Origin of the sequence: Streptomyces cinnamoneus (assembly GCF_014650495.1) — a bacterium.
In the GTDB taxonomy this organism is placed as follows: domain Bacteria; phylum Actinomycetota; class Actinomycetes; order Streptomycetales; family Streptomycetaceae; genus Streptomyces; species Streptomyces cinnamoneus.
The window spans coordinates 1-57,297 of record NZ_BMVB01000017.1; the positions used below are offsets into that span (position 1 = coordinate 1).

Sequence of the window (57,297 nt, forward strand, 5' to 3'; positions counted from 1 at the left end):
CAACTACCACCGACCCCACACCGGCATCCACGGCCAAACACCCGCCAGCCGCGTCACCAACCTCACCGAACAACACACCTAGGGCCGCACCCCCGCGCTCAGCAGGGCCGAGATGCGGTCCGCCGGGACCGGCCGGGAGTAGAACCACCCCTGGCCGGTGTCGCAGCCGATGCGACCGAGGCGCTCGGCCTGCTCCGCGCTCTCCACGCACTCCGCCGTGACGGTGAGGCCCAGCCGGTGCGCGAGCTGGACGAGCGCCTCGACGATCGTCTCGTCGGCCGGGTTGGGATGCTCCGCGGCGCGGAAGCCGTGCACGAAGGACCCGTCGAGCTTGAGCGTGGAGACGGGCAGCCGGCTGAGGTAGGCGAGGTTGGAATAGCCGGTGCCGAAGTCGTCGATGGCGATGGCGACGCCCATGTCGCTGAGCGCCTGCAGCTGCTGCAGGGGCCGGCCGGCGGAGCCCATCACCGCCGACTCGGTGAGCTCCAGCTGCAGCAGGCTCGGCGGCAGCCCGGTCTCGGTGAGGATCGCGGCGACGTCCGCGACGAGGTCGGAGTCCCACACCTGGCGCACCGCCACGTTCACGCTGACGACCAGCTGTTCGCCGGGGTGGTCCAGCTGCCAGCGGCGGGCCTGGCGGCAGGCGGTCGCCAGGATCCAGCGGCCGAGCGGCACGATGGCACCCGTCTCCTCCGCCAGTCCGATGAAACGATTGGGCGGGAGCGTGCCGAACTGCGGGTGGTGCCAGCGCACCAGCGCCTCCACCCCGCGCAGGACGCCGTCGCCGAGCCCCACCAACGGCTGGTACTGCAGCGAGAACTCCTCGCGGTCGACGGCCGGGCGCAGCGTGTTGGAGAGGGCCTGCCGGGTCATGCGGTGGGCGTTGCGCTCGGGGTCGAAGAGGGTCCAGCGGGCCTTGCCGTCCGCCTTCGCCCAGTACAGCGTGGTGTCCGCCGCCTGCATCAGCTCGGTGGCGTGGGTGCCGGCCGCCGGGCGCTCGACCACGCCGATGCTGGCCGACACCGCCAGCCGCTGCCCGGCCACCTCGAACGGCCGCGTGAGGTGGGCCTGGACGGACGCGGCGAGGTCGATCAGCTGTTCGGTGCCCGCCGATTCCTCGACCAGCAGCGCGAACTCGTCGCCGCCGAGCCGGGCGACCAGGTGGCCGCCGGGGGCCGCGCACTGCGTCAGCCGCTCGGCCACCGCGCACAGCAGCCGGTCGCCGGCCCGGTGCCCCAGGGTGTCGTTGACGGCCTTGAAGCCGTCCAGGTCGAGGTAGCACAGCCCGATGCGGCCGCTGCGCCCGTCGGCGTCGCGCCGGGCGGCGGCCGTGGCCAGGGCGCCGGCCAGGCGCTCGAAGAACAGGCTGCGGTTGGGCAGCCGGGTGACCGGGTCGTGCATCCGCAGGTGCCGCAGCCGGGCCCGCAGGTCGCGCCGGTCGCTGATGTCGGCCACCGACAGCAGGGCGTCGGGGGTCTCGGGCAGCGGGGTGACGGTCACCTCGGCCCATACGCCCTGGCCGCCGGGCTGCTTGAGCCGGCGGGTGCAGTGGAGCCGGTCGCGGCGGCCGAGCAGCACCTCCCGGTAGGCGCTCCAGGTGCGGGAGTCCTCGCGCAGACCGGTGAACTCGGCGGCGGGGGAGTCCTGGAGCCGCGCGGGGTCGGTGCCCAGCAGGGCGCCGAGGGCGTCGTTGGCGGTGCGTACGAGGCCGTCTCGGCCGACGACGGCCATACCGAGGCGCGCGGCACGGAAGGCGGCGCGGAATTCATTCGAAGTGACGTGACGCTGCGTGACGACTGGCGGCTTTGGACCGGGCTTGCCGCCCTGGCCGTCGAGTGTTCCGCTCAACGCTCGCTCCCGCGTGGCATTCGTCCCGCACGGACCCCGTGCGGGTGTCGTGTGTCTCGTACGCGTGGTGGAAAAGGCGGCAAATGGCCGCCTGTAGGGGGATTCTGTGCTCGAAGTGTGGCGAGCATAGAGCCCGCGCAGGGACCGTTCCAGCGGCCCGGCCGTGAGCGGGGGAGCCGTCGGCATGGGTCCGACCGTTTCTGACCGCCCATGCACGCCTGTGCGCACTCACGCCCGAGACTGCCGGGCGGTTCTTATCGACCATCTTTCGCGACTGACCATCCGTGACTGAGTGTGATGTACCCAGAAGTCGGCTTAGTCACTCGACTGGGGTAGTGAAACGGGGCATAACACCGCAAATAACAAGAGGGTGGGTGAGGTCTCCCAATTCCGTCCCCGGAGGTCGACGTGGTGCGTCCGCTGACACCCATGGGAGTGGACCGGCCGCGGCCGCGCCGCGCGGAACGGTCCCGGCTGCGCCGCCTGGGCGCCGTGCTCACCTGCCTGTGCGCGATCGCCACGACCATGGTCGCCGCCCCGGCGCACGCGGCGGGGCCCGGCGGTCCCTGCGCGCTGCCGCGCAGTCAGGCGCACCACTCCGAGGGGGTGGACACCTGGAACCCGGACTACCCGCGGCCCGTCGGCCGGCTCGACGCGGTCATGATCTTCCTGTCGTTCCCGGACGCCAGGCCCACCGTCTCCCCCGACCGGCTCGCCGCCGACCACTTCCCCGCCACGTCCCGCTTCTTCGAGCGGGCCTCCTACGGACGGTTCTCGCTCCGCGTCCATCCGGTGAAGCGCTGGTTCCAGATGCCCCACACCTCCGGCGAGTACCACATACAGCGCGACTGGGACGGCGACCGGCGCTCGGCCTACCTGCGGGACGCCATCGCCGCCGCCGACCGCTCCGTGGACTTCCGGCGCTACAGCCTCGTCTACCTCGTCGCCGACCCCGACGCCCCCGGGGTCGACTCCGACGCCACCAAGGTCGTCAACCTGGAGGAGCCCATCCGCGTCGACGGCAGCGACCTGCGGCGCGTCGTGACGGTCTTCGAGCACCACCCGCCGGACCGCAACGTCCTCGCCCACGAGACCGGGCACGTACTGGACCTGCCCGATCTCTACCACCGGCCCACCGACGGCAAGGGCGACTGGGACACCCACGTCGGCGACTGGGACCTCATGGGCAGCCAGTTCGGACTCGCCTCCGAACCCTTCGGCTGGCACAAGTGGAAGCTCGGCTGGCTGACCCCGCGCCAGGTCGACTGCGTCAACGCCCCGGGCTCCGCCCTGCACACCCTCCAGCCGCTGGAGAGCCCCATGCACCCCGGCACGGACGCCCGCACCCGCATGGTCGTGGTCCGTACGGGCGCGACCACCGCCGTCGTCGTCGAGGCGCGCGGCGCCTTCGGCAACGACGCGGCCACCTGTACCGAGGGAGTGCTGGTCTACCGGGTGCGCAGCGACACCGCCTCCGGCGGCGGGCCCATCCAGGTGCTCGACGGCCACCCGGGCGGCCACGCCTGCTGGGGCCAGTCCGTCTACCCGCCGCTGGCCGACGCCCCCCTGGGCCCGGGCGAGTCCCTGGGCTCCGTCGCGGACGGGGTCCGGGTGGAGGTGCGGGGGCACACGGCGACGGGGGCCTGGACGGTGAAGGTGAGCCGGGGGTGACGGTCGGCGCCGTCGGGGCCCGGCGGGTGTGCGGCGCCTCGCGGGCGTACGACGAAGGGCCTCATCTTTCGATGAGGCCCTTCGTCTGTCGGTGCGCCGCCAGGGACTCGAACCCCGGACCCGCTGATTAAGAGTCAGCTGCTCTAACCAACTGAGCTAGCGGCGCCTGCTGACGTGGAAAACTTTAGCACCCCGATCCGGTGGAAAGAAAATCCGTATGTTTCAGCCCCGCGCCGGCATGGGTACAGGGGCCGCCGAGCCCGCCCGGGCGGCCCGTACGCAGGCCCACAGCAGCGCGTCCGCGGCCGGCAGCCAGGGGTGGCGGGTCTCCGGGGCCACCAACCAGCGGGTCGTGGCGGGAGCGGGCTCGCTCTCCTCGGGCTGGGGAAGCAGCGGCGGGACGGTCACGGCGTCCCCCGGGCCGTAGGAGAGCAACTGGGGCATGGCCCCCTCGCTCCCCGCGCCCTGGACCCACTCCTCCCAGCCGAGCAGGGCGGGCAGCCGCTGGGCCGTTCCGGGGGCGGCGAACAGCAGCAGTATCCCGCGGTGCGCCGCCACCGGGCCGGAACCGGGCCCGGTGGGCGACCACAGCTGGTCGAGCATCCGGCGGCCGAACAGCGTCGGCGCGCCGATCACGTCGAACACCGTGCCGCAGGGCAGCACAGCCGTGGCCTGGGCGCTGCCGGCCCACAGGGCGTGCACGGAGGCGGGGAACCGGCTGGCGGAGGCGAGCCAGTCGGCACCGGCGGGGGTGACGCCGGCGGCGGGCCGGTGGCGGACGGGGCGCGGAGGGTGCGGCCAGGAGCTCATGGCCCTATCGTCGGCGGCGCAGTGGGGTCGGTCCGGGGTAGTTGCCGGAAATCGGGACAGGGCCGTGGGCCGTGCGCTACCTTGTGCGCCGCATATGCCAACGGCCCATGGTCGGGACCATGGGCCGTACGGGTCAGTCGACCGCGGTGTTGCTGCCGCGCTGCAGCTCGCGGCCGAACTCGACCATCTTCTTCGCGTAGTCCTCGCTCCATTCGGCGCGCTCGGCGATCACCGCCGTCGGCAGTCTGTCGAAGCGCCGGGGATCGGCGAGCTGAGCCGCTGCCACCGCCTGGTACTCCGTCGCCCGGTCCGCTGCCGCGCGGAAGGCCAGCGCCAGCTCCGTGGAGCGGGTCAGCAGCTCACGCGGGTCCTCGATCGATTCGAGGTCGAAGAAGTGCTCGGGATCGGCGACGGCCTCGGGTGGTTCGAAGAGCAGCTGCGCGGGCTTCAGGCGGCGCTGGGCACTGTCCTGCGCGCCGGGAGCCTGCTTCGGCTCGCACATGTACATACCTCCAGAATCGTCTGCACCGTCATCCATTGTCCTGCCGCGCGCAAGTGCGCCCCCGCTCCCTCCCCGGGATCCAGCCGCCCCCCAGCCCGCCGCGCGTCACGGCCGCCAGGCCACCCGGTGCTCCGCCAGATGGGCCAGCACCGCGTGGTTCGCCTCCCATCCGTCCGGGAACTTCACCGTCACTCCCAGCTGCACCGGGTCCGTCGAGGGGTGCTCGTCCAGCAGCCGGTCGACGCCCGCCCGGCACACCACGATGCACGCGTGCCGGTGCCGCGACGCCAGCACGCACAGGCGGCCCGTCTCCAGGTGGAAGGCCGTGGCGTCCGGGCGCCCCGACAGCGGGTGCAGCACGACCGTCACGTCGAACTCCCGGCCCTGGAGCCGGTTGGCCGTGTCCACCGTGACCCCGCCCGGCCCCGGGTCCACGCCCAGGCCCGCGAGCGCCGCGCGCACCGCCGCGGCCTGGTCGCGGTGGGCCGTGCCGACCGCGACGCGGTCCGCCGTGAGCGGCACCGGGTCGGGGGATCGCTCGCTGGTCACGGCGCCGCCGCGGTCCAACAGGCGGCGCACGACCAGCGCCACCGCGCCGACCGCCTCCGGGTCCGTGCGCGGGGTGTGGCGGGCGGGCAGCTCCAGCAGGCCCCAGCCCGTCCCGGCCGCTTCGTCCAGCACCCGGTCCGGCCCGGAGCCGTCGGAGGCCACGGCGAACGCCATCCGGCGCTCGCCGTGGCCCGTGCCGCTGCGGAAGGGCGTGTACGGATAGAACGCGTCCGAGACCAGCGGCGCGGCGGAGGCGGGCAGCCGCCACGACACCGGCAGCCGGTGCTGCGGCAGGTCCGGATTGTGCGCGAGGAGCGTGGAGACCGCGCTCGCCGACGGGTCGTACGACAGCCCCGCCCACTGCTCGGCCCCCACCACGCTGAACGGGTCCAGCTGGCCGGGATCGCCCACGAACAGGGCCCGCTCGAACAGGCCCGCCACCGCGAGCAGCGCGTCCGAGCGCATTTGGTACGCCTCGTCGACGATCGCGTGCCCCCACGGCTCGGCGACCTTGGTGTGGGCCCACTTCGCGGCCGTGGAGACGACGACGTCCAGCCCGGCGAGCTCCGCCACCCGCGCGGACGGCACGACGTGGTCGAACGCGTCGAGCGCCGGGTCGTAGGGGTGCCGGTCACTGCTGTGCAGACGGCCGACGGGCAGCCCGGGATCCTGCTCGGCCAGGCGCAGCACGAGGTCGTCGACCTGGGCGTTGGTCTGCGCGACGATCATCAGGGGCCGGCCCGCGGCGGCCAGCTCGCGCGCCGCACGCACCACCAGCGTCGACTTGCCGGCGCCCGGCGGGGAGTCCACGACGACGCCGCGGTGCGGGCTGTGCAGCGTGTCGCGCAGGATGGCGTCCGTGGCCGCTGCCGCCGCCCCGGCGGGGTCGAAGGCGCGCCCGGGCGCCATGCGTACGGTCACAGACGGTCCTCCGCGGTCACGGGGTCGGGGGCCTCGGCGACGGCGGCCGGCGGGCCGCCGTGGGTCCAGGGGGTCTGCTCGGGGTCGGGCAGGTCGGGGCCGCCCCTGGGCGCATGGTCGAAGAGTGTCCAGCACACGTGGTGGCCCGGCTCGGGCACCGAACCCGTGTCGGGCACTTTTCCGCGCCCCATTCCGCCGGTCAGTCGTACGGTCAGCGTGCCGCCGGGCCCGTACGCGACGAACTCCGCGGACTGCGTCCTGCCGTCCGGCAGCGCGCGGTGCAGCGTCGCGCCGTCGGCGACGTGCGGGCCGTCCGCCGTGCGGAGCGTCACCAGCGGGCGGGGACGGGCCACCTTGGCCTGCGTGTACTCCATCACCACCTCGGTGACCTCGCCGGCGAAGGCTTCGCCCGCCAGCCGCCGCGCCGCCATCACCAGCGGGTCGTCCAGTGCCTCCTGGGCGTCCAGCCGCGCCTGCGCGGTCTCCCGGGCGGCGAGCTTGCGGGCCGCGGTGACGGCGTCGTCCCGCCGGGGCTGCGGGGGCTCGCCGGCGCGGACGCGGTCGCGGTGCCCGGTGTACGACCAGCGGTCGCGCTTCCAGCGCTCGGCGACGTGCGCGCCCTCGGGCAGCGCGCGCAGCAGGTCGACACCGTGCCACACGGCGTCCCAGGTGGGGCGCAGCTGGGACGCCAGGAGCTCGCGGAGCGCACGGTCGGCGTCGGCCAGCGCCTCCTGGGCGGCCGCGAAGCGGTGCGGGGCCGCTTCGAGCGCCTCGGTGCGGGCCCGGTCGTAACGGGTGACGGCCGGGGCCAGCCGCTTGTTGTCGAAGACCGGGTCCGTCGCCGGGCCGGCGGGCGGGTGGATGAGCAGGCCGTCCGCGTCGCGCTCCAGCTCCGCCCGCAGGGCCGCCTGCCCGCCGGGCATCCCGTCCGGCGGATCGATCCAGGCGAGCAGCGCTCCCAGGTGCTGGTCCTCCAGCGCGCTCTGGCCCGTCGCCCAATGGCGGCCCAGCAGCTGCGTCATGGCCAGCAGCAGCGACGAGCCCGGCACGTGGGCCCGCTCCCCGAAGTGCGTCAGCCAGCGGCCCAGCAGCGGCACGCGCGGGGGCGCGGGGTGGGGGGCGTCGGGGTCCTGCTCGGCGGTGCGCCGGAAGCGCATGGAGCGGCCGAGCAGTCGTACGTACTCCACGCCCGCGGCGCTCGGCACCAGCAGCTGCGGGGCGTCGGCGCACAGCTCGACCTCGACCGGCACCTTCCGGCCGGTCTCCGGGTCGGTCTCCTTGCGCTCCTCGTGCTCCACGGCGTCGCCGTACGCCTCGACGTACGGCAGCATCGCGTCGGCCAGCTCCGCGAGGAACGCGAACCGCATGTCCCGGTCGCGCGGCTGCGCCACCACCAGCAGCCGGGGCGCGTCCCGCTCGGTGCCGACGAGCGCGCCCAGCGGCGCCCCCGCCTCGCCGGCCGTGGTGAGCGGCACGAACACCAGCGGCCGCGCGGCGAGGTGGCGGTGCCGCACGGTGGCCAGCGGCCGGGCCCGCCCCTCGCGCACGGCCTCCATGCGGGCGAGCGTGCCGATCAGTGACACGGGAGCTCCTTCCGGGCGGCCGGCACCGGTTCGGCGCCGCACGGCGCGAGCGCCTCGGCCCGCAGTGCCGCCGCGCGGCGCAGGGCGGCCACGGCGGGGTCGTCGGGGTCGCCGGCCTCTCCGGCCGCGGCCGCCAGGACGGACTCGATCGTGGTCAGGCCGCCCAGCTCGGCGCGGGCCCCGCGGCCCAGCGTCTGCACCGAGCCCTCCGCCCGGGCCCGGGCGCGGCAGTGGAAGGCCAGCTCGCAGGCGGCCAGGCACTCCGGCGCGTAGGCCGGTGCCACCGCGTCGAGCGCCTCGGCCAGCTCGCCGGACGGGCGCCGCGGCGTGCGGCCGTCGTCGGCCAGGCACAGATCGAAGCTGGTGCCCTCCGGCAGGGCGGCGGCGATGTCGGCCACGCCGGTGAGCCGGCCGAGCTGGCGGCGCGTCGTGGCGAGCTGCTTGCGGATGTCGACGAGGGCGGCGTCGGGGACGTTGGAGAAGTCCTTGGGACAGACCAGCAGGACCTCATGGCGCACCGTGGCGCCGGAGGCCACGCGCCCGGCCAGGGGCTCCAGGGCGAGCGCGTACACCGCCGCCTGCCGGGCGGCCGCGCCCACCTTCGCGGCGTCGGCCGAGCCGTCGACCATGGCGAAGGACTTGATCTCGACGACCGTCCAGCTGCCGTCGGGGTGGACGACCACCGCGTCCGGCTCCAGGTAGGCGGGCGTCCCGGCGACGTCCATGGCCAGCAGGGGGTGGTCCAGCAGCGTCCACCGGCCGGCGGCCGTGGCCTCGCGCAGGGCCAGGGCCGTCCGGGCCGTGCGGCCCTCGGGCCCGGCGGCGGTGAGGTCGGGGATGCGGACGTCGTCCGGCCCGGGCGGCGGGGCCGCCGCGGCGGCCCCGGCCAGACGCGCGTGGAGCAGCCGGACGAGCTCCGTGCCACCGTCCGCCTTGACGCGCGCCTCGAAGGCGTGGCCGCGGACGAACGCGAACTGGGACTGCCCGAACGTCGCCGGTGAGCCGAGGGCCCGCGCGAGGGCGGCCTTGTCCACACCGGCGCCGTCGAGGAGGGCGCGGCGGTGGCAGCCGGGGTTGGCGGCCAGCGCGGCGAGCGCGCGGGCGTCCAGCGGGAGGGGCGCGACCGAGGGGCCGCGCAGCTCAGCGAGCCGCTGCCGCAGCGTCGTCGGCGCGGTCGTCCCCGGCCTCGCCCCGGGCCTGCTGTCGAGGGATCTGGTCACTGGCGTCCGCCTCGCGAAGTCTCTCCGGCGCCCCCGGCCGGCCCGCTCCGGCGGGGGAGCCGGCGGCGGTCGTCCGGGGAAGCGCTGTACCCGCGGAAGTCTCGCACCCGGCACTGACAATCGCGGGCGTCCCGGTGATTTCGCCGTCCGTCGCGCCGGTGAAGCGGTCGCGGATGCGGGCGGTGAGCCGCAGCGCGGGGCGGGCCAGCAGGTAGCCGATGCCCATGACGCCGGCTCCGGCGGCGGCGTCGAGGAAGTAGTGGTTGGCGGTGCCCATCACGATGAGGGTGATCAGGAGCGGGTAGGCGACGCCGGCGATCCGCGCCCAGGCGGCGCGGCTGTGGCGCCAGAGCACGGCACCGCACCACAGGGCCCAGCCGACGTGCAGGCTCGGCATGGCCGCGTACTGGTTGGTGAGCCCGCCGAGGCCGCGCGGGGCGCTGGCGTCGCCGCCCCACCAGCCGTACTCCGAGTACTGGTGCATGGTGTCGACGAAGCCGTAGGAGCCGTCGAGGAGCCGGGGCGGGCAGGTGGGCAGGAGCGTGAATCCGATGAGGCCGATGAGGGTGGAGATCATCAGCCAGGTCCGCATCCGCCGGTAGTGGTCGGGGCGGCGCCGGAAGAGCCAGACCAGGAGGGCCGGGGTGAGGAGGTAGTGCAGGGCGGCGTAGGCGAAGTCGGCGGGTATGCCGATCGAGGCATGATCGGTGAACAGCCGGTTGAGCGGGTGCTCGAAGTTTATTCGGAACGTTTTTTCAAGATCGAGGATTGCCAGGCCGTGATCCACGGCCGACTGGACATCGCCTCGGACCAGCAGCCGTCCCGCCGAGTACAGCCCGTACACCACGGCTATCAGAGGCAGTTCGGTCCACCAGCGCGGCCGCTTGCCTCGTGGTGCGGTGCGGTACATGCGGACGGCTCTCCATTTGTTCAGGCGACCAAAAAGCGCGCTTGCAACCGTACGGTGTACGCCACATTGCTCGCACACCGCCCCGGCATTCACTCGAACACCGAGGTGCTCGGGGGGAGACGCCCCGATCGCCCCGAGGGTTGCCTGGGTGTGACGTGAGTGATGATGGACGCGGAACGTCATCGAAATGTTGGAGGGGCCCGCCATGGCACCGCGCATCCTGCTGGCCCGGCACGGACAGACGGAGTGGTCGCTGTCCGGGAAGCACACCGGCCGCACGGACATCCCGCTGCTGGACGAGGGCCGGCGCGGCGCCAAGCTGCTGGGCGAGCGGCTGCACCGGGCGCCCTGGGACGCCCTGCCGGGCACGGAGGTCCGCACCAGCCCGCTGGTGCGCGCCAAGGAGACCTGCGAGCTGGCCGGCTTCGGTGACCGGGCCGCCGAGTGGGACGCGCTCATGGAGTGGGACTACGGCGCCTACGAGGGCATGACCCCGGCCGAGATCAAGGCGGGCCGCCCCGACTGGCTCATCTGGCGCGACGGCGTCCCCGAGGGCGAGACCCGGGCGGAGATCTCCGCGCGGGCCGACGAGGTCGTGGCCTGGGCCCGCGAGGCCGACCGCGACGTGCTGATCTTCGCCCACGGCCACATCCTGCGCACCATCGCGGCACGCTGGCTGGGCGAGGACGTCTTCTTCGGCTCCCGCATCCGCCTCGACCCCACGTCGCTGTCCGTCCTCGGCTGGGCCTACGGCGCCCCTGCGCTGGAGCGCTGGAACGACACGGGCCACCTCGCCTGACGACACGGGCCACCCCGCCCGACGGCGCGGGCCCCGGGGGCTCACGCCGACCGTGCGGCCATCCGGTGGCGGGCCAGGAACGACGCCACCGCAGGGTTGGCCGCGTGCCGCCCGAGCAGCTGTGTCGTGGCCGAGAGCATGCCGCGGATGCGGGCCGACCGGACCTGGCCCAGCAGGCTCAGCGCCCGCCCGCCCGCGGCGGCGGCCTCGTCCGGGGCGCCGCCCCGGGCCAGGTCGCCCGCCAGCTGCGCCGTGTAGAGGGCGGTGTTCCGGGCGAAGTGCGGGTCCTGCAGACCGACCGCCCGCTCCGCGTGCTCCGCCGCGCGCCGCCAGTCGCCCAGCGCCGACCAGCACTGCGACTCCAGCCCCTCCAGCTCCGCCTCGCCGAAGAAGCTCATCCACTCCGGGTCCGCCTCGCAGGTGCCCCGGTCGAACAGCGCCCGCGCCCGCAGCAGCGCCTCCTCCGTCGCCGCCCGGTCCTCCAGCAGGGCCCAGCCGCCCGCCTCGCGCAGGGCCAGCAGGGACAGCAGCCGCGCCGACCCCAGCCGCTGCCCCGCCCGCTGCGCCGCCTGCGCGGCGCGCACGGCCTCGCGCGGACGCCCCGCGTCCCGCGCCAGGAAGGCGGTGTTGCAGAAGGCGTGCGCCTCCAGCGCCGGATCCCCCGCGACCCGCGCGGTGGCCAGGGCCTCCGCGTAGTGCGAACGGGCGTCGGAGAACCGGCCCGAGTCATGGGCCAGCCAGCCGACGGAGATCGCCAGCTCACCCGCCCCCGCGTGCAGCCGGTCCGCCACCGACCGCCGCCGCGTCTGGGCGTCGAGCAGCTCGTACGCCGCCTTCAGCGGGCGGGTGGCGCGCCGGTACAGCCCGTCGGCACCGTGCCGGTCGTCGAGCAGCCGGATGCGCCGCACGGCCTGCTCCACGGCGGCGGCCTCGGCCGCGCCCGCGTGGCGCGGCGGGGATGCCAGGGCGGCCGGGGCGGGGCCCAGGGAGGCTACGGCCACGGCGGCCGTACCAGTGGTCATGAACGCGCGACGCAACACGTCGCTCTCCTCGGTGCTGTCGAAGGTGTCGTCCACCGCACCGGAGGTACGGCTTTCGGCCGGGCTCTCGGATGGCCCGGGGGGCGCGGAGCCCTGCTTGCGCGCCCCCCGTCCGCGCACCGCCTCGCGCGGCGCGAAGCCCATGTCCGCCGGTTCGAGGCCGGGGAACATATGCCTGAACACCCGTTCGTAGGCGTAGTTGGGGCAGCGGATCTCGCCCGACTCGACGCGCCCGACGTAGCGCGCGTCACAGGAGACGTGTTCACCGATCTCCCGGGCCGCCCGGCGCACCGCCGCCGCGAACTCGCCTGGTGAGCGCTGCCCGCGCAGCTCCCGGAAGGCGGTGTTCGGGCGCGGTGACGAGGACGCGCTGTGCGACGCCATGGCGGACCCTCTCCCTGGCGAGCCGCCCCTCGGGCAACCCGCGGGGCGGGCGGCTGTGCTGCCGTGTGGCGTGATGACCGTACCGGCTGCGCCGGGGCGCCAAGGTCCGGTTTGGCTACAAAACGGATATCCCACCTGTCATCCGCCATGAACTGCCATCCTTTGCAGCGGCATGGCGCCGTAGCCGTTGACGCCCTGGGCCGTTGAACCCCGTGAAGCATGAGCGCGGGCTCGATGTGGACCCGACGCGGACGGCGCGGCGTGAGGAGGGGTTTCCCGTGGCGGAGGCCGGACTGGACATCGGCGGCGGTTCGCGGACGACGGCTCTGCACCAGCCGCGTCAGGACCGCAGCCCCTCCCCGTACCCGCCCCCGCCCGCCGGTGAGGACGGCCGCCCGTGCGACCTCGTCACCGTCCCCGCCCGCCAGGGGCTGGAGGCGGTGGACATCCTGCGGCTGCGCGACGGCGTCGGTCCCGTCCTGCACGACGGCGACTGCGACACCCTCGGCTTCCTCGTGCCGGCCGGCACGGCGGACGGCTGGGACGTGCCGGGCAGCGCCTGCACCCAGACCTACGGGCGCGGGCTGCGCACCGGCGCCTTCGCCGAGCCGCCCGTCACCGGCACCGGCTGGCTCGTCGCGCCGGATGCCGCCTACGGTGCCGCCACCGACCCCGTGGTGCTGCGCGCCGCACTCGGCGAGGCCGCCCGCACCATCGAGGCCGTCGACCGCTGCCGTTAAGCCGGCCCGTCGGCACCGGCGATACTGGACGGGTGGCGAAGGGCAAGCAGAAACAGACGCGCGGGCGCACCGCGGAAGCGATATCCGCGCAGGTGGCGGGCGGTCTCGCGGAGCTGGTGCCCGACCGCGACCGGCCGCGCGCCCGCACCCTCCTGATCGACGGGGCCCCGCAGTCCCACGTGGACCTCGACGACCCCGCGCACCTGGACTTCTCCTACCAGCGCCGGCTCGGCCACATCGCCGACCTCGTCGCGCCGCCCGGCAAGCCCGTCCAGGCGCTGCACCTGGGCGGCGGCGCGTTCACCCTCGCCCGCTACATCGCCGCCACCCGGCCCCGCTCCACCCAGCAGATCGTCGAGATCGACGCCCCGCTCGTGCAGTTCGTCCGCGCCGAGCTGCCGCTGGAGAGCGGCTGGCGCATCCGGGTGCGCGGCGGCGACGCCCGCGAGGGGCTCGCCAAGGTGCCGGACGGCTGGGCGGATCTGATCATCGCGGACGTCTTCAGTGGCGCCCGCACCCCCGCCCACCTGACCAGCACCGAGTTCACGGCCGAGGTGCGGCGCGCACTGCGCCCGGGCGGCTTCTACGCCGCGAACCTCGCCGACGGCCCGCCGCTCGCCCACCTCAAGGCGCAGATCGCGACCGTACGGACCGTCTTCCCGGAGCTGTGCCTGACTGCCGACCCGGCGGTGCTGCGCGGCCGCCGCTTCGGCAACGCCGTCCTGCTCGCCGCCGACCGCGAGCTGCCCGTCGCCGAGCTCACCCGCCGGGCCGCCACCGACCCGCACCAGGGGCGGGTCGAACACGGCCGCGCCCTCGACGACTTCACCGGTGGCGCCGCGCCCGTCACCGATGCCGACGCCAGGCCCTCGCCCGCGCCGCCGCCCTCGGTCTTCGAGTAGCCGCGGCCTCAGCAGGGCGGCAGCTGACCGGTGCGGATCAGGCGGGCGTACCAGTCGGCGCTGGACTTGGGGATACGGGCCTGGGTGGCGTAGTCGACGTAGACCGCGCCGAAGCGCTTGCTGTAGCCGTACGCCCATTCGAAGTTGTCCAGGAGGGACCACAGGAAGTAGCCGCGCACGTCCGCGCCGTCGTCCAGGGCGCGCAGCACGGCCTCCAGGTGGGCGTGCAGGTAGGCGATGCGTTCGGGGTCGTGCACCGTGCCGTCCGCGCCCGGCTTGTCGTCGTAGGCGGCACCGTTCTCGGTGATGATCAGCGGCAGGTCCGGGGCCTCGCGGGCGAAGCGCATCAGCAGGTCGTAGAGGCCGGTGGGGTCGACGGACCAGCCCATCGCGGTCCGCTTGCCCGGCGGCTGGTGGAAGGCCACGCCGTCCGCGCCCGGCCAGGGGGAGCGCTCGCCGCCGTGGCCGTCGGCGCGGGCGGGGCGGCTGTCAGTGGCGGCTGATACCACTGACGGTGCGTAGTAGTTGATGCCCAACGCGTCGAGGGGGTGCTTGATGACGTCCGGATCGCCGTCGCGCACGAACGCCCAGTCGGTGATCGCCGCCGTGTCGGCCAGCAGGTCGGCGGGGTACGCGCCGCGCAGCATGGGCTCGGTGAAGATACGCGTGGAGAGGGCGTCGATGCGGCGCCGGGCGTCCGCGTCCGCGGGGGAGGGCGTACGGGCGCGTACGGCGCCGGTGTTGAGGGCGACGGTCAGCAGCGCCCGGGCGGGAAGGACGGCCCGCAGCGCCTGGGCACCCAGCCCGTGGGCGAGGTTGAGGTGGTGGGCGGCGCGCAGGGCGGCCTCGTCGTCGGTGCGGCCGGGGGCGTGCACCCCGGAGGCGTAGCCGAGGAAGGCGCTGCACCAGGGCTCGTTGAGGGTGGCCCACAGATCGACGCGGTCGCCCAGTGCCTCGCCGACCAGGTGCGCGTAGTCGGCGAAGCGGTGCGCCGTCTCGCGCTCGGGCCAGCCGCCGGCGTCCTCCAGCTCCTGCGGCAGGTCCCAGTGATAGAGGGTCAGCACCGGCCTGATGTCGTGGGAGAGGAGGTCGTCGACGAGCGCCCGGTAGAAGTCGAGCCCGCGCCGGGAGGCGGGCCCGCGGCCGGTGGGCTGGACGCGCGGCCAGGAGACGGAGAAGCGGTAGGCCCCCAGCCCCAGCCCGGCCATCAGGCGCACGTCCTCCTGGCGGCGGTGGTAGTGGTCGGTGGCGACGTCCCCGGTGTCGCCGCCCTGCACCCGGCCGGGGGTGCGGGCGAAGGTGTCCCAGATGGACGGGGTGCGCCCGTCCTCCCGGGCGGCGCCTTCGACCTGGTAGGCGGCGGTCGCGGCACCCCAGAGGAAGCCGGACGGAAAGTTCACGGTCACGAGAGCGCTCCGGGAGGTGGGAGAGGACGAGGACGTGGAGGAGGGGACGGGATCAGCCCTTGACCGCACCCCGCATGATGCCGCCCACGATCTGTCTGCCGAAGAGCGTGAAGGCGAGCAGCAGCGGCAGGGTGCCCAGCAGTGCACCGGCCATGACGACGGCCTGGTCGGGGACGTAGCCGCGGCCGAGTCCGGTGAGGGCCACCTGCACGGTCGGGTTCTCCTGGGTCAGCGCGATCACGGGCCAGAAGAAGTCGTTCCACGCCTGGACGAACGAGAGCATGCCCAGCACGGCCATGGCCGGCCGGGCGACGGGGAGGACCACGTGCCACACCACGCGCCAGCTGCTCGCGCCGTCGACGCGGGCCGCCTCGACCAGCTCGGTGGGCAGCGCCTCGACGAGGTACTGACGCATGAAGAAGACGCCGAAGGCGCTGACCAGGGTGGGGAGGACGACGGACTGCAGCTGGTCGGTCCAGCCGAGCCGGGCGACGACGAGGAACAACGGCACCACGCTCAGCTGCGGCGGGACCATCATCGTGCCGACGGTCAGCAGGAGCAGGGCCCTGCGGAAGCGGAAGCGCAGCTTGGCGAGGGCGAAGCCGGCGACGGTGGAGAAGAGCACGGTGCCCAGCGCGACCATCCCGGCGACCAGGGTCGTGTTGAACAGCGCGAGGCCCATGTTGGCGTCGGTCCACGCCGAGCCGAGGTTCTCCAGGAGGTTGCCGCCGAACCACAGGGGCGGTGGGGTGCGGGCCAGGCGGGCGTTGTCGCGGGAGGCCGCGACCGCCGTCCACACCAGGGGGAGGAGCGAGCCGGCGGTGAAGAGCGTCAGCACGGCGTAGACGAGGGGCCCGCCGTGCAGCTGCCGCCCCGCACGGGGTGCCGGGACGACGCGCCGCGCCGCGGTCGTGGGCCTCGGGCCGGCGGGGTTCACGGCCTTGACTCACCCTTCCTTCCGCAGGCGTCGCGCGATCAGCCCGCCGGCGGCGGCGATCAGCAGCAGGATCAGGAACATCGTCCACGCGACGGCACAGGCCCGCCCCAGGTGGAAGTTGAACCAGCCCTGCTCGTAGAGATAGAGACCGAGCGTCTGGAACTGGTGCGCGGCGCCGCCCTTCTGCCCTCCGGCCCCGCCGAACAGCAGCGGTTCGCCGAAGAGCTGGGTCGCCCCGATCGTCGAGACGACGATCGTGAAGAGGATGGTCGGCCGCAGCGCCGGCACGGTGATGTGCCGGAACTGCGCGAGGCGCGAGGCGCCGTCCAGCGCCGCCGATTCGTACAGCTCGTCAGGCACCGCCTGCATGGCGGCCAGGTAGATCAGTGCGTTGTAGCCCGTCCACCGCCAGACGACGATCGAGGACACCGCGCACCGGGAGGACCACGTGCCGTTCTGCCAGTCGACCGGGCCGATCCCCGCCGCGTCCAGCGCCCAGTTCACCATGCCGTAGTCCCGCCCGTAGAGCAGGACGAAGACGAGCGTGGCCGCGGCGACGGAGGTGGCGTAGGGGGTCAGCAGCGCGACCCGCCAGAACGTGGCGGCCCGCAGCCGGTAGTGGAGCAGATGGGCCAGGCCCAGCGCCATCAGCAGCTGGGGAACGGTGGAGAGGACACCGATGGTGAAGGTGTTGCGCAGGGCGTTCCAGAAGAAGTCGTTGCCCAGCAGACGGGCGTAGTTGTGCAGCCCCGCCCACTCCATGCGGCCGGGGGAGGTCAGCTCCACCCGGTGCAGTGAGGCCCAGCCCGTGTAGAGGAGGGGGAAGAGCCCGAATGCGGCGAAGAAGAGGAAGAACGGCGCGACGAACGCGTAGGGGCTGCAGCGCACGTCCCAGCGGTACAGACGGCTGCGCCAGGGGCCGGGCCCGGCCCGGCCCTGCCGGCGGCCCGCCGCCTGGCCGGCCGGGGCGCCCTCCACCACCGTGGTGGTGGCGGTCATCCGTCCACCGCGTTCTCGATCTCCTTCTGCGCCGCCCGCCAGCCCGCCCGGGCCGGCCGGCCCTGCTGCTCGACCTGCGGGATGCCGACGTCGGTGAAGGCCGTCCCCATCTGCGCCTCCATCGGGCCGTGGACGAGCAGGGGGATGGAGCGGGCCGCCGTCGTGAAGATCGCCCCGATGGGCGCATTGCCGAAGTAGGCGTTCCGGGCGTCCCTGACCTGCGGCATCGCATACGAGGCCGGGGTGGAGGGGACACCGGCCTGGCGCTCGAAGAGCCGGGCCTGCTGGGCGGGCGCCGTCAGCCAGACCGCGAGCTCGATCGCCGCCGCCCTGTGCCGGGCCGCCTTCGGGACGCCGATGAAGGAGCCGCCCCAGTTGGCGGGCCGGGGCGCGGTGGCCACGTCCCACTTGTCCCGGCCCGCGGCACCCGACTTCTCCTTGATGTAGCCGAGCATCCACGGCGGGCAGGCGACGGTGGCGAAGCGGCCGTTGGCGTACGCCTGGTCCCAGGGCTTCTCGAACTGCTTCAGCCGCGCGGTCAGCCCCGCCCGGACGGCCTGCACGGCCAGGTCCCAGGAGGTCCTGACCGCCGGGCTGTTCGCGTAGACGGGCCTGCCGCGGCGGTCGTAGTAGCGCTCCGCGTAGCCGTGGACGGAGGCGTTGTAGAGGCCGGCCGCCGAGTCCGTGAAGACGGTGCCCGCCGGGGCCCGCCGGGTGTACGCCCGGCCGGTGTCGATGTACCTCTGCCAGTCGCCGGCCCACAGCCGGCCGACCGCCTCCCGGTCCGTCGGGAGCCCGGCCCTGCGGAAGAGGTCCTTGCGGTAGCAGACGGCGATCGGGCCGATGTCCGTACCGAGACCGATGGTGCGGCCGTCCCGGGTGGTGGCCTGCGCCCATTTCCACGGCAGCCAGTCGCGCCTGCGCACCCCCTTCGCCCGGCCCAGGTCGACGAAGAGGTCGCCCTGCGCGGCCGCCACCTGGTGGATGTTGCCGACCTCCATGGCCTGGATGTCGGCCAGGCCACTGCCCGCCGCGAGGTGGGTGAGGAGCTGGGGGTAGTAGGCGTCATTGCGCTCGATCACGCTTTCCCTGATGGTGACGCCCGGGTGCAGCCGCTCGTACTCCTCGTAGAGACCCGCCTGCTTGCAGCCGAAGACACCGAAGGTGCCGATGGTGACCGTGGTCCGCCCACTGCCGCCGGGACGGTCGGCGTCGCCGCCGTCCCTGGCGCAGCCGTCGAGGAGACTGACGACGAGGACGAGCGCGGCGGCCGCGAGGAGCAACAGTGCCCGGCGGCGGAAGGGACCGCTCGACCAGGCCGGGGTCACGTCTCGACGACGACGTTCTCAGCCTGCGGTCCCTTCGGTCCCTGGGTGACGTCGTAGGAGACCTTGTCGTTCTCGCGCAGCTCCTTGTATCCGGTGCTCTGAATCGCGGAGAAGTGGACGAACACGTCCGGGCCGCCGTCGTCCTGCGCGATGAAGCCGAAGCCCTTGTCGGCGTTGAACCACTTCACTGTGCCTGTTGCCATCGGTCATGACCCTTCGTCCGGTGTCGGCACCTCAGCATTCCCCGGACCCGGCCCGAACTTCCCCCGTACGCGCCCTGCGTCACTCCTGGGGACTACAAAACGACAAGGGCCCGGTCCGCTTGCGCGAACCGGGCCCTTGCTCGGTGAGGGTGAGTAACGGGACTCGAACCCGCGACATCCTGGACCACAACCAGGTGCTCTACCAGCTGAGCTATACCCACCGTGTCCGGTGCGTTTCCCACCGGCCGAGAAAAAGTGTACAGGGTCCGGAGGGGTGCTCGCTCCCAGCTTTCGTCGTGCCGGGAGCGAGCTACGTCACTATGCCTGAACAGGCAGGACGTGCTTGGCCGCGATGGCCTTCGCCGTGTCGGAGTCCGGGCCGGGCTGCGGCACGAAGATCGCCTCGCGGTAATAGCGGAGCTCGGCGATCGATTCGCGGATGTCGGACAGTGCCCGGTGGTTGCCGTTCTTCTTCGGGCTGGCGAAGTAGGCACGCGGGAACCAGCGGCGCGCCAGCTCCTTCACCGAGGACACGTCCACGATCCGGTAGTGCAGGTGACTCTCCAGTCCGGGCATGTCGCGCAGCAGGAAGCCGCGGTCGGTGCCGACCGAGTTTCCGCACAGCGGGGCCTTGCCCGGTTCCGGGACGTGCTCGCGGACGTACGCCAGGACCTGCCGCTCGGCTTCTTCGAGCGTGGTCCCGCCGTCCAGCTCCGCCAGCAGCCCGGAGGCCGTGTGCATCTGGCGCACCACCTCGGGCATGGTGGCGAGCGCCTCGGCGGGCGGGCGGATGACGATGTCCACGCCGTCCCCGAGGATGTTCAGCTCAGAGTCGGTGACCAGTGCGGCCACCTCGATGAGCGCGTCGGTCGACAGCGAGAGCCCGGTCATCTCGCAGTCGATCCACACCATGCGATCGTTCATACGTCTCACCCTACGGGGCGCTCCCGCTGACCGGGCAGGCGTGGGGCGTACAGGTCCGACTCCGGTTTGCCCGGATCCGGGATGTTCGTCCCGGGTCCACCGGTGTGGCCGGGCATATGGCCGAGATGCCCGCTGTGCCCTCCATGGGGTGGGGGAGCGCCCAGGGGCGCGCCCGTCACCGCATGGGCGGGGGCCATGGCCGTGCGCCGCATCGCCATGAGCGCCTCGCCCGAGCGGGGCTCCACCGGCTCCGGCCGGTCGAAGCGGTCGCCGCGCTCCGGGCGCTCCGCACGCTCCGCCCGCTCGCCCCGCTCCGGCCGGTCCACCACGCCGCTCTGCGGCCGGCGTGCCCGGTAGGCGGCCCGGTAGGCGGCGGGGGAGGACCCCAGCTGCCGCCGGAAGTGGCCCCGCAGGGCCACCGGCGAACGGAAGCCGCAGCGCCCGGCGACCTCGTCCACGGAGTAGTCCGAGGTCTCCAGGAGCCGCTGCGCCTGGAGCACCCGCTGGGTGATCAGCCACTGCAGCGGGGCGCTCCCGGTGAGCGAACGGAACCGCCGGTCGAACGTGCGACGGCTCATGTACGCGCGGGCGGCCAGGGTCTCCACGTCGAACTGCTCGTGGAGGTGCTCCAGCGCCCAGGCGACGACCTCGGCCAGCGGGTCGGCGCCGATCTCCTCCGGTAAAGACCTGTCGAGGTAGCGCTCCTGTCCTCCGCTGCGGCGCGGCGGGACGACGAGGCGGCGGGCCAGGGCCCCCGCGGCGTCGGCCCCGTGGTCGGTGCGGACGATGTGCAGGCACAGGTCGATGCCTGCCGCGGTGCCCGCGGACGTCAGTACGTCGCCGTCGTCGACGAAGAGCTCCCGCGGGTCCACGTGGACCGAGGGGTAGCGCTTGGCGAGCGTGGGCGCGTACATCCAGTGGGTGGTGGCGGGCCTGCCGTCGAGCAGGCCCGCGGCGGCCAGTACGAAGGCCCCGGTGCACAGCCCGACGATGCGGGCGCCCTCCTCGTGGGCCCGGCGCAGTGCGTCGAGCGCGGCGGCCGGTGGCGGCTGCGTGATCGACCGCCAGGCCGGTACGACGACGGTGCCGGCCCTGGAGAGTGCCTCCAGGCCGTACGGTGCGGTCAATTCCAGGCCGCCGGTTGTTCGCAATGGCACATCTTCGCCCGCGCACACCAGCAATCGGTAGCGGGGAACTCCGGCGTCCTGTCGGTCGATCCCGAACACGGAGAGCGGGATGGAGCTTTCGAAGATGGGGCCGCCGCTGAAAAGAAGTACGGCGACGATCTCCCGGCGGCGGCGTCCGGAGAGCTTGCGCGCGGTCTCCGGTACGGTCGTGGAGTCCTGGCTCATGGCGCTAAGCCCCCCTCGGCGGTCGAGTCCTCTCGGTCCTGCACGTTTCCCCTCGGTCCTGAACGGTTCCCCCGCCGGTCATGGCCAAGATCGAATCTACTGCGTCACTTGGAGACGCGGTGACCAGTTCACCACCCGCCTCTAAGTCGACATGACAACTTGGCGCGAAGCGTTCGATCACGAAGCGTTGCACCTGCAGGCTCCGGTGAAAAGTACGCCTCTCGCCCATGCCCACTGTCCGTAGGCGGCAACCGCCCTCCGCGGCGCTTTCCTTGCTGGTCGACCGGCTGTTGGAGGGCCCTCCGGCCAAGGTATGAAGTTCGGCCTGAACTTGGCTGAAAACCTACGGGTCCAGGCGTGCGACGGGGTCAGTCCACGGGGCTACCGGGCCCCGGGTGACGGGCTCCGCGATGGCTGCCGCCGCCCGTCCGGCCGCGCCGCCCGCGGTGCGGAACCGACTGCTCCGCCAAGGCCCTGGCGGCGGTGCGCGCGGACTGCCGCAGCAGGGCGTGGCAGACGCAGGTGAGGGCCACCAGACCGGCCGCGGTGCCGGCCGCGCCGCCGAAGGACTGACCGCACATCAGCAGCACGACGGGGACCAGGGCGCAGCTGAACGCCGCCCACCGCACCACGTCGCTCACCGGATCGGGGGACTCCCCTTCGGTGGCGTCCTCGCGGGCGTAATCACGGGTTCCGGGCACGGAGCGGCTCCCTGCTGGCGGCTGCTGGCGGTATTACAACGGCGGCCCGGGGGCAGGGGTCACTGGGGAGCGGCCGCCGGGGAGCGGAGCCGGGGCCATTGCGCTACGCGCCGCGCTCGTGCATGCTCCGGGGAACGCCCACGGGGTCCAGGCCCCGGCGGGCAGCCTCTGGGCAGGCAGCGAGTGTCGCCGTACCCTGGGGGGTAAGCCCTTGAAAAGATGAATCCCGGACGGATTTCGCCGTCCATGATCCATCGCCGGGCGCACCCCTCGACAACTCCAACCAGTCCACCGCCGTTCCCCTCGACAAGAGGCTTCCTTCGCCGAGACACCGATGGCCGGTCACGAATTCTCCGAACCCGCGGACCGCAAGCGGATCGCCGATCAGACGGCGCATCCCGAAGCGGCGGAAGAAACACGTCGTTCCTGCGATCCGGCGTTCCAGCACGGCGTCGTGGTGGGCTTCGACGGTTCCACGTCGAGCGAGCGAGCGCTTGCGTATGCAATCGGCATGGCCCGGCGCTCGGGCTCTGGGCTGATCATCGTCCATGTGGCCAACCGGCTGCCGACGACCGTGTGGGCGGGCTGTGAACCGCCGGTCTTCGTGGACGTACCCGATCACCGCACCGAGGTGCTGGGCCTGGAGCTGGCCTGTGCGGACTATTTGTCCGAAGTGCCGTGGATCCTGGTGGAGCGTGGCGGGGACATCTGCCACGAGCTCGAAGAGGTCGGGCGGGAGTACGCCGCCGACGCGATCGTGGTCGGCTCCACGCACGGTCTGGTCGGCCGGATCTTCGGCTCGGTGGCGGGCCGGCTGGCGCGGCGGGCGCAGCGGCCCGTGGTCGTCATCCCGTAGCTCCCGCGGGACGCCCGTAGGGGTGCGGAAGATCGTTCACGCTCTGCGGGGAGGCGCCAACTGGCGTGCGCCCGGCGGGCGATGACGTCCGAACGCCTCGGCCACCTGCGGAAATCTACTCACGCGTAGAGGTGGATGGCGCGCGCGGTGCGGGTACAACCCCGGCACACGGCGCCGCCGTGCTGCCGGACGGGAGGTGACGGTTCCCGGGACCGGTGGCTCGCCGCCGGCGTGAGGGCGACGCCGGCGCAGGGGAGGCGGTCCCCCGCGCGCGTGGTGGCACGCGCGGGGGACCGTTCTCTCGTACCTGTCGCGGACAGGTGCGGACAGGTCCGAGAGGTCCGAGGGGGCCCGCCGGGGCGGGCCCGGGCGGGACTACTCGACGGTGACGGACTTCGCCAGGTTGCGCGGCTTGTCGATGTCACGGCCCATGGCCTTCGCCGTGTAGTACGCGAAGAGCTGCAGCGGGATGCCCATGAGGATGGCGTCCAGCTCGTCCTCGTTCTTCGGCACGACGATCGTGTGGTCGGCCTTCTCCTGCTCCTGGTGCGCGACGGCGAGGATGCGGCCGCTGCGGGCCTTGATCTCCTCCAGCGCGGCGCGGTTCTTCTCCAGCAGCTCGTCGTTCGGAACGATCGCGACGGTCGGCATCGCGGGCTCGATCAGGGCCAGCGGGCCGTGCTTGAGCTCGGAGGCGGGGTAGGCCTCGGCGTGGATGTACGAGACCTCCTTGAGCTTCAGGGACGCCTCGCGGGCCACCGGGTAGCCCCGGACGCGGCCGATGAACATCATCGACTTGGCCTCGGCGTACTCCTTGGCCAGCTCCTCGATCTGCGCCTCGTTCGCCAGGATCTCCTCGATCTGGCCGGGGAGCTTGCGCAGACCCTCGATGATCCGCTTGCCGTCGGCGACGGACAGGTCGCGGGTGCGGCCCAGGTGCAGGGCGAGCAGGCCGAAGGAGACCACCATGTTGGTGAAGCACTTGGTGGAGACGACGCAGACCTCGGGGCCGGCGTGCACGTAGATGCCGCCGTCGGTCTCGCGGGCGATCGCCGAGCCGACGACGTTGACCAGGCCCAGGACGCGGGCGCCCTTGCGCTTGAGCTCCTGGACGGCGGCGAGCACGTCGTAGGTCTCACCGGACTGGGAGACGGCGATGTAGAGGGTGTCGGGGTCCACGACCGGGTTGCGGTAGCGGAACTCGGAGGCCGGCTCGGCGTCCGCGGGGATGCGGGCCAGCTCCTCGATCATCTGGGCGCCGATCTGACCGGCGTGGTACGAGGTGCCGCAGCCGAGGATCTTGACGCGGCGCACGGCGCGCGCGTCGCGGGCGTCGAGATTCAGGCCGCCCAGGTGCACGGTGGAGAAGCGGTCGTCGATGCGGCCGCGCAGGGCGCGGTCCACGGCGTCGGCCTGCTCGTGGATCTCCTTGTGCATGTACGTGTCGTGGCCGCCCATGTCGTACGACTCGGCCTCCCACTCGACGGTGGTCGGCTGGGCCGAGGTGGAGGAGCCCTCGGTGGTGTACGTGCGGTAGTCGTCGGCGCGCAGGGTGGCCATCTCGCCGTCGTCGAGGGTGACGACCTGGCGGGTGTGGGAGACCAGGGCGGCGACGTCGGAGGAGACGAACATCTCCTTCTCGCCTATGCCCAGCACCACGGGGGAGCCGTTGCGGGCGACGACGATGCGGTCCGGGAAGTCGGCGTGCAGGACGGCGATGCCGTACGTGCCCTCGATGTGCTTGACGGCCTCGCGGACCTTCTCCTCCAGCGTGCCGGCCTCGGAGCGGGCGATGAGGTGGGCGAGGACCTCGGTGTCGGTGTCGGAGACGAAGACGAAGCCCTCGGCCGTCAGCTTGGCGCGCAGGTCGGAGGCGTTGTCGATGATGCCGTTGTGGACGACGGCGACCTTCTCGTCGGCGTCCAGGTGCGGGTGGGCGTTGACGTCGTTCGGCGCGCCGTGGGTGGCCCAGCGGGTGTGGGCGATGCCGGTGGTGCCCGCGAAGCGCTTGGGCAGGCGGGACTCCAGCTCGCGGACGCGGCCCTTGGCCTTCGCGGACTTCAGGCCGCCGGTCTTGCCGTGCAGGGCGATGCCGGCGGAGTCGTAGCCGCGGTACTCCAGACGCTGCAGCCCCTCCAGCAGCAGCGGCGCGACGTCACGCTTGCCGATGTATCCGACGATTCCACACATAGGTGAGACCCTCCCAGGTAGACGTTCAGTGGTGCCGATGGCGGCGAGGGCAGCGGGGGCGGTGTGCGGACCGCCTCACCCGTGCCGGTCGTCCCGGCCGGTCAGCCGTAGACGATGCGGCGCAGCTGCCGCAGTGAGAGTTCCGGGGGTGCCACCGCGCGGTGCGGCAGCTCGGCCGCGATCCGCTCGAAGATCTCCGCGTTGTTCAGTCCGCCGGACTGGAGCTCGCGGTGGCGGCGACGGACGAACTCCTCGGCCGTCTCGTCGAAGTACGCGAGCACGTCCAGCACCACCCGGGCAGCCTCGCCGCGCTGAAGCGGCGTGCTGCGCACCAGGTGGTCGACCAGGTCGTCGTGGGACATGCGGCGTTCGAGCACCCGTCGATACTGAGGGGAACCCCGGCCCTACGCAAGAATCCTGCCCGATTTCGGGCAGGAATGCCAGCGGATGTGATGTGAAACAGGGGGAAACGCCTAGAAACGACGCAGGATGGCCTGTTTCGCGGCGGAGAACTCCTCGTCGGTCAGAATGCCCGACCGGTGCAGCTCACCCAGCTCGCGCAGCCGGCGCAGCAGCGCGTCGTGATCGTCGGTGGCCGCGGAGGGCGGCCGGTGGTCCGCGGGGGCGGCCCCGGCCGCGCCCGGTCCGGGCTTGGTGAGCGCGGGCCGGCCGGCGTGCTGCTCGTCCCCGGTGCCCGGGGCGGGCGCCGAGGGGTGCGGCAGGCGGGCGGTGACGGCGGCGGCCACCAGCGCCATCAGCGGGTCCTTCTTGAAGCCGTACAGCTCGACCGCGTGCGGGTCGTGCTTGGGAGGGATGCCGGACGGCGCCGGCGGCACGGTGAAGCGGAGGTGGCCGTTCTCCAGGCCGGCGGAGGGCTGCCACTCGACCGCGGAGATGTCGGCGAGCGTCAGGACGCGCGTGCCGGCGGACTTCTTGCCCTCCTCGGTCTTCCAGTTCCATTCGAGCCGGACGCGCTCGCCGTCGAACGTGGCCGTACCGTCCCCCGCTCCCACCGAGATCGGCAGGGAGGGGCCCGGCAGCAGGTAGCGGTCGGTGGGGCCGGCCGGGACCTGCTCCAGCACCAGGGCGGTGCGCACCTCTTCGGCGAAGTACTCCGCGACGCCCGTGCGGTCGGGCTCCACGGTCAGCTGATACGGATCGGCGGAGTCCGGAAGCCGGCCGCGGGTCGCCTGGGCGAGCGGGTCGGCGCCGTCCCGCAGCCGCAGCCGGAGCCGGCCGCCCTTGCGGCCGGGCTCGAAGGCGATCCCCGCCACGGCCGCCAGGGGCACGCTCAGCTCGCCTAGGGTCTGCCGCAGCAGGTGCACCCCGCGTTCCCGGCCGGGCACGATGCGTATCGCGACGCCGTCGAAGGACCACGTGCCGTCCGTCTGCAAGATCTCAGCCATGGACGGGATTCTCGCAGGTGGATCTTGTTCGGCGGAGGGCCGGCGGGCGGAAGCCGGCCCTCCGGCAGCTCACTCCGTGAAGCCCAGCTCGCGGGCGATCAGCATGCGCTGGACCTCGCTGGTGCCCTCGCCGATCTCCAGGATCTTGGAGTCGCGCCACATGCGGGCCACGGGGTACTCGTTCATGAAGCCGTAGCCGCCGTGGATCTGGGTGGCCTCGCGGGCGTTGGTGACCGCGATCTCGGAGGAGTAGAGCTTGGCCAGCGCCGCCTGCTTCTTGAACGGCTCGCCGTGCACCAGCCGGGAGGCCGCGTCGCGCCAGGCGACGCGGGCCGTGTGCGCCCGCATCTCCATGTCGGCGATCTTGAACTGGATGGCCTGGTTGGCGCCGATCGGCCGGCCGAACGCCTGCCGCGTCCGCGCGTACGCCACCGACTCGTCCACACAGCCCTGGGCCAGGCCCGTGGCCAGCGCCGAGATCGCGACACGGCCCTCGTCGAGTATCCGCAGGAACTGCGCGTAGCCCCGGCCCTGCTCGCCCAGCAGGTTGGCCGCCGGCACCCGGACGTCGGAGAAGGACAGCTCGCGGGTGTCCGAGGCGTTCCAGCCGACCTTGGAGTAGGGGGCCGCGACCGTGAAGCCGGGCGTGCCGGACGGCACGATGATCGAGGAGATCAGCGGCTTGCCCCCGTCCGTGCGGCCGGTGACCGCGGTGACGGTGACCAGGCCCGTGATGTCCGTGCCGGAGTTGGTGATGAAGCACTTGGTGCCGTTGATCACCCACTCGTTCGTGGCCTCGTCCAGACGGGCCGTGGTGCGGGTGGCGCCGGCGTCCGAGCCGCCGTCGGGCTCGGTCAGGCCGAACGCGCCGAGCATCTCGCCGGAGCAGAGCTTCGGCAGCCACGTGCGCTTCTGCTCCTCGGTGCCGAAGCGGTGGATGGGCATCGCGCCCAGCGACACCCCGGCCTCCAGGGTGATCGCCACGGAGGAGTCCACCCGGGCGAGCTCTTCGAGGACGAGGCCGAGGGCGAGGTAGTCCCCGCCCATGCCGCCGTACTCCTCGGGGAACGGCAGCCCGAACAGGCCCATGCGGCCCATCTCCCGCACGATCTCGTACGGGAACTCGTGCCGCTCGTAGAAGTCGCCGATCTTCGGGGCGACCACGTCGTGTGCGAACTCCTCCACGGTGCGGCGGAGTTCCTCGTGCTCGGGGGAGAGGCGGTGGTCCAGCGACATGGTTCAGGACTCCTGGTGGGAGAGGGCACGCACGGTGCGGGACGGGCTGGGTCGGCCCAACTGGCCGGCCATCCACACGCTGGTGGCGGTGAGACGGCCGAGATCGACCCCGGTGGCGATGCCGAGGCCGTCGAGCATCCACACGAGGTCCTCGGTGGCGAGGTTGCCGGTGGCGCTCCTGGCGTAGGGGCAGCCGCCGAGGCCGCCCGCGGAGGCGTCGACGGTGCTCACGCCGTGCCGGAGTGCGGCGAGGGTGTTGGCGAGGGCCTGCCCGTAGGTGTCGTGGAAGTGCACCGCGAGCCGGTCGGCGGGCACGCCCGCCTCGCCGAGCGCGGTCAGCAGCGCCGCGACGTGGCCGGGCGTGGCGACGCCGATGGTGTCGCCGAGGCTGAGCTCGTCGCAGCCCAGGGCGAGGAGGCGGCGGCTGACGCGGACGGTGCTCTCGATGGGGACGGGGCCCTCCCAGGGGTCCCCGAAGCACATGGAGAGGTAGCCGCGCACCCGGACGCCGGCCTCGCGGGCCATCGCCACGACGGGGGCGAACATCTCCAGGGACTCGTCGACGGTGCGGTTGAGGTTGGCCTTGGCGAACGACTCCGTGACGCTGCCGAAGACGGCGATCTCGCGGGCGCCGAGGGCGAGGGCGCGCTCCAGGCCGCGCCGGTTGGGCACCAGCACGGGCAGCCGTGCCGCGACCCCGTCTAGCATCGGCATCAGCTGCTCGGCGTCGGCCAGCTGCGGCACCCATCGCGGGTGCACGAAGCTCGTCGCCTCGACGGTGCTCAGGCCGGCGTCGGCGAGGCGGCGGACGAACTCCGCCTTGACCTCCGTCGGGACGATCGCCTTCTCGTTCTGCAGGCCGTCGCGGGGGCCCACCTCGTGGATGCGGACGCGGGCGGGCAGGGCCGGGTCGGGCACGGTCATGGGCAGGCCGTTCATCACGCCTCCTCCCTCGGGGCCACCACCGCGAGGACCTGGTCCATGGCGACCGTGCTGCCGGCGGTCACGTCGAGCTCGGTGACGGTGCCGGCGTGCGGGGCGGCTATGACGTGCTCCATCTTCATCGCCTCCACGACGAGGAGGCTCTGCCCGGCCTCGACCTCGTCACCGACGGCCGCCTTGACGACGGTGACGGTGCCGGGCATGGGGGCGGTGAGGGTGCCGGCGTGGGCGCCGGCGCCGCTGCCGCCCAGGGCGGCCTCCACGGGGTCGTGGGGCACGAGGTGCCAGGCGTCGCCGCCGTGGGTCAGCCAGACGCCCCCACCGGGGGCGTGGGCGACGGTGAGGGTGCGGGTCGTGCCGTCGAGCTGGAACGTGAGCTGTTCCCCGGCCCCTCCCCCAGCTACCGCTGGGAGGTGCCCCCACCCACCCGGCTGCACCGATGTGCGGCTCCGCTGCGTGGGGGGCAGGCCCCCGGACCCCTGGGAGGGCAGCAGCTTCGCACTGCCGGGCGTGGCGGGTGCGGCCCCGTCCGCGGGCGTCAGCAGGAACTGCGCCTCGGAGACGTCACCGCGCACGCGGACCGTCACCGGGGCGTGGCCCGGGACGCGGAAGTGGTGGGATGTCCAGGCGGGCTCGCCGCCGAGCCGCCAGCCGCTCGGGACGGAGAACGGGTCCACCCACGCGGCGGGCCGCGGCTCTTCCCCGCCGGGGGCGGGGGCGAGCCCCTGCTGGCGCAGCAACCCACCCGCCACGTACACCTCCTCCGGCACCTCCGCCGGAACGAGCGTCGCCGCGTCCCGGTCGACCAGGCCCGTGTCGAGCTCCCCGGCCGCCACCGCCGGATGGCCCAGCAGCCGCCGCAGGAAGCCCACGTTCGTGTCCACGCCCAGTACGGCCGTCCCGGCCAGGGCCGCCCGCAGCCGGCGCAGGGCCGTGGCGCGGTCCGGGCCGTGGGCGATCACCTTGGCGAGCATCGGGTCGTAGGCCGTGCCGACCTCGGCGCCCTCCGTGAGGCCGGAGTCCACCCGGACCCCCTCGCCGGCCGGCTCGCGGAGGGCCAGGACCGTGCCCGCCGACGGCAGGAAGTCGACCCGGTCGCCGGAGACCCGGGCGGTCTCGGCACAGATGCGGGCCTCCACGGCGTGGCCGGTCAGGGTGACGTCCTCCTGGGCGAGGCCCAGCCGCTCCCCGGCCGCGACGCGCACCTGCCACTCCACCAGGTCCAGCCCGGTGATCAGCTCCGTCACCGGGTGCTCGACCTGGAGGCGGGTGTTCATCTCCATGAAGTAGTACGACGCGGGGTCGTTGCCCGGCACGATGAACTCCACCGTGCCCGCCCCGGTGTAGCCGCAGGAGCGGGCCGCCTGGACCGCCGCCGCGCCCATCGCCGCGCGGGTGGCCTCGTCGAGCAGGACGCTGGGCGCCTCCTCGATGATCTTCTGGTGGCGGCGCTGCAGGGAGCACTCGCGCTCGCCCAGGTGGATCACGTTGCCGTGGCCGTCCGCCAGCACCTGGATCTCGATGTGGCGGGGGCGGTCGACCCACCGCTCGACCAGCAGGGTGTCGTCGCCGAAGGAACCGCGCGCCTCGCGCCGCGCGGCGGCGATCTCCTCGCCGAGCAGCGAGGCGTCCCGGACCAGCCGCATGCCCTTGCCGCCGCCGCCCGCCGAGGGCTTGAGCAGCACCGGCATCCCGATCTCGCGGGCGGCCGCGGCGAGCTCGTCGTCGCTCAGGCCGCTCCCGGACGAGCCGGGCACGACCGGCACGCCGGCCGCGCGGACCGTCTCCTTGGCGCGGATCTTGTCGCCCATCAGCTCGATCGCCCCGGCCGGCGGGCCGATGAAGACGAGCCCGGCGTCGGCGCAGGCGCGGGCGAAGGCGGCGTTCTCGGCGAGGAAGCCGTAGCCGGGGTGGACGGCCTGGGCGCCGGTGCGGGCGGCGGCCGCCAGCAGGCGCTCGACGGACAGGTAGCTCTCGGCGGCGGCCGCGGGGCCGATGCGGACGGCGGTGTCCGCCTCGCGGACGTGCAGGGCATTCGCGTCGGCGTCGCTGAAGACGGCGACCGAACGGATCCCGAGGGCGCGCAGCGTACGGATGACGCGTACGGCGATCTCGCCCCGGTTGGCGACAAGGACAGTGTCGAACATGCTCCGCCTCACATCCGGAAGACGCCGTAGCCGGGCGCCGCGCTGTCCTTCTGGGGCAGCGGGGCGTTGGCACAGGCGGTCAGGGCCAGACCCAGCACCTGCCGGGTCTCCAGCGGGTCGATGACGCCGTCGTCCCACAGCCGGGCGGTCGCGTAATAAGCGTTGCCCTGGGTCTCGTACTGCTCGCGGATCGGGGCGCGGAAGGCGTCCTCGTCCTCCTGGCTCCACTGCTCGCCGTGGGCTTCGAGCTGGTCGCGCTTGACGGTCGCGAGGACGGAGGCGGCCTGCTCGCCGCCCATCACCGAGATCTTCGCGTTGGGCCACATCCACAGGAAGCGCGGCGAATACGCGCGGCCGCACATGGAGTAGTTGCCCGCGCCGTAGGAGCCGCCGATGACGACCGTGAGCTTGGGGACCCTGGTGCAGGCCACGGCCGTGACCATCTTCGCGCCGTGCTTGGCGATGCCGCCGGCCTCGTACTGCCGGCCGACCATGAAGCCGGAGATGTTCTGCAGGAAGAGCAGGGGTATGCCGCGCTGGTCGCACAGCTCGATGAAGTGGGCGCCCTTCTGGGCGGATTCGGAGAAGAGGATGCCGTTGTTGGCGACGATGCCCACGGGGTGGCCGTGGATGCGGGCGAAGCCCGTCACCAGCGTCTGCCCGAACTCGGCCTTGAACTCGGCGAAGCGGGAGCCGTCGACGATCCGGGCGATGACCTCGCGCACGTCGTAGGGGGTCCGGGAGTCCACCGGCACTGCGCCGTAGAGCCCCGAGGGATCGGCCTTCGGCTCCTCCACCGGCTCCACGGACCACGGCAGCGGGCCGCGCTGCGGCAGCGTGGAGACGATGGTCCGCACGATCCGCAGGGCGTGGGCGTCGTCCTCGGCGAGGTGGTCGGTGACGCCCGACACCTTCGAGTGAACCTCGCCGCCGCCCAGCTCCTCGGCCGTGACGACCTCGCCCGTCGCGGCCTTCACCAGCGGCGGCCCGCCCAGGAAGATCGTGCCCTGCCCGCGCACGATCACGGCCTCGTCGCTCATCGCGGGGACGTAGGCGCCGCCCGCCGTGCACGACCCGAGGACGGCGGCGATCTGCGGGATGCCGGCGCCGGACATGCGGGCCTGGTTGTAGAAGATCCGGCCGAAGTGCTCCCGGTCGGGGAAGACCTCGTCCTGCAGGGGCAGGAACGCGCCCCCGGAGTCGACGAGGTACAGGCACGGGAGCCGGTTCTCCAGGGCGATCTCCTGGGCGCGCAGGTGCTTCTTGACGGTCATCGGGTAGTACGTGCCGCCCTTGACCGTGGCGTCGTTGGCGACGATCACCGTCTCGCGGCCGGAGACCCGGCCGATGCCGGCGATCACTCCCGCGGCCGGGGCCGCCCCGCCGTACATCCCGTCGGCGGCCAGCGGCGCGATCTCCAGGAACGGCGAGCCGGGGTCCAGCAGGGCGTCCACCCGGTCCCTGGGCAGCAGCTTCCCGCGTGCGGTGTGCCGCGCCCGGGCCTTCTCGCCCCCGCCCATGCGTGCCGCGGCGAGCTTCCCGCGCAGCTGCGCGGTGAGCTCCTCGTGTGCCGCCTCGTTGGCCCGCCAGGCGTCGGAGGCCGGATCCGCGGCGCTCCCCAGCACCGGTGCCTGCTGCATGTCCACGAGCTCCCTTGCTCGGTTAATGAGCGTTAACACTCTTCCTTCAGGTTAACGACCACTAACGCCGCTGTCTAGAATTGTTTTCGTGAAAGAAGCAGTGACCCGGACCGAGGCGGCTCCCCCCGCCCCCACCCGACGCGAGCAGATCCTGCGGGAGGCCGCCCGGCTCTTCGCCGAGCGCGGTTTCCACGGTGTCGGCGTGGACGAGATAGGGGCCGCGGTGGGCATCAGCGGGCCCGGGCTCTACCGCCACTTCGCGGGCAAGGACGCGATGCTCGCCGAGCTCCTGGTGGGCATCAGCGGCCGGCTGTTCGCCGGCGGCCGCAAGCGGGTCGCCGAGGCGTCCGGGGCGGGCGCCGGCCCGGCCGAGGTCCTCGACTCGCTCATCGGCGGGCACATCGACTTCGCCCTCGACGACCGCGCGCTCATCACCCTCCACGACCGCGAGCTCGACCAGCTCCGCGACAGCGACCGCAAGCTCGTGCGCTCCCTGCAGCGCCAGTACGTGGAGCTGTGGGTCGAGGTCGTCCGCGCCCTGCACCCGGGCGCCACCGAGGCCGAGGTGCGCACCGCCGTCCACGCCGTCTTCGGGCTGCTCAACTCCACCCCCCACCTCGGCCGGGCCGGCGTCGTCTCCGGGCGGGCCGCCACCGCCGCGCTGCTGCACCGTCTCGCCCTGGGGGCGCTCGGCGCGCTGTCCGGCTGACGGCGGCCCGGCCGGCGTCAGCGGTTTCGCGCCAACGGGATCTGGACAGCCTCGGTGACCGGCCGGTAGCTTCGCTGAGCAAGCGCTTACACAGTCGGAGGGAGCGTCATGCGCCGTACCGTCTTCACCGAGGACCACGAGGCGTTCCGCGAGACCGTCCGCGACTTCATCGCCGCCGAGGTGGTGCCCTTCCACGAGGAGTGGCGCGAGGCGGGCGCGGTCCCGCGCGAGTTCTACAAGAAGCTCGGCGCACTCGGCGTCTTCGGCATCGAGGTCCCCGAGGAGTACGGCGGCGCCGGCCGGCGCACGTTCAAGTACCAGGCCGTCCTGACCGAGGAGTGCGCCCGCGCCGGCGTCAGCTTCGGCAGCGCCGGCGTCCACACCGCACTGTGCCTGCCCTACCTCCTCGCCTACGCGACCGAGGAGCAGAAGCGGCGCTGGCTGCCGCCGTTCGTCTCCGGCGACATGATGACCGCCATCGCCATGACCGAGCCCGGCACCGGCTCCGACCTGGCCGGCATGAGGACCACCGCCAGGCTCTCCGGGGACGGCACGCACTACGTCCTCAACGGCGCCAAGACCTTCATCACCGGCGGCGTCCAGGCGGACCGCGTGCTCGTCTGCGCCCGCACGGCCCCCGCCACCCCCGAGGACCGGCGCGGCGGCCTGTCGATCCTCGTCGTCGACGCCGCCTCCGAGGGCTACGCGGTCGGCCGCAAGCTGGAGAAGCTCGGCCTGAAGACCTCCGACACCGCCGAGCTCTCCTTCACCGACGTCAAGGTCCCCGTCGGGGACCTCCTGGGCGAGGAGGGCAAGGCGTTCGGCTACCTCACGCACAACCTCCCGCAGGAGCGCCTGGGCATCGCCGTCAGCGCGTACGCCCAGTCGGCCGCCGCCGTGCGGTTCGCCACGCAGTACGTGCAGGACCGCACGGTCTTCGGCCAGAGCGTGGCCTCGTTCCAGAACACCAAGTTCGTCCTGGCCGACTGCCGGGCGGACGTCGACGCCATGGAAGCCGTCGTGGACCGCGCCCTGGAGGCGCACGACGCGGGCGAGCTGTCCGCGGCCGACGCCGCCTCCGCGAAGCTGTTCACCACCGAGCGCGCGGCCGTCGTCATCGACAAGTGCCTGCAACTGCACGGCGGCTACGGCTACATGATGGAGTACCCCATCGCCCGCCTGTACGCGGACACCCGCGTCACCCGCATCTACGGCGGTACGAGCGAGGTCATGCGCTCGATCATCGCCAAGTCCATGGGCCTGTAGGGCGCCCCGCCGCATCAGGACCCCCCCACCACCGAACCCCCGCCTGTCAAAGGACCACCGGCCGATGAGCGAGCCCCTCACCCCCCTGGACGACCTGCTGGGCCTGCTCGACCTGGAGCAGATCGAGCAGGACATCTTCCGCGGCACCACCGCCGGCCAGGTCCTCGTACCGCGCGTCTTCGGCGGGCAGGTCGCCGCCCAGGCGCTGGTCGCCGCGGGCCGCACCGTCCCCGCCGACCGCCCCGCCCACTCCCTGCACTCCTACTTCCTGCGCCCCGGCGACCCCGACGTGCCGATCGTGTACACCGTCGACCGCATCCGCGACGGCCGCTCGTTCACCACCCGGCGCGTGGTCGCCGTCCAGCACGGCCAGCCGATCTTCCACCTCTCCGCGTCCTTCCAGACGCAGGAGGAGGGACTGGAGCACCAGGAGCCGATGCCGCCCGCGCCGGACCCGCTCACCCTGCCCACCCCCGCCGAACTGCTCTCCCGCCACGCCGGCCGGCTGGGCGGGCAGGAGGTCGTGGACCGCATCCTGGAGGCCCGCGGGGCCGTCGACCTGCGCTACGCCGACGCACCGCCGTTCGCCAGCGTGGGCGAGCCGCGCGAGCCCACGTCGCAGGTGTGGTTCCGGACGAACGGCAAGCTGGCGGACGACCCGCTGCTGCACATCTGCCTGGCCACCTACGTCTCCGACATGACGCTCCTGGACTCCGTCCTGCTGGCCCACGGGCGCGGCGGCTGGGCCGTCGGCGACGTCGTCGGCGCGAGCCTGGACCACGCCATGTGGTTCCACCGGCCCTTCCGCGCCGACGAATGGCTGCTGTACGACCAGGAGAGCCCCACCGCGCAGGGCGGCCGGGGGCTCGCCAGGGGACGGATCTTCACCGCGGACGGACGGCTGGCGGTCTCGGTGATCCAGGAAGGCGTCGTCCGCGTTCCCCGCGGCTGAGGCGCCGTCTTGGTCGGGTGACGCGACCGAGCCGCCGCCTTACCCTGGTGACCGGCCGTCAGGGGGACGGCCCTCAGGGAGGGGACGACGATGACGCGCGCCGCAGCCACGATGCCGATGGTGATGAGGGTCCTGCTGATCACCGCAGGGGTGGCCGTGCTGGCCCTGGGCATCGTGCTGTTCTTCTTCTGGCACGCCGACGTCGTCGAACTCACCGGCTCCGCCAGGGTCGTGTCGGGCCTCGGCCTGCGGGCGGCCGAAGCCGCCGTGCTCTACGGCGGCTCCTGGCTGGTCGTCCGGGGATGGAACGGCGGCCCCCGGAGCACGGCCCAGTCCGTGTCCTAGCCCGCCAGCCCTGCCGCACCCAGCAGGTACGCCGTCATCGGCTCGTAGAAGCGCGGGTCGAGGACGTGGTCGTCCAGCGGCACCGCCACCTGCAGGGTGCCCTCCGCCTCGGCGAGGAAGAGCGCCGGGTCGTTGCAGTCCGCGTAGCCCACCGTGTCGATGCCGCGCTGGGCCGCGCATCCCGCCCAGCCGTGGTCGGCCACCACCAGGTCCGGCAGCAGCCGGCCCTCGCGCAGCAGACCGTCGAGGATCGCGGCCATCGGGGCCGGGGAGTGCGTGTGCCACAGCGTCGCCCCGCGCTCGTACACCGCCACGTCCGCCACCTGGTACACCGAGCCGTCGTCCGCCCGCAGCCCGCTGGGGATCGAGACGACCTCGCACCCCGCCGCCCGCAGCGCGGCCGCCGTCGTGCGGTGGACGTCCAGCAGCCCGCCCGGGTGCCCGGTCGCGAACAGCACCCGCTGCCGGCCCTCCGCCGCCTTGCGCAGGAACGCCGCCATCCGCTCCAGCGCGGCCACGGTCAGCTCCGGGTCGATCGAGTCCTGGCCCATCCGGTGGTCCAGGTCGTCGCTCACGCCACAGCGCTCCGCCATCACGGCGAGCACGTCCTGCTCGTCCCGCCAGCGGTCACCGAGCTCCAGGCCGAACCAGTAGTGCCGGTCGCCCTGCGCGAGCCTGCGGTAGTGGTCGAGGTTGTTCTCGCGGGGCGTGGCGACGAGGCCCGCGATGCGCGTACGGACGAGGTGATCGATCAGTTCGGTACGGCTGGGTGGTATCGGCATGGGCTCATTCTCCCCCGGAGTGCGCGATGGACGCCGTGTCCATATGGCGAAGCCGGACCCTTCAGTTCCGTACATGTGCGGAATCCGCCTCCCTGCCTACCCTCGGGTACGTCCATCGCCGCTGCTCCGACGTTGACGCGACCGTGACCCGTCGGCGCCCCGTCCGTGATCCGAGAGGCCCCCAGCATGAGCACCCCCGCCCCCCGTGAACCGCGTGGCCCCGTCGACTCCTCCCGCATTCCGCGCTACGCGGGCCCGGCGACCTTCGCCCGCCTGCCGCGCCTCGACGAGGTCGGCACCGCCGACGTCGCCGTCGTGGGCGTGCCCTTCGACACCGGCGTCTCCTACCGCCCCGGCGCCCGCTTCGGCGGCAACGCCATCCGCGAGGCGTCGCGCCTGCTGCGCCCCTACAACCCGGCCCAGGACGCCTCGCCCTTCGCCCTCGCGCAGGTCGCGGACGCCGGTGACATCGCCGCGAACCCGTTCAACATCGACGAGGCCGTCGAGACCATCGAGGGTGCGGCCGACGACCTGCTGGGCACCGGCGCCCGCATGATGACCCTGGGCGGCGACCACACCATCGCGCTGCCGCTGCTGCGCTCGGTGGCCAAGAAGCACGGCCCCGTCGCCCTGCTGCACTTCGACGCGCACCTGGACACCTGGGACACCTACTTCGGCGCCGAGTACACCCACGGCACGCCGTTCCGCCGCGCCGTGGAGGAGGGCATCCTCGACACCGAGGCGCTGTCCCACGTCGGCACCCGCGGCCCGCTGTACGGCAAGAAGGACCTCACGGACGACGAGAAGATGGGCTTCGGCATCGTCACCTCCGCGGACGTGATGCGCCGCGGCGTCGACGAGATCGCCGACCAGCTGCGCCAGCGCGTGGGCGACCGCCCGCTGTACATCTCCATCGACATCGACGTCCTGGACCCGGCCCACGCGCCCGGCACCGGCACCCCCGAGGCCGGCGGCCTGACCTCCCGCGAGCTGCTGGAGATCATCCGCGGCCTGTCCTCCTGCAACCTGGTCTCCGCGGACCTGGTGGAGGTCGCGCCGGCCTACGACCACGCCGAGATCACCTCGGTGGCGGCGTCGCACGCGGCGTACGAGCTGACGACGATCATGTCCCGGCAGATCGCCGCCGCCCGCGGCTGAGCCCTCCCGGGGCCCGTGGCCCCGGACCTCCGCTCCGCACACGCCGGAGGGGCCGGAACCCCGGCCCCTCCGGCGTTCGCGCACCCCGGGCGGCCACGCCGCGGCGTAAAGGCCACGTAAGGTGCGGCCCCGCCCGCGACAAGGGGGCGTCAGGACGCGACCACGCCGCGTGTCCGGACGGTTTGCTGAGGCGGTCGTTGCGACCGCCGCACCGAGACCGTCGAAGGCCACTTCCGCTGATGCTGCCCCTGGCGCCCGAAGCACCCGAACAGCACCCCGCACCGCAGGCCCCGGCACCGCGCCGGGCCGCCGGACGCCGCCGCCACCGCCGCGTCGGCGGCGGGCTCGTCGAGCCACGACAGCTGATCACCTCGCTCCCGGAGGCGGTCCGCAAGCTGCACCCGCGGGTGATGGTCCGGCACCCCGTGCTGTTCGTCGTCGAGGCCGGCTCCGTGCTCACCACGGTCTCCGCCGTCCTCGCCCCCTCCGTCTTCACCTGGCTCATCAGCGTCTGGCTCTGGCTCACCGTCGTCTTCGCCAACCTCGCCGAGGCCGTTGCCGAGGGGCGCGGCAAGGCCCAGGCCGAGACGCTGCGCCGCACCCGCAGCACCACCGTGGCACGCCGGCTGCGCACCTGGCGGGTGAGCATGGACCGCCGGGACTGGGCCGAGGAACGCGTCCCGGCGGGCGACCTGCGGCCGTACGACTTCGTCGTCGTCGAGGCGGGCGACACCGTGCCCGGCGACGGGGAGGTCGTCGACGGCGTCGCGGCGATCGACGAGTCCGCGATCACCGGGGAGTCCGCGCCCGTCGTGCGGGAGCCGGGCGGCGACCGCTCGGGCGTCACCGGCGGCACGACCGTGCTCTCCGACCGCATCGTCGTCCGCATCACCTCGCGCCCCGGCCACACCTTCCTCGACCGCATGATCAGCCTGGTCGAGGGCACCGACCGGCAGAAGACCCCCAACGAGCTGGCCCTGCACATCCTGCTGGCCTCGCTCACCGTGATCTTCATCCTGGCCGTGGTCTCGCTGCAGCCCATGGCCGGCTGGGCGGGTGCCCCGCAGACCATCACCGTGCTGGTCGCCCTGCTGGTCACGCTCATCCCGACCACCATCGGCGCCCTGCTGTCCGCCATCGGCATCGCCGGCATGGACCGGCTCGTGCAGCGCAACGTCCTCGCCCTGTCCGGCCGGGCCGTGGAGGCCGCCGGCGACGTCAACACGCTCCTGCTGGACAAGACCGGCACCATCACCCTCGGCAACCGGCAGGCCGCCGCCTTCCTGCCCGTCCTGGGCATCCCCGCCGAGCTCCTGGCCGACGCCGCCCAGCTCTCCTCGCTCGCCGACGGGACGCCCGAGGGCCGCTCCATCGTGGAGCTCGCCCGGCAGGAGTTCGGCATCGAACGCTCGGAGGGCGAGCTCGTGCACGGCCGCTTCGTGCCGTTCAGCGCCGGGACGCGCATGAGCGGCGTCGACTTCTCCTTCGAGGGCGAGTTCTGCCGCATCCGCAAGGGCGCGGCGAGCGCGGTGGGCACCTGGGTCACCCGGCGCGGCGGCACCGTCCCCGCCGAGGCCGAGTGGATCGCCGACTCCGTCGCGGCCGGCGGCGGCACCCCCCTGCTCGTCGCCGTCGAGGACGCCGACGGGCCCCGGGTGCTGGGCGCCGTCCACCTCAAGGACGTCGTCAAGCCCGGCATCGCCGAGCGCTTCGCGGAGCTGCGGGCCATGGGCATCAAGACCGTCATGCTCACCGGCGACAACCCCCGCACCGCCAGGTCCATCGCCGCCGAGGCCGGCGTCGACGACTACCTGGCCGAGGCCACGCCCGAGCAGAAGCTGGCCCGCATCAAGGAGGAGCAGGCCGGCGGCAACCTCGTCGCCATGACCGGCGACGGCACCAACGACGCCCCCGCCCTCGCCCAGGCCGACGTCGGCGTCGCCATGAACACCGGCACCTCCGCCGCCAAGGAGGCCGGGAACATGGTCGACCTCGACTCCGACCCCACCAAGCTCATCGAGATCGTCGAGGTGGGCAAGCAGCTGCTCATCACCCGCGGCGCCCTGACCACCTTCTCCATCTGCAACGACGTCGCCAAGTACTTCGCGATCGTGCCCGCCATGTTCGGCGGCGTCGCCGGCTACGAGGGCCTGGAGAAGCTCAACGTCATGGGCCTGCACAGCCCGACCTCGGCCATCGCCTCCGCGATCGTCTTCAACGCGCTCGTCATCGTCGCCCTGATCCCGCTGGCGCTGCGCGGCGTGCGCTACGCCCCCTCCTCCGCCCACGCGCTGCTGCGCCGCAACCTGAGCCTGTACGGGCTCGGGGGCCTCCTCGCGCCCTTCGCCGGCATCAAGCTCATCGACCTGCTCATCCAGTACGTACCGGGCATGTGACCCGTACCCGGCCGGCCGATTTCGTTGCGGTGGGATGAAATCCGCAGACCGGAGCGTTGGGGCCTTCCGTCAGAACAGGGGAGCGGGGCAGCGGGAGGTCTCGGGTGGCGGCGACGGAAACAACCGGTCAGGGGTGGGCCAGGCGGCTCACGTCGTACTGCTGGCGGTACCGCACCGCGGTCCTGCTCGCGCTCGGATCCTCCCTCGCCGGCATGGCCGTCATGGCGCTCGTCCCCCTCATACCCAAGCTGATCATCGACGACGTCATAGGCTCCCACCAGCGTCCCCTCACCCCCTGGGCCACCCTCCTGGTGGCCGCGGCGGTCGCGGTCTACGTCCTGACCTACGTCCGGCGCTACTACGGCGGCCGGCTCGCGCTCGACGTCCAGCACGACCTGCGCACCGAGATGTACGCGGCGCTCGCCCGCCTCGACGGCAAGCGGCAGGACGAGCTGTCCACCGGACAGGTCGTCGGCCGGGCCACCAGCGACCTCCAGCTGATCCAGAGCCTGCTGTTCATGCTGCCGATGATGATCGGCAACATCCTCCTCTTCGTCATCTCGCTCGTCGTGATGGCGGTGCTCTCGCCGCTGCTCACCGTCGTCGCCCTCGCCGTCGCCCCCGCCCTGTGGTTCCTGGCCCGGCGCAGCCGCACCAAGCTCTTCCCCGCCACCTGGTACGCGCAGGGGCAGGCCGCCGCCGTCGCGGGCGTCGTGGACGGCGCCGTCACCGGCGTGCGGGTCGTCAAGGGCTTCGGGCAGGAGGCGCAGGAGGCCGGGAAGCTGCGCGAGGTCGGCCGCCGGCTCTTCGCCGGCCGGATGCGCACGGTCCGGCTGAACGCCCGCTACACCCCCGCCCTGCAGGCCGTGCCCGCGCTCGGGCAGGTCGCCATGCTGGCGCTCGGCGGGTGGATGGCCACCCGCGGGCAGGTCACGCTCGGCACGTTCGTCGCGTTCTCGACCTACCTCGCCCAGCTCGTGGCGCCCGTACGGATGCTGACCATGGTCCTGACGGTCGGGCAGCAGGCCCGGGCCGGCGTCGAGCGCGTCCTGGAGCTCATCGACACCGAACCGGTGGTGCAGGAGCGCGACGGGGCGCACGAGCTGCCCGCGGACGCCCCCGCCACGGTCGAGTTCGACGACGTCACCTTCGGCTACGACCCCGCCCACCCCGTCCTCGACGGCCTCTCGCTGCGTGTCGAGCCCGGCGAGACCGTCGCCGTCGTGGGCGCCTCCGGCAGCGGCAAGTCCACCCTCGCCCTCCTGCTGCCGCGCTTCTACGACGCCACCTCCGGCGCCGTGAAGGTCGGCGGCCACGACGTGCGCGACCTGACGCTGTCCTCGCTGCGGGCGGCCATCGGGCTCGTGCCCGAGGACAGCTTCCTGTTCTCCGACAGCATCCGCGACAACATCGCCTACGGCGTCCCCGGTGCCACGGACGAGCAGGTCCGGGCGGCGGCCCGGGCCGCCCAGGCGGACGGCTTCGTCTCCGCCCTCCCCGACGGCTACGACACCCGCGTCGGCGAGCAGGGCCTGACCCTCTCCGGCGGCCAGCGCCAGCGCATCGCGCTCGCCCGGGCGATCCTCACCGACCCGCGGCTGCTGCTCCTGGACGACGCCACCTCGGCCGTCGACGCCCGCGTGGAGCACGAGATCCACGAGGCCCTGCGCGGCGTCATGGCCGGCCGGACCACCCTGCTCATCGCCCACCGGGCCTCGACCCTCGCCCTGGCCGACCGCATCGCCGTCCTCGACGGAGGCCGGCTCGTCGACATCGGCACCGCCGAGGAGCTGCAGGCCCGCTGCGAGCGCTACCGCCAGCTGCTGACGGACCCCGAGGAGCTCGCCGGAGTCGGCAAGGACCCCGCCGGCGCCGTCCTGACCGACGCCCGCGGGACGGCCGCGCCGGCCGTCCCCACCACCGGCGGCGGCCGCCGTCCCGTCGTCGACGGCGTCACCCCCCACCTGTGGATCCGCAAGGAGACCCCCGACGTCCCCGGGCACGGCGCCCTCGCCGGCATGCCCGCCACGCCCGAGCTGCTCGCCGCGGTGGACGCCCTGCCGCCCGCCACCGACACCCCCGGCATCGACGAGGAGCAGGCCGCACGGCCGGAGGAGTCGTACGGCCTGCGCCACCTGTTGCGCGGCTTCGGGGCGCCGCTGGCCGTCAGCCTGCTCCTCGTGGCCCTCGACGCGGTCGCCGGCCTGCTGCTGCCCGTGCTGATCCGGCACGGCATCGACCAGGGCGTCCAGCGCCTGGCACTGGGCGCCGTGTGGGCCGCGTCCGGCCTCGCCCTGCTCGTCGTGCTGGGGCAGTGGGCCGCGCAGGTCGGCGAGATGCGGATGACCGGGCGGACGGGCGAGCGCGTGCTCTACGCGCTGCGCGTGAAGATCTTCGCCCAGCTGCAGCGGCTCGGCCTCGACTACTACGAGCGCGAGCTCACCGGAAAGATCATGACCCGGATGACGACGGACGTCGACGCCATGTCGACGTTCCTGCAGACCGGCCTGGTCACGGCCGTCGTCTCCGTCTTCACCTTCTTCGGCATACTCGTCGCCCTCCTGGTCCTCGACGTCGAGCTGGCCCTGGTCGTGCTCGCCACGCTGCCCCCGCTGATCGCCGGCACGATCCTCTTCCGCCGCCAGAGCGTCAAGGCGTACGAGCTCGCCCGCGAGCGCGTCGGCATCGTCAACGCCGACCTGCAGGAGAGCGTCGCGGGGCTGCGCATCGTGCAGGCGTTCCGCCGCGAGGCGCCGGGCGCCCGGCGGTTCGCCGAGCGCAGCGCGTCCTACCGGCAGGCGCGGGTGCGCGGGCAGTGGCTGATCTCGGTGTACTTCCCGTTCGTCCAGCTGCTGTCGTCCGTGGCCGCGGCCGCGGTGCTGATCGTGGGTGCGGGCCGGGTGAGCGACGGCACGCTGACGGCCGGCGCGCTGGTGGCGTACCTGCTCTACATCGACCTGTTCTTCGCGCCCGTGCAGCAGCTCTCGCAGATCTTCGACGGCTACCAGCAGGCGACGGTCTCGCTCGGCCGGGTGCAGGACCTGCTGCGCGAACCGACGACGACGCCGGTGGCCCGGGAGCCGCGCGCGGTGAGCGGACTGAGCGGCGAAGTCGTCTTCGACGACGTGTCGTTCCACTACGGCAGCGCCGACGAGGAGGCCGCCCTCTCCGGCATCCGGCTGACGATCCCCGCCGGTCAGACCGTCGCCTTCGTCGGCGAGACCGGTGCGGGCAAGTCGACGCTGGTCAAGCTGGTGGCACGCTTCTACGACCCCACCTCGGGAGCCGTTCTGGTCGACGGCCACGACCTGCGCGGGCTGGACCCGGTCGGCTACCGTCACCGGCTCGGCGTCGTACCGCAGGAGCCGTACCTCTTCCCCGGCACCGTGCGCGACGCCATCGCCTACGGGCGCCCCGACGCGAGCGACGCCGAGGTCGAGGCGGCGGCCCGGGCGGTGGGCGCGCACGAGATGATCGCCACCCTGGACGGCGGCTACCTGCACACGGTCGCCGAGCGGGGCCGCAACCTCTCCGCCGGTCAGCGGCAGTTGATCGCCCTGGCCCGTGCCGAGCTGGTCGGCCCGGACGTGCTGCTGCTGGACGAGGCCACGGCCGCGCTGGACCTGGCGACCGAGGCGCTGGTCAACCAGGCCACGGACCGGCTCGCAGGGCGGCGCACGACGTTGGTGGTGGCGCACCGGCTGACCACGGCCGCCCGCGCGGACCGCGTGGTCGTCCTCGACCGCGGCCGGGTCGTGGAGGACGGTCCGCACGAGCGGCTGCTGGCGCAGGACGGGCGGTACGCGGAGCTGTGGCGGACGTTCAAGGGCGAGGTCGTGCCCGCCTGAGCCCGGCGCCGGACGGCGCTGCCAAGATCACAACCGACTGCCCCTGGCGTGGTGGATGTTGCCCCCGGTAGGTTCGCGGCGACCTTTGCGAACCCAGGGGAGGGCGCATGCGCAAGGCTGTCAGAGCGCTGCTGGCACTGACCATGTCCATAGGGACGGTCGGTGCCGGCGGCGCGACGGCGGGTGCGGCGACGACCGCCGACACCGTGCCGGACATAAAGCAACGCATCCTGAGCATTCCGGGGATGAGTTTCGTCGAGGAGAAGCCCTACGAGGGCTACCGCTACCTCGTCCTGAACTACAAACAGCCCGTCGACCACCGCAACCCGGCCAAGGGCACCTTCGAGCAGCGCTTCACGCTGCTGCACAAGGCCACGGACCGGCCGACGGTCTTCTTCACCTCCGGCTACAACGTCAGCACCAACCCGTCGCGCAGCGAGCCGACCCGCATCGTCGACGGCAACCAGGTGTCGATGGAGTACCGCTACTTCACCCCGTCGCGGCCCAAGCCCGCCGACTGGTCGAAGCTGGACATCTGGCAGGCCGCCAGCGACCAGCACCGCCTCTTCCAGGCGCTCAAGCCGGTCTACAACAAGAACTGGCTGGCCACCGGCGGCAGCAAGGGCGGCATGACGGCCACCTACTTCCGGCGCTTCTACCCCAACGACATGAACGGCACCGTCGCCTACGTCGCACCCAACGACGTGGTCAACAACGAGGACTCCGCCTACGACCGGTTCTTCGCGGGCGTCGGCGACAAGGCGTGCCGCACGCAGCTGGAGTCCGTGCAGCGCGAGGCGCTGGTGCGCCGCGACGAGATCGTGGCCCGCTACCAGAAGTGGGCCGACGCCAACAAGAAGACGTTCAAGGTCGTCGGCAGCGCCGACAAGGCATACGAGAACGTCGTCCTCGACCTGGTGTGGGCCTTCTGGCAGTACCACCTGCAGAGCGACTGCAAGACCGTCCCGGCGACCAAGGCGTCCACGGACGAGCTCTACAAGTTCATCGACGACATCTCCGGCTTCGAGGCGTACACCGACCAGGGCCTGGAGCAGTTCACGCCGTACTACTACCAGGCGGGCACCGAGCTCGGCGCGCCGACGTTCAGGTCGCCGCACCTGAAGGGCCTGCTGCGGTACCCGGGCATCTACCAGCCGCGCAACTACGTGCCGCGCGACATACCGATGACCTTCCGCAACGGTGCGATGGCGGACGTCGACCGCTGGGTGCGCGAGGACAGCAAGCGCATGCTGTTCGTCTACGGGCAGAACGACCCGTGGAGTGCCGAACCGTTCCGCCTGGGCAAGAACGCCGCGGCCCGGCACGACTTCCGGTTCTACGCGCCGGGCGGCAACCACGGCAGCAAGATCTCCGACCTCGTCGCCGACGAGCGGGCCGTGGCCACCGCCGAGGTCCTGCGCTGGGCGGGCGTCGCCCCCGCGGCCGTGCAGAAGGACGACAAGCACGCCAAGCCGCTGGCGCCGTACGACGCCAAGCTCGACCGCACGCCGGTGGAGAAGCGGAACACCCTGCGGCCGTAACGCCGCGCCCGGCCCCCGGGGCCGGCGCCCTTCAGGGCAGGCGGCGGGCGCACCCCACGGGTGCCCCGCCGCCCACCTGTACGTACAGGTCCGTCTCCGGCGGGCAGTCCTCGCGGACGGGGACCGTCTCCTCCACCCGGAACTCCGGGGCGGGGCCCTGCGCCCCCTCGCAGGCGGTCTCCTTCACCACCCCGCGCCGCTCGGTGTACACGCAGTCGCCCGCGACCGTCAGCGGGCCGCCGCCCCTGCCGGGGTCGCCCGGGTGCGGGGGCCGCAGGTTGCGCATGCAGGCGTAGCCCTCCGGGGCGCTCTCGGACTCCGACGTGCCGGTGTTGACGGCCGTGATGTGCAGGACGAAGTCGGTGGCCTCGGGGCAGCGCGGACCGCCGGCCTGCGGGCCGTAGTGGCGGGCCAGGACGCTCGCGGCGGCCTGCTCGCTCGCGCAGTCCACCTCCTCGTAGGCCGGCCGGCCCCGGCCCGTGCACGAACCTCGGCCCAGGAACGTCGGGCTGTGGCCGGCCCGGGCCGGCGACAGGGCGGCCTCCTCGTCCGGGGCGACGCTCTCCGCGCCGGACCGGGCCGGGGCGTGGCAGCCCGTGAGCGCGCACGCACCGCACAGGACGGCCAACGCGAACAGCGCCTCCGGCAGCGCGCGATGGCGCATGATCTCCCCCAACCGCCGTGCGAGCCTCAAGAGTTACCCGATGGCCACCAGCGCACGCCAGGCGTGCGGAAGGGTGCGCGGAGCGTGGCCGCGCCCCCTGCCGTCGTCCACAGGGCGGTCCGCCGCCGGCGCAGCAGGAGGGAACGCACCGGCGACGGCGTGCTGCCGGCCGCAGGCGGCGGAGAGGACGACCGGCCCCGCGGCCAGCGGCGGGGCCGGCACCGCTCTGCGGACGCGCGGTGCAGCACGGTGCTGTGACGGGCCGCGCGCCGGAGCGGTTCCGCGGGGCCGCGCGCACCGGCCCGTTCGCCGGAGGCGGCGGTGCGGGGCTCCGCAGCCGGGGCCCGGGCGGGGGCTCATCCGGTGCGCCGGGGCCACACGGAACGCAGGTGCCGCACCGTCTCGGTGATCGCCGGCCGGCGCGAGGCACCCGTGCGCCAGTAGGCGAACAGGCGCCGCACGGGGACGGGATCGAGCGCGACCTCCACGACCCCTTCCGGCAGCGGGCCGCGGCCCAGCCTGGGCATCAGGGCGATGCCCAGGCCGGCCGCCACGAGCGCGACCTGGGTGTGGTTCTCGGCCGTCTGGTAGGCGAGGTCCGGCTCGGTGCCCGCCGCCCGCAGCGTGCGCACGAGCCAGTCGTGGCAGACGGTGTCGGCCGGCTGGCAGATCCAGCGCTGGTGCGCCAGGTCCCGGTGGCGCAGCCCCTCCCGGCCGGCCAGCGGGTGCCCCGCCGGCACCAGCAGGTCGCACAGGTCGTCGCCGATCCACACCCGCTCCAGCCCCTCCGGCGCGGGCAACGGGTTGATGTCCCACTCGAAGGTGACCGTCAGGTCCAGGACGCCCTGGGCCACCTGACCGACGGACAGGTGCGGATCGACCTCGATCAGACGTGCGTCCAGGGAGGGGTACTCGCGGCTGAGCCCGGCCAGCGCGCCGGGCAGCAGGCCGCGGGCGGCGGAGGCGAACGCGCCGATGACCAGGCGGCCGGCCGGCACCCCGCGCCGCTCCTCCAGGTCGGTCTCCGCCCGCTCGACCATGGCCAGCAACTCCTGTGCCGTGGCCGCCAGCCGGGCCGCCGCATCGGTCAGCGCCACGCCCCGGCCGCGGCGTTCGAGCAGCGTGGTGCGGGTCTCCCGCTCCAGCTTGGTGATCGACTGCGAGACGGCGGAGGGGGTGTAGCCCAGCGCGTCGGCCGCGGCGCTCACCGAACCGTGCACCGCGACGGCGTGCAGAGCCCGTAGGCGCGACAGGTCCAGCATGTTCTTCCCACCCCCATGCTCCGAGCGCTCCGCGTCGTTTGAGCGCTGCTGAACTCCATCATGAAGAAATGTGTGCTGGTGCTACATGGTCGGCAGCCGTGATGCTCCTCGCATGCGTCCGTTGCACATCGTCCTGGCCGTCCTCATAGCCGCCCTGTGGGGCGTCAACTTCGTCGTCATCGACGCGGGGCTCGACCACTTCCCGCCCCTGCTGTTCTGCGCGTTGCGCTTCCTCGCCGCCGCCCTGCCCGCCGTGTTCTTCGTCGGACGGCCACCGGTGAAGTGGCGGTGGATCATCGGCGTGGGACTGATGCTCGGCGTGGGCAAGTTCGGCCTGCTGTTCATCGGGATGCGGGCCGGCATGCCGGCCGGGCTGTCCTCGCTGGTGCTCCAGATCCAGGCGGTCTTCACCGCCCTGTTCGCGATGGCCGCCCTGGGCGAACGCACCAGCCGGGCCCGGCTGGCCGGCATGGGCGTGGCCCTGGCCGGCATCGTCGTGGCGGCCGTCGACGAGGGCACCTCCGGGTCGCTCCTCGGCTTCGCCCTGGTGGTGGCCGCGGCCGCATTCTGGGGCGTATCGAACGTCCTGACCCGCAAGGCGGCGCCCCCGGACGCGCTGCGCTTCATCGTCTGGGTCAGCTGCGTCCCCGTGCTGCCCCTGCTGCTGCTCTCGCTCCTCTTCGAGGGGCCGGACGCCGACGCCGAGGCGCTCGGCTCGCTCGACTGGACCGGCGTGGGAGCCGTCCTCTTCGTCGCCTGGGTCTCCACCGTCCTGGGCTTCGGCGCCTGGGGCTTCCTGCTGCGCCACTACGACGCCTCCGCCGTCGCCCCCTTCACCCTGCTGGTGCCCGTCTTCGGCATGTCCTCGGCCGCGCTGCTGCTCGGGGAGGACGTGAGCGTGCTGCGCTGGTCCGCGGCGGTGCTGCTGGTGGGCGGCGTCGCCCTCACCTCCCGTGCGGGGCGGCGGCCAGCAGCCCCCGCAGGTACTCGGCCCCCGGCCCCGCCAGTTGCTGGAAATCGGCCGCCTGCGGATGCCAGCGCTTCTCGTACTCCCAGCACAGCCAGCCGTCCCAGCCGGCCCGCGTGAGCGTCCCCACGCAGGCGCCCAGCGGCAGCACCCCCGAGCCCAGCGGCAGCGGCGCCGTCTCCTCCGCCGAGGCGACGTCCTTGACCTGCACGTAGCCCAGATGGGGGGCCAGGGCCGGGAAGCTGGCGGCGGGCTCCTCCCCGCCCCGCCAGGTGTGCAGCACGTCCCAGACCGCGCCCACGCTGCCGTGCCCCACCGGGCCCAGGATGCGCACGGCGTCCTGGGCCCGGCGGTGCGAGTCATGGGTCTCCAGCAGCACCCGCACGCCCGTGTCCGCCGCGAGCGGCGCCACCGTCGCGAGCCGGCGCGCCGCGACCTCGTCGGCCTCCGCCGCCGGCAGGTCCCCGCCGCCGGGGAACACCCGTACGTACGGCGCCCCCAGGTCCGCGGCGAGCCGGACCAGGTCCTCCAGCTCCTTCAGGACCGGCCCGTCGGGCCCGGGTGCGGCCACGCGCGCGTACCCGGCCGCGGCCAGGACCGCCACGCCCGCGTCCGCGAAGGCCAGGGCGGCGGCGGCCCGGCCGGCGGGGGAGAGACCGGGGTGCACCGGTTCCTCCGGATGGGCGCGCAGCTCGACCCCGTCGTAGCCGTACGCGGCCGCCAGCCGCGCCACGTCGGGCAGGGACATCCCGGGCACACCGAGGGTGGAGAACGCCAGCTTCATGCACATCGGTTTCCCCGCATCCCGGCGGGAAATGCCCTTGGTGCCGAAGACGGCCGATCCGACGGCGGGAGGAGACCGGCCGATGACCGTCAGGACCCTGCGCATCGCCATGAACGGCGTCACCGGCCGTATGGGCCACCGCCAGCACCTCGTCCGCTCCGTCCTCGCCCTGCGCGAGCAGGGCGGCGTCGACGCCGGCGACGGCACCGTGCTGTGGCCCGAGCCCGTGCTCGTCGGGCGGGACGGGCCCCGGCTCAAGGCGCTCGCCGCCCGCCACAAGATCGCGCACTGGTCCACCGACCTCGACACCGTCCTCGCCGACCCGGCCGTCGACGTCTACTTCGACGCACAGGTCACCGCCGCCCGCGAGGCGGCCCTGCGCAGGGCCATCGCGGCGGGCAAGCACGTGTACTGCGAGAAGCCCACCGCCACCGGCCTCGCGGGCGCGCTCGCCCTGGCCCGGCTCGCACAGGAGGCCGGGGTGCGGCACGGCGTCGTGCAGGACAAGCTCTTCCTGCCGGGCCTGCGCAAGCTGAAGCGGCTCGCCGACAGCGGCTTCTTCGGGCGCGTGCTCGCCGTGCGCGGCGAGTTCGGCTACTGGGTCCACGAGGGCGACCGGCGGCCCGCCCAGCGGCCCTCGTGGAACTACCGCGCCGAGGACGGCGGCGGCATAGCGGCCGACATGTTCCCCCACTGGGAGTACGTCCTGCGCGAGCTGTGCGGGCCCGTACGGGCCGTCCAGGCACGACTGGCCACCCACATTCCGCGCCGCTGGGACGAACAGGGCGACGCCTACGAGGCGACCGCCGACGACGCGGCCTACGCAGTCCTCGAACTGCAGGGCGGCGCCATCGCCCAGTTCAACTCCTCCTGGGCCGTACGGGTGCACCGGGACGAGCTGCTGGAGCTGCAGATCGACGGGACCGAAGGCTCGGCCGTCGCCGGGCTGTGGCGCTGCCGCGCCCAGCACCGCACGGCCACCCCCCGGCCCGTGTGGGACCCCGACGCCCCCGCCCGCGAGGACTTCCGCGCCCAATGGCACGAGGTGCCCGGCGACGGCCGGGACGACAACGCCTTCAAGGCGCAGTGGGAGCTGTTCCTGCGCCACGTGGTCCTCGGCGGGCCCTGGCGCTTCGACCTGTTCGCGGGCGCCCGCGGGGTGCAGCTGGCCGAGCTCGCCCGCCGCTCCTCCGCAGAGGGGCGCCGGCTGACCGTGCCGGAGGCGACGCCGTGATCCGGCTGCCGGACGCCACCGGGGCGCTGCGCCCCTACGAGCCCCGGCGGACGGCGGCGCCCCTGCCGCCGGGACCGCCGCCCGCGAGCCGGACGCTCTTCGCGGCGGCCCACGTCGTCGCCGACCCCTTCGGCAACACCACCCCCTACGGCCCCGCCGGCCTCGACTGGGAGGCCACCCTCGCCTTCCGTCGTCACCTGTGGGCGCACGGACTGGGCGTGGCCGAGGCCATGGACACCGCCCAGCGCGGCACGGGGCTGGACTGGCCGGCCGCGGCCGAGCTGATCCGGCGCTCCGCCGCCGAGGCACGGGCCGTGGGCGGCCGCCTGGTGTGCGGGGCCGGCACGGACCAGCTGACGCCGCCGTACGGGCGTCTGGAGGCCGTGACCGCGGCCTACGAGGAGCAGCTGGCGGTCGTGGAGGCGGCGGGCGCCCGGGCCGTCCTGATGGGCTCCCGCGCCCTGGCGGCCCTCGCCACGGGACCGGAGCACTACGAGGAGGTGTACGGGCGGCTGCTGCGCCAGACGGCCGCGCCCGTGATCCTCCACTGGCTCGGCCCGGTGTTCGACCCCGCCCTGGAGGGCTACTGGGGCAGCACCGACGTCGACGCCGCCACCGGCACGCTGCTGCGGATCGTCGCCGCCCATGCGGACAAGGTCGACGGCGTGAAGGTGTCGCTGCTGGACGCCGGGCACGAGCGGGCGCTGCGGCGCCGGCTGCCGCCCGGCGTGCGGTGCTACACGGGCGACGACCTCCACTACCCCGGCCTCGTCGAGGGCGACGGGCACGGCCACAGCGACGCCCTGCTGGGGGTCCTCGACCCCCTGGGGCCGCTGGCCGCCCACGCCGTGCGGCGCCTGGACCACGGTGACCTGCCAGGCTTCCGGGCCCTGCTGGACCCCACCGTCGAGCTGGCCCGGCACCTCTTCGCGCCGCCGACGCGCTGCTACAAGACGGGCATCGTCCTGCTGGCCTGGCTCGCCGGCCACCAGGGGCACTTCGCCATGGCCGGCGGACTGCACGCCGCCCGCCCGCTGCCGCACCTGGCGCGCGCCTACGAACTGGCCGACGCCCTCGGTCTGTTCCCCGACCCCGGGGCGGCGGAGTCCCGCATGGCCGCCCTGCTGGCCGTCCACGGGGTGGAACGGTGACGACGGGCCTGGAGCGGTTCAGCCTCAACCAGCAGACGGTGCGCCAGTGGTCGCTGCCCGAGCTCGTGGCGGGCTGCGCGGCCGCCGGGGTGCGGGCCGTGGGGCTGTGGCGGGAGCCCGTGCGGGCGTACGGCACCGCGGCGGCCGCCCGGCTCGTGCGCGGCGCCGGACTGACCGTCAGCAGCCTGTGCCGGGGCGGCTTCCTCACCGCGGCCGACCCGGCGGGCCGGGCCGCCGCCCTGGCCGGCAACCGGGCCGCCGTCGAGGAGGCGGCCGCCCTCGGCACGGCCACCCTCGTGCTCGTCTCCGGCGGGCTGCCGCCGGGCAGCCGCGACCTGCGCGGCGCCCGGGAACGGGTCGCCGACGCCCTCGCCGAGCTGGCCCCCTACGCGGCCGGGCACGGGGTGCGGCTGGCGATCGAGCCGCTGCACCCGATGTTCGCCTCCGACCGCTGCGTGGTCTCCACCCTCGGTCAGGCCCTCGGCCTCGCCGGGCGCTTCCCCGCGGAGGAGGTGGGCGTGGTCGTGGACACCTACCACCTGTGGTGGGACGACACGGTCGCCGGACAGCTCGCCCGGGCGGGGCGGGACGGCCGCATCGCGGCCTTCCAGCTCGCCGACTGGGTCACTCCGCTGCCCGAGGGGGTCCTGCTGGGCCGGGGCCAGCTGGGGGAGGGGTGCGTGGACCTGCGGTGGTTCCGGGAGCGGCTCGACGCGGCGGGCTACGCGGGCCCCGCCGAAGTGGAGATCTTCAACCCGGCGCTGTGGCGGCGGCCGGGCGCGGAGGTGCTGGACGAGGTGCTGGAGCGCTACCGCGCGCACGTGCTGTGAACGGACGTTCCCTACAGTAGGTAAAGGAATGGTAACGCCTCGGAATCACTGCAACCCTTCGGCGGTCTGGAGGGTCGTTATGGACATCAGGCTTCCTGGGGAGGGATCCGGGGGGATTCGGAGGAAGCCGGTTCCGGGGGGAACGCGAGGGGCTCGGTCGTCGGACCGGGCCCCTCGAATCATGTGTGCCGCTCATGTGCGCCGCCGTGGGACACCCTCCGCGCCATCGCGCGGGCGCCAAGCGGAATCTCGGCCATCCACAGGCCCGAACGCCCTGTCGGACCCCGGCGGTACCGTCGGGGCATGGTGCAACTGGCTGTGGTCGAAGGGGTCCTCGAACGGATCACCTACGCCAACGAGGAGAGCGGGTACACGGTCGCCCGCGTCGACACCGGCCGTGGCGGCGGGGACCTCCTGACGGTGGTCGGCTCGCTCCTCGGCGCCCAGCCGGGCGAGTCGCTGCGCCTGGAGGGCCGTTGGGGCTCCCACCCGCAGTACGGGCGGCAGTTCACCGTGGAGAACTACACGACGGTCCTTCCCGCCACCATCCAGGGCATCCGCCGCTACCTGGGCTCCGGCCTGATCAAGGGCGTCGGCCCGCGCATCGCCGACCGCATCGTCACCCACTTCGGCACCGACACCCTCGACGTCATCGAGCAGGCACCCGGGCGCCTGATCGAGGTCCCCGGGCTCGGCCCCAAGCGCACCAAGTCCATCGGCGCCGCCTGGGAGGAGCAGAAGGCCATCAAGGAGGTGATGCTCTTCCTGCAGGGCGTCGGCGTCTCCACCTCCATCGCCGTGCGCATCTACAAGAAGTACGGCGACGCCTCCATCTCCGTCACCCGCAACCACCCCTACCGGCTGGCCGCCGACGTCTGGGGCATCGGCTTCCTCACCGCCGACCGCATCGCCCAGTCCGTCGGCATCCCGCACGACAGCCCCGAACGTGTGAAGGCGGGCCTGCAGTACGCCCTGTCCCAGTCCACCGACCAGGGCCACTGCTTCCTGCCCGAGGAGCGGCTGATCGCCGACGCGGTGAAGCTGCTGCAGGTCGACACCGGCCTCGTCATCGACTGCCTCGCCGAGCTGGCCGCACCGGGCGGCGACGGCGAGGACGAGCCGGGAGTGGTCCGCGAGCAGGTTCCCGGGCCGGACGGCGGGGAGCCGGTCACGGCCGTCTACCTCGTCCCCTTCCACCGCGCGGAGCTCTCCCTCGCCGGGCAGTTGACCCGGTTGCTGCGCACCCAGGACGACCGGCTGGCTGCCTTCCGGGACGTCGACTGGGGCAAGGCCCTGCACTGGCTCGCCGGCCGGACGGGCGCGGAGCTCGCGCCCGAGCAGCAGGAGGCCGTCCGGCTCGCCCTCACCAGCAAGGTCGCGGTCCTCACCGGCGGGCCGGGCTGCGGCAAGTCCTTCACCGTGCGGTCGGTGGTCGAGCTGGCCCGGGCGAAGAAGGCCAAGGTCGTGCTCGCGGCGCCCACGGGGCGGGCCGCCAAGCGCCTGTCCGAGCTCACCGGAGCCGACGCCTCCACCGTCCACCGGCTGCTGGAGCTGAGACCCGGCGGTGACGCCGCCTACGACCGCGACCGGCCGCTGGATGCCGACCTGGTGGTGGTCGACGAGGCGTCCATGCTCGACCTGCTGCTGGCCAACAAGCTGGTCAAGGCCGTCGCGCCGGGCGCCCACCTGCTGCTCGTCGGGGACGTGGACCAGCTGCCGTCGGTGGGCGCGGGCGAGGTGCTGCGCGACCTCCTCGCCCCGGGCAGCCCCGTTCCGGCCGTCCGGCTCACACGAATCTTCCGGCAGGCCCAGCAGTCCGGCGTGGTGACGAATGCACACCGCATCAACTCCGGGGTGCCGCCCATCACTCAGGGGATGAAGGATTTCTATCTCTTCGCCGAGGAGGACACCGAAGAGGCGGGCCGGCTGACCGTGGACGTGGCCGCCCGGCGCATCCCCGCCACCTTCGGACTCGACCCGCGGCGTGACGTGCAGGTGCTGGCGCCCATGCACCGCGGCCCGGCGGGGGCGGGAACGCTCAACGGGCTGTTGCAGCAGGCGATCACGCCCGCCCGGCCCGACCTGGCCGAGCGGCGCTTCGGCGGCCGGGTGTTCCGGGTCGGCGACAAGGTCACCCAGATCCGCAACAACTACGAGAAGGGGCAGAACGGAGTCTTCAACGGCACGGTGGGCGTGGTCACGGCGCTGGACGCCGTCGAGCAGCGGCTGACCGTGCGCACCGACGAGGACGAGGAGGTGGGCTACGACTTCGACGAGCTGGACGAGCTCGCCCACGCCTACGCCGTGACCATCCACCGCTCGCAGGGCAGCGAGTATCCGGCGGTGGTGATCCCCGTCACCACGGGTGCCTGGATGATGCTGCAGCGCAATCTTCTCTATACGGCCGTTACCAGGGCGAAGCGCCTCGTGGTGCTGGTCGGGTCCCGGCGTGCGCTGGCGCAGGCGGTGCGGACGGTGTCGGCGGGCAGGCGCTGCACGGCGCTGGATCACCGCCTCGGAGGTGGCATTCGTCTCTGAGCGGTTTACCAATCCGGGCGAAGGGGGCAGGATGGGCAGGCTGGACGGCACTCAGTGCCGTCTTTAGGCCCTATGGCCGACCCCGAGTGCACGTACATCGTCCAAATGGGGGAAGGTAGGGGTAGTCAGGGCACCTCGAAGAAGAGGCACAACGTCGGTGAGGGATGACGTGAGCGACAACTCTGTAGTACTGCGGTACGGGGACGGCGAATACACCTACCCGGTGGTCGACAGCACCGTCGGCGACAAGGGCTTCGATATCGGCAAGCTCCGTGCGCAGACCGGTCTGGTGACCCTGGACTCCGGCTACGGCAACACCGCCGCCTACAAGTCCGCGATCACCTACCTCGACGGCGAGCAGGGCATCCTGCGCTACCGCGGCTACCCGATCGAGCAGCTCGCCGAGCGCAGCTCGTTCCTGGAGACGGCGTTCCTGCTGATCAACGGTGAGCTGCCGACCGTCGACGAGCTGGCGGCGTTCAAGGGTGAGATCACCCAGCACACGCTGCTGCACGAGGACGTCAAGCGGTTCTACGACGGCTTCCCGCGCGACGCCCACCCCATGGCCATGCTGTCGTCCGTCGTCAGCGCGCTGTCCACCTTCTACCAGGACAGCCACAACCCGTTCGACGAGAAGCAGCGCCACCTCTCCACGATCAGGCTGCTCGCCAAGCTGCCGACGATCGCGGCCTACGCGTACAAGAAGTCGATCGGTCACCCGGTCGTCTACCCGCGCAACGACCTCGGCTACGTCGAGAACTTCCTGCGCATGACCTTCTCGGTGCCCGCCGCGGAGTACGAGCTGGACCCGGTCGTCGTCAGCGCCCTGGACAAGCTGCTGATCCTGCACGCCGACCACGAGCAGAACTGCTCCACCTCGACCGTGCGCCTGGTCGGCTCCTCGCAGGCGAACATGTTCGCCTCGATCTCCGCGGGCATCAGCGCCCTGTGGGGCCCGCTGCACGGTGGCGCCAACCAGTCGGTGCTGGAGATGCTGGAGGGCATCCAGGCCAACGGCGGCGACGTCGACTCCTTCATCCGCAAGGTGAAGAACAAGGAGGACGGCGTCCGCCTGATGGGCTTCGGCCACCGCGTCTACAAGAGCTTCGACCCCCGGGCGAAGATCATCAAGGCGGCGGCGCACGACGTCCTCTCGGCGCTCGGCAAGTCCGACGAGCTGCTGGACATCGCGCTGAAGCTGGAGGAGCACGCGCTCTCCGACGACTACTTCGTCTCGCGCAACCTCTACCCCAACGTGGACTTCTACACCGGTCTGATCTACCGGGCGATGGGCTTCCCGACCGAGATGTTCACCGTGCTCTTCGCACTCGGCCGGCTCCCCGGCTGGATCGCCCAGTGGCACGAGATGATCAAGGAGCCCGGCTCCCGCATCGGCCGCCCGCGCCAGATCTACACGGGCGTCGTCGAGCGCGACTTCGTGCCGGTCGAGCAGCGCTGACCCCGGCGCAGCCCCTCCTGTAACAGCGGCGCCCCGCACCGTCACCGGTGCGGGGCGCCGTCGTGTGTCCGCGGCCGCACACGCGGGCACTGCGTACGTGTAGGCACCAAGTGAAAAGCGCCCCGGCTCCGATCCCCCCACGGGTCGGAGCGAGGCGCTTTCCTGTCCCGGCGCGGATTCCCCCCACGGGATCCGGCCAGGAGCGGACGGACGCGATCTGCCGGGACGCGTACGTACGGGAGGGCCGCTCAAAGCTCCCCGGGTACGTGCCCCGGCCACGCGTGGCCGGTCCGTCCCCCAAGACGATCCAGCACTGCCTGGTTAGACCAATGTCCCCCCGGGATGGTTACCTCCCAATCCCTGTGATCTAGGTCTCGCGGAGCAACGGGGCGTAAAAGGGCAAGACCCTACTTGTGGGGATTGCGTGAAGAAAGGCCCGGCCCGGACGGCTCAGACGCGGCCGGTGAGCTCGTATCCGGCCTCGTCCACGGCGGCGCGCACGGCCTCGTCGTCCAGCGGTGCGGCGGAGGCCACGGTGACCAGGCCCGTGGCGGCCACGGCCGCGACCGAGGTCACGCCGGCGAGTGCGGAGACCTCTTCGGTGACCGCGGACTCGCAGTGGCCGCAGGTCATGCCGGTCACCTTGTAGACGGTGGTGGTCATGGGCGTACTCCTCGGGAAGCGTCGTGCTCGTGCCTTCTGGCACGCCACAGCACTGTACCCCCCGGGGGTATTCCCCGGGGGGTGAAGGGCAGGGATTGAAGGTTTCTTCTGACGGGGGAGCGGGTCCGGGGAGAAGGGTCAGGACCGGCTGCGTGCGCGCCCGTTGCGGCCGGGCCGCTGGGTCACCCAGGTCCGGATGGTGTCGGCGAACCAGTAGGGTCTGCCGCCCTCGGTGAGGTCGGGGGAGGGGAGCAGCCCGTGCTTGCGGTACGAGCGCACGGTGTCGGTCTGCACACCGATGTGCGCGGCGATCTCCTTGTAGGACCAGAGTCGACGGTCGGCCATCTCTCGCGCCTCTCCGCTGCGCCGCAGCCACGGAGGGGGTCCGTTGGGGGAGCTGCGGCGCGGCCGTTCTCGACCGCAAGCCTGTCCCCGGGCCACGACGGAGAGTGACCGCGACGGCGGTCTGTCGGGTTTCTGTGACGGAAGCCCGGCGCGAGTGTGACGACCGTTACACGGGAGTGACGCAGTGACGCCGCGTCGGCGGCGGTTTTCAGCCCACCTCGGCGACCCGTACCGGGCGGTTCTCCCGGCGCGAGAGC

General features: G+C 73.2%; 48 protein-coding genes, 2 tRNA genes and 1 pseudogene (1 of these 51 only partly in view). 19 read left to right on the top strand and 32 right to left on the bottom strand.

Annotated elements, in window-relative coordinates; all coding sequences use genetic code 11:
- Nucleotides 1-78: 78 nt before the first annotated feature.
- Nucleotides 79-1,848 carry a putative bifunctional diguanylate cyclase/phosphodiesterase gene (locus tag IE182_RS22105; protein WP_190111628.1) on the bottom strand — a complete coding sequence of 590 codons (1,770 nt, stop codon included), beginning with the start codon at nt 1,846-1,848 and terminating at the stop codon, nt 79-81.
- Nucleotides 1,849-2,277: 429 nt separating this feature from the next.
- Here IE182_RS22105 and IE182_RS22110 point away from each other — a divergent pair, with 429 nt between their 5' ends.
- Entirely contained in the window at nt 2,278-3,519 is a 1,242-nt protein-coding gene (locus tag IE182_RS22110) for a M6 family metalloprotease domain-containing protein (RefSeq protein ID WP_190111629.1), read from the top strand.
- Nucleotides 3,520-3,611: 92 nt separating this feature from the next.
- On the opposite strand, the gene IE182_RS22115 is transcribed toward IE182_RS22110, so the two are convergent.
- The 7 genes from IE182_RS22115 to IE182_RS22145 all read right to left on the bottom strand — a co-directional run bounded on the left by IE182_RS22115 (nt 3,612) and on the right by IE182_RS22145 (nt 10,014).
- Nucleotides 3,612-3,685: transfer RNA gene (locus IE182_RS22115), tRNA-Lys, on the bottom strand.
- A 56-nt stretch (nt 3,686-3,741) separates the two neighbouring features.
- The gene (locus IE182_RS22120) at nt 3,742-4,329 is read right to left on the bottom strand and encodes a bifunctional DNA primase/polymerase (protein ID WP_190111630.1); all 588 of its coding nucleotides are present in this window, start codon (nt 4,327-4,329) and stop codon (nt 3,742-3,744) included.
- A 133-nt stretch (nt 4,330-4,462) separates the two neighbouring features.
- The gene (locus IE182_RS22125) at nt 4,463-4,831 is read right to left on the bottom strand and encodes a DUF8844 domain-containing protein (RefSeq protein ID WP_190111631.1); all 369 of its coding nucleotides are present in this window, start codon (nt 4,829-4,831) and stop codon (nt 4,463-4,465) included.
- Nucleotides 4,832-4,936: 105 nt separating this feature from the next.
- On the bottom strand, nt 4,937-6,289 hold the full coding sequence (locus IE182_RS22130) for an AAA domain-containing protein (protein ID WP_190111714.1): 1,353 nt from the start codon (nt 6,287-6,289) through the stop codon (nt 4,937-4,939).
- Nucleotides 6,290-6,297: 8 nt separating this feature from the next.
- Nucleotides 6,298-7,884 (bottom strand): hypothetical protein, encoded by a 1,587-nt coding sequence (locus IE182_RS22135; RefSeq protein ID WP_190111632.1) that lies wholly within the window; start codon nt 7,882-7,884, stop codon nt 6,298-6,300.
- Nucleotides 7,875-9,104, bottom strand: a complete 1,230-nt coding sequence (locus tag IE182_RS22140) for a hypothetical protein (protein WP_190111633.1) — start codon at nt 9,102-9,104, stop codon at nt 7,875-7,877. Before IE182_RS22140 ends, IE182_RS22135 begins: the two co-directional genes overlap by 10 nt.
- Entirely contained in the window at nt 9,025-10,014 is a 990-nt protein-coding gene (locus IE182_RS22145; RefSeq protein WP_190111634.1) for a phosphatase PAP2 family protein, read from the bottom strand. Before IE182_RS22145 ends, IE182_RS22140 begins: the two co-directional genes overlap by 80 nt.
- 205 nt (nt 10,015-10,219) lie before the next feature.
- Between IE182_RS22145 and IE182_RS22150 the strand changes: the two genes are divergently transcribed.
- Entirely contained in the window at nt 10,220-10,813 is a 594-nt protein-coding gene (locus IE182_RS22150) for a histidine phosphatase family protein (RefSeq protein WP_190111635.1), read from the top strand.
- A gap of 41 nt (nt 10,814-10,854) precedes the next feature.
- Here IE182_RS22150 and IE182_RS22155 read toward each other — a convergent pair whose 3' ends face one another.
- The gene (locus IE182_RS22155) at nt 10,855-12,237 is read right to left on the bottom strand and encodes an NsdA family TPR-like regulatory protein (protein WP_190111636.1); all 1,383 of its coding nucleotides are present in this window, start codon (nt 12,235-12,237) and stop codon (nt 10,855-10,857) included.
- A gap of 278 nt (nt 12,238-12,515) precedes the next feature.
- Here IE182_RS22155 and IE182_RS22160 point away from each other — a divergent pair, with 278 nt between their 5' ends.
- Both IE182_RS22160 and IE182_RS22165 read left to right on the top strand, forming a co-directional pair.
- On the top strand, nt 12,516-12,977 hold the full coding sequence (locus IE182_RS22160) for a hypothetical protein (protein ID WP_229845013.1): 462 nt from the start codon (nt 12,516-12,518) through the stop codon (nt 12,975-12,977).
- Nucleotides 12,978-13,009: 32 nt separating this feature from the next.
- Complete coding sequence (locus tag IE182_RS22165) at nt 13,010-13,879, top strand: spermidine synthase (protein ID WP_190111637.1); 870 nt, start codon at nt 13,010-13,012, stop codon at nt 13,877-13,879.
- Between the two features lie 8 nt (nt 13,880-13,887).
- Here IE182_RS22165 and IE182_RS22170 read toward each other — a convergent pair whose 3' ends face one another.
- From IE182_RS22170 to IE182_RS22210, 9 genes are all read right to left on the bottom strand, one after another.
- Entirely contained in the window at nt 13,888-15,285 is a 1,398-nt protein-coding gene (locus IE182_RS22170) for a GH1 family beta-glucosidase (protein ID WP_190111638.1), read from the bottom strand.
- Between the two features lie 52 nt (nt 15,286-15,337).
- Nucleotides 15,338-16,222 carry a carbohydrate ABC transporter permease gene (locus IE182_RS22175; RefSeq protein WP_190111639.1) on the bottom strand — a complete coding sequence of 295 codons (885 nt, stop codon included), beginning with the start codon at nt 16,220-16,222 and terminating at the stop codon, nt 15,338-15,340.
- A 9-nt stretch (nt 16,223-16,231) separates the two neighbouring features.
- Nucleotides 16,232-17,221 (bottom strand): carbohydrate ABC transporter permease, encoded by a 990-nt coding sequence (locus tag IE182_RS22180; protein WP_190111640.1) that lies wholly within the window; start codon nt 17,219-17,221, stop codon nt 16,232-16,234.
- Nucleotides 17,218-18,549, bottom strand: coding sequence for an ABC transporter substrate-binding protein (locus IE182_RS22185; protein WP_229845014.1), 1,332 nt, complete (start codon nt 18,547-18,549; stop codon nt 17,218-17,220). The genes IE182_RS22180 and IE182_RS22185 overlap by 4 nt, the downstream gene beginning before the upstream one ends.
- The gene (locus tag IE182_RS22190) at nt 18,546-18,752 is read right to left on the bottom strand and encodes a cold-shock protein (protein ID WP_190111641.1); all 207 of its coding nucleotides are present in this window, start codon (nt 18,750-18,752) and stop codon (nt 18,546-18,548) included. The genes IE182_RS22185 and IE182_RS22190 overlap by 4 nt, the downstream gene beginning before the upstream one ends.
- A gap of 148 nt (nt 18,753-18,900) precedes the next feature.
- Nucleotides 18,901-18,973, bottom strand: a tRNA-His gene (locus tag IE182_RS22195).
- A 97-nt stretch (nt 18,974-19,070) separates the two neighbouring features.
- On the bottom strand, nt 19,071-19,676 hold the full coding sequence (gene orn / locus IE182_RS22200; protein ID WP_190111642.1) for an oligoribonuclease: 606 nt from the start codon (nt 19,674-19,676) through the stop codon (nt 19,071-19,073).
- Between the two features lie 5 nt (nt 19,677-19,681).
- Nucleotides 19,682-21,028 carry a helix-turn-helix domain-containing protein gene (locus IE182_RS22205; RefSeq protein ID WP_190111643.1) on the bottom strand — a complete coding sequence of 449 codons (1,347 nt, stop codon included), beginning with the start codon at nt 21,026-21,028 and terminating at the stop codon, nt 19,682-19,684.
- 368 nt (nt 21,029-21,396) lie between these two features.
- A complete protein-coding gene (locus IE182_RS22210) occupies nt 21,397-21,729 on the bottom strand; it encodes a hypothetical protein (protein WP_229845015.1) in 333 nt (110 codons plus the stop codon).
- A gap of 334 nt (nt 21,730-22,063) precedes the next feature.
- Here IE182_RS22210 and IE182_RS22215 point away from each other — a divergent pair, with 334 nt between their 5' ends.
- On the top strand, nt 22,064-22,585 hold the full coding sequence (locus tag IE182_RS22215) for a universal stress protein (RefSeq protein WP_190111644.1): 522 nt from the start codon (nt 22,064-22,066) through the stop codon (nt 22,583-22,585).
- Between the two features lie 375 nt (nt 22,586-22,960).
- Here IE182_RS22215 and glmS read toward each other — a convergent pair whose 3' ends face one another.
- The 7 genes from glmS to IE182_RS22250 form a co-directional block, all read right to left on the bottom strand.
- The gene (gene glmS, locus IE182_RS22220; RefSeq protein WP_190111645.1) at nt 22,961-24,775 is read right to left on the bottom strand and encodes a glutamine--fructose-6-phosphate transaminase (isomerizing); all 1,815 of its coding nucleotides are present in this window, start codon (nt 24,773-24,775) and stop codon (nt 22,961-22,963) included.
- A 101-nt stretch (nt 24,776-24,876) separates the two neighbouring features.
- Complete coding sequence (locus IE182_RS22225; protein WP_190111646.1) at nt 24,877-25,152, bottom strand: hypothetical protein; 276 nt, start codon at nt 25,150-25,152, stop codon at nt 24,877-24,879.
- Between the two features lie 96 nt (nt 25,153-25,248).
- Complete coding sequence (locus tag IE182_RS22230; protein ID WP_190111647.1) at nt 25,249-26,181, bottom strand: DUF4429 domain-containing protein; 933 nt, start codon at nt 26,179-26,181, stop codon at nt 25,249-25,251.
- Between the two features lie 69 nt (nt 26,182-26,250).
- A complete protein-coding gene (locus IE182_RS22235; protein WP_190111718.1) occupies nt 26,251-27,411 on the bottom strand; it encodes an acyl-CoA dehydrogenase family protein in 1,161 nt (386 codons plus the stop codon).
- 9 nt (nt 27,412-27,420) lie between these two features.
- Nucleotides 27,421-28,356 (bottom strand): hydroxymethylglutaryl-CoA lyase, encoded by a 936-nt coding sequence (locus IE182_RS22240; protein WP_190111648.1) that lies wholly within the window; start codon nt 28,354-28,356, stop codon nt 27,421-27,423.
- Complete coding sequence (locus IE182_RS22245) at nt 28,356-30,506, bottom strand: acetyl/propionyl/methylcrotonyl-CoA carboxylase subunit alpha (RefSeq protein ID WP_190111649.1); 2,151 nt, start codon at nt 30,504-30,506, stop codon at nt 28,356-28,358. The genes IE182_RS22240 and IE182_RS22245 overlap by 1 nt, the downstream gene beginning before the upstream one ends.
- An 8-nt stretch (nt 30,507-30,514) precedes the next feature.
- Nucleotides 30,515-32,146 carry a carboxyl transferase domain-containing protein gene (locus tag IE182_RS22250; RefSeq protein ID WP_190111650.1) on the bottom strand — a complete coding sequence of 544 codons (1,632 nt, stop codon included), beginning with the start codon at nt 32,144-32,146 and terminating at the stop codon, nt 30,515-30,517.
- Nucleotides 32,147-32,234: 88 nt separating this feature from the next.
- Between IE182_RS22250 and IE182_RS22255 the strand changes: the two genes are divergently transcribed.
- The 4 genes from IE182_RS22255 to IE182_RS22270 all read left to right on the top strand — a co-directional run bounded on the left by IE182_RS22255 (nt 32,235) and on the right by IE182_RS22270 (nt 35,418).
- Nucleotides 32,235-32,855 carry an SACE_7040 family transcriptional regulator gene (locus tag IE182_RS22255; protein ID WP_229845016.1) on the top strand — a complete coding sequence of 207 codons (621 nt, stop codon included), beginning with the start codon at nt 32,235-32,237 and terminating at the stop codon, nt 32,853-32,855.
- A 108-nt stretch (nt 32,856-32,963) separates the two neighbouring features.
- Nucleotides 32,964-34,121, top strand: coding sequence for an acyl-CoA dehydrogenase family protein (locus IE182_RS22260; RefSeq protein WP_190111651.1), 1,158 nt, complete (start codon nt 32,964-32,966; stop codon nt 34,119-34,121).
- A 64-nt stretch (nt 34,122-34,185) separates the two neighbouring features.
- On the top strand, nt 34,186-35,073 hold the full coding sequence (locus IE182_RS22265) for an acyl-CoA thioesterase (RefSeq protein WP_190111652.1): 888 nt from the start codon (nt 34,186-34,188) through the stop codon (nt 35,071-35,073).
- A 90-nt stretch (nt 35,074-35,163) separates the two neighbouring features.
- Entirely contained in the window at nt 35,164-35,418 is a 255-nt protein-coding gene (locus IE182_RS22270; protein WP_190111653.1) for a hypothetical protein, read from the top strand.
- Here the strand turns inward: IE182_RS22270 and IE182_RS22275 are convergent.
- Nucleotides 35,415-36,200: a phosphatase gene (locus IE182_RS22275; RefSeq protein ID WP_190111654.1), complete on the bottom strand. Its 786-nt coding sequence runs from the start codon at nt 36,198-36,200 to the stop codon at nt 35,415-35,417. The genes IE182_RS22270 and IE182_RS22275 overlap by 4 nt on opposite strands.
- Nucleotides 36,201-36,386: 186 nt before the next feature.
- Between IE182_RS22275 and speB the strand changes: the two genes are divergently transcribed.
- From speB to IE182_RS22295, 4 genes are all read left to right on the top strand, one after another.
- The gene (gene speB, locus IE182_RS22280) at nt 36,387-37,358 is read left to right on the top strand and encodes an agmatinase (RefSeq protein WP_190111655.1); all 972 of its coding nucleotides are present in this window, start codon (nt 36,387-36,389) and stop codon (nt 37,356-37,358) included.
- Nucleotides 37,359-37,597: 239 nt separating this feature from the next.
- Nucleotides 37,598-39,754 (top strand): potassium-transporting ATPase subunit KdpB, encoded by a 2,157-nt coding sequence (kdpB, locus tag IE182_RS22285; protein ID WP_190111656.1) that lies wholly within the window; start codon nt 37,598-37,600, stop codon nt 39,752-39,754.
- A gap of 104 nt (nt 39,755-39,858) precedes the next feature.
- Complete coding sequence (locus IE182_RS22290) at nt 39,859-43,602, top strand: ABC transporter ATP-binding protein (RefSeq protein WP_190111657.1); 3,744 nt, start codon at nt 39,859-39,861, stop codon at nt 43,600-43,602.
- A gap of 107 nt (nt 43,603-43,709) precedes the next feature.
- Nucleotides 43,710-45,143 carry a S28 family serine protease gene (locus IE182_RS22295; RefSeq protein WP_190111658.1) on the top strand — a complete coding sequence of 478 codons (1,434 nt, stop codon included), beginning with the start codon at nt 43,710-43,712 and terminating at the stop codon, nt 45,141-45,143.
- Between the two features lie 31 nt (nt 45,144-45,174).
- Here the strand turns inward: IE182_RS22295 and IE182_RS22300 are convergent, their stop codons facing one another.
- Together IE182_RS22300 and IE182_RS22305 are read right to left on the bottom strand one after the other, a co-directional pair.
- On the bottom strand, nt 45,175-45,807 hold the full coding sequence (locus IE182_RS22300) for a hypothetical protein (protein ID WP_229845018.1): 633 nt from the start codon (nt 45,805-45,807) through the stop codon (nt 45,175-45,177).
- 356 nt (nt 45,808-46,163) lie between these two features.
- Nucleotides 46,164-47,069 carry a LysR family transcriptional regulator gene (locus tag IE182_RS22305; RefSeq protein ID WP_190111659.1) on the bottom strand — a complete coding sequence of 302 codons (906 nt, stop codon included), beginning with the start codon at nt 47,067-47,069 and terminating at the stop codon, nt 46,164-46,166.
- A gap of 112 nt (nt 47,070-47,181) precedes the next feature.
- Here IE182_RS22305 and IE182_RS22310 point away from each other — a divergent pair, with 112 nt between their 5' ends.
- Nucleotides 47,182-48,156, top strand: a complete 975-nt coding sequence (locus IE182_RS22310; RefSeq protein WP_190111660.1) for an EamA family transporter — start codon at nt 47,182-47,184, stop codon at nt 48,154-48,156.
- On the opposite strand, the pseudogene IE182_RS22315 reads toward IE182_RS22310, so the two are convergent.
- Nucleotides 48,038-48,820: pseudogene (locus IE182_RS22315) on the bottom strand (sugar phosphate isomerase/epimerase family protein); the annotation flags it as partial. The gene IE182_RS22310 and the pseudogene IE182_RS22315 sit on opposite strands and share 119 nt — an antisense overlap.
- An 82-nt stretch (nt 48,821-48,902) precedes the next feature.
- Here IE182_RS22315 and IE182_RS22320 point away from each other — a divergent pair.
- From IE182_RS22320 to IE182_RS22340, 5 genes are all read left to right on the top strand, one after another.
- The gene (locus tag IE182_RS22320) at nt 48,903-50,054 is read left to right on the top strand and encodes a Gfo/Idh/MocA family protein (RefSeq protein ID WP_190111661.1); all 1,152 of its coding nucleotides are present in this window, start codon (nt 48,903-48,905) and stop codon (nt 50,052-50,054) included.
- Complete coding sequence (locus tag IE182_RS22325) at nt 50,051-51,205, top strand: dihydrodipicolinate synthase family protein (protein WP_190111662.1); 1,155 nt, start codon at nt 50,051-50,053, stop codon at nt 51,203-51,205. Before IE182_RS22320 ends, IE182_RS22325 begins: the two co-directional genes overlap by 4 nt.
- A complete protein-coding gene (locus IE182_RS22330) occupies nt 51,202-52,035 on the top strand; it encodes a sugar phosphate isomerase/epimerase family protein (RefSeq protein WP_190111663.1) in 834 nt (277 codons plus the stop codon). Before IE182_RS22325 ends, IE182_RS22330 begins: the two co-directional genes overlap by 4 nt.
- A 303-nt stretch (nt 52,036-52,338) precedes the next feature.
- A complete protein-coding gene (gene recD2, locus IE182_RS22335; protein WP_190111664.1) occupies nt 52,339-54,573 on the top strand; it encodes an SF1B family DNA helicase RecD2 in 2,235 nt (744 codons plus the stop codon).
- A gap of 169 nt (nt 54,574-54,742) precedes the next feature.
- Entirely contained in the window at nt 54,743-56,032 is a 1,290-nt protein-coding gene (locus tag IE182_RS22340) for a citrate synthase (protein WP_190111665.1), read from the top strand.
- 450 nt (nt 56,033-56,482) lie between these two features.
- On the opposite strand, the gene IE182_RS22345 is transcribed toward IE182_RS22340, so the two are convergent.
- From IE182_RS22345 to IE182_RS22355, 3 genes are all read right to left on the bottom strand, one after another.
- A complete protein-coding gene (locus IE182_RS22345; protein WP_190111666.1) occupies nt 56,483-56,695 on the bottom strand; it encodes a heavy-metal-associated domain-containing protein in 213 nt (70 codons plus the stop codon).
- Between the two features lie 138 nt (nt 56,696-56,833).
- Nucleotides 56,834-57,040: a helix-turn-helix transcriptional regulator gene (locus IE182_RS22350; RefSeq protein WP_190111667.1), complete on the bottom strand. Its 207-nt coding sequence runs from the start codon at nt 57,038-57,040 to the stop codon at nt 56,834-56,836.
- 208 nt (nt 57,041-57,248) lie between these two features.
- Nucleotides 57,249-57,297, bottom strand: the final stretch of a protein-coding gene (locus IE182_RS22355; protein WP_190111721.1) for a Gfo/Idh/MocA family protein. 962 nt of this gene lie beyond the right edge of the window; the window shows 49 of its 1,011 coding nt (coding positions 963-1,011); its start codon lies beyond the right edge, outside the window; it ends in the stop codon at nt 57,249-57,251.

Bases quoted from the DNA above. Each gene is read 5' to 3' on its own strand.
- IE182_RS22310 (WP_190111660.1), top strand. From the start codon at position 47,182: ATGCGTCCGTTGCACATCGTCCTGGCCGTCCTCATAGCCGCCCTGTGG.
- IE182_RS22295 (WP_190111658.1), top strand. From the start codon at position 43,710: ATGCGCAAGGCTGTCAGAGCGCTGCTGGCACTGACCATGTCCATAGGG.
- IE182_RS22250 (WP_190111650.1), bottom strand. From the start codon at position 32,146: ATGCAGCAGGCACCGGTGCTGGGGAGCGCCGCGGATCCGGCCTCCGAC.
- IE182_RS22120 (WP_190111630.1), bottom strand. From the start codon at position 4,329: ATGAGCTCCTGGCCGCACCCTCCGCGCCCCGTCCGCCACCGGCCCGCC.
- IE182_RS22270 (WP_190111653.1), top strand. From the start codon at position 35,164: ATGACGCGCGCCGCAGCCACGATGCCGATGGTGATGAGGGTCCTGCTG.
- IE182_RS22155 (WP_190111636.1), bottom strand. From the start codon at position 12,237: ATGGCGTCGCACAGCGCGTCCTCGTCACCGCGCCCGAACACCGCCTTC.
- IE182_RS22260 (WP_190111651.1), top strand. From the start codon at position 32,964: ATGCGCCGTACCGTCTTCACCGAGGACCACGAGGCGTTCCGCGAGACC.
- IE182_RS22180 (WP_190111640.1), bottom strand. From the start codon at position 17,221: ATGACCGCCACCACCACGGTGGTGGAGGGCGCCCCGGCCGGCCAGGCG.
- IE182_RS22240 (WP_190111648.1), bottom strand. From the start codon at position 28,356: ATGAACGGCCTGCCCATGACCGTGCCCGACCCGGCCCTGCCCGCCCGC.
- IE182_RS22130 (WP_190111714.1), bottom strand. From the start codon at position 6,289: ATGGCGCCCGGGCGCGCCTTCGACCCCGCCGGGGCGGCGGCAGCGGCC.
- IE182_RS22125 (WP_190111631.1), bottom strand. From the start codon at position 4,831: ATGTGCGAGCCGAAGCAGGCTCCCGGCGCGCAGGACAGTGCCCAGCGC.
- glmS (WP_190111645.1), bottom strand. From the start codon at position 24,775: ATGTGTGGAATCGTCGGATACATCGGCAAGCGTGACGTCGCGCCGCTG.
- IE182_RS22345 (WP_190111666.1), bottom strand. From the start codon at position 56,695: ATGACCACCACCGTCTACAAGGTGACCGGCATGACCTGCGGCCACTGC.
- IE182_RS22230 (WP_190111647.1), bottom strand. From the start codon at position 26,181: ATGGCTGAGATCTTGCAGACGGACGGCACGTGGTCCTTCGACGGCGTC.
- IE182_RS22305 (WP_190111659.1), bottom strand. From the start codon at position 47,069: ATGCTGGACCTGTCGCGCCTACGGGCTCTGCACGCCGTCGCGGTGCAC.
- IE182_RS22300 (WP_229845018.1), bottom strand. From the start codon at position 45,807: ATGCGCCATCGCGCGCTGCCGGAGGCGCTGTTCGCGTTGGCCGTCCTG.
- IE182_RS22215 (WP_190111644.1), top strand. From the start codon at position 22,064: ATGGCCGGTCACGAATTCTCCGAACCCGCGGACCGCAAGCGGATCGCC.
- IE182_RS22265 (WP_190111652.1), top strand. From the start codon at position 34,186: ATGAGCGAGCCCCTCACCCCCCTGGACGACCTGCTGGGCCTGCTCGAC.
- recD2 (WP_190111664.1), top strand. From the start codon at position 52,339: ATGGTGCAACTGGCTGTGGTCGAAGGGGTCCTCGAACGGATCACCTAC.
- IE182_RS22275 (WP_190111654.1), bottom strand. From the start codon at position 36,200: ATGCCGATACCACCCAGCCGTACCGAACTGATCGATCACCTCGTCCGT.
- IE182_RS22320 (WP_190111661.1), top strand. From the start codon at position 48,903: ATGACCGTCAGGACCCTGCGCATCGCCATGAACGGCGTCACCGGCCGT.
- IE182_RS22145 (WP_190111634.1), bottom strand. From the start codon at position 10,014: ATGTACCGCACCGCACCACGAGGCAAGCGGCCGCGCTGGTGGACCGAA.
- kdpB (WP_190111656.1), top strand. From the start codon at position 37,598: ATGCTGCCCCTGGCGCCCGAAGCACCCGAACAGCACCCCGCACCGCAG.
- IE182_RS22245 (WP_190111649.1), bottom strand. From the start codon at position 30,506: ATGTTCGACACTGTCCTTGTCGCCAACCGGGGCGAGATCGCCGTACGC.
- IE182_RS22350 (WP_190111667.1), bottom strand. From the start codon at position 57,040: ATGGCCGACCGTCGACTCTGGTCCTACAAGGAGATCGCCGCGCACATC.
- IE182_RS22205 (WP_190111643.1), bottom strand. From the start codon at position 21,028: ATGAGCCAGGACTCCACGACCGTACCGGAGACCGCGCGCAAGCTCTCC.
- IE182_RS22150 (WP_190111635.1), top strand. From the start codon at position 10,220: ATGGCACCGCGCATCCTGCTGGCCCGGCACGGACAGACGGAGTGGTCG.
- orn (WP_190111642.1), bottom strand. From the start codon at position 19,676: ATGAACGATCGCATGGTGTGGATCGACTGCGAGATGACCGGGCTCTCG.
- IE182_RS22110 (WP_190111629.1), top strand. From the start codon at position 2,278: ATGGGAGTGGACCGGCCGCGGCCGCGCCGCGCGGAACGGTCCCGGCTG.
- speB (WP_190111655.1), top strand. From the start codon at position 36,387: ATGAGCACCCCCGCCCCCCGTGAACCGCGTGGCCCCGTCGACTCCTCC.
- IE182_RS22190 (WP_190111641.1), bottom strand. From the start codon at position 18,752: ATGGCAACAGGCACAGTGAAGTGGTTCAACGCCGACAAGGGCTTCGGC.